This window comes from Maritalea sp. YIW29 (genome assembly GCF_057219265.1).
In genome coordinates this window covers 515,545-570,906 of record NZ_JBXVVF010000001.1, presented here as the reverse complement: position 1 = coordinate 570,906, position 55,362 = coordinate 515,545, and the positions used below count along the sequence as shown (strand labels likewise).

61 protein-coding genes (2 of these 61 cut by a window edge) are annotated in these 55,362 nt (G+C 49.7%); 32 read left to right on the top strand and 29 right to left on the bottom strand.

All coding sequences use genetic code 11. The features are described 5' to 3' along the window. The 7 genes from purL to AC2D8L_RS02800 form a co-directional block, all read left to right on the top strand. Positions 1-1,998, top strand: the 3' portion of a protein-coding gene (purL, locus tag AC2D8L_RS02830; protein WP_484683940.1) for a phosphoribosylformylglycinamidine synthase subunit PurL. 210 nt of this gene lie to the left of the window's left edge; 1,998 of the gene's 2,208 nt are visible here — the last part of the coding sequence; its start codon lies off the left edge, out of view; it ends in the stop codon at positions 1,996-1,998. 32 nt (positions 1,999-2,030) lie between these two features. Then, positions 2,031-2,261: a BolA family protein gene (locus AC2D8L_RS02825; RefSeq protein WP_484683939.1), complete on the top strand. Its 231-nt coding sequence runs from the start codon at positions 2,031-2,033 to the stop codon at positions 2,259-2,261. 5 nt (positions 2,262-2,266) lie between these two features. Further along, positions 2,267-2,890, top strand: a complete 624-nt coding sequence (locus AC2D8L_RS02820) for an HAD-IA family hydrolase (protein WP_484683938.1) — start codon at positions 2,267-2,269, stop codon at positions 2,888-2,890. After that, positions 2,887-3,819: a GNAT family N-acetyltransferase gene (locus AC2D8L_RS02815; protein WP_484683937.1), complete on the top strand. Its 933-nt coding sequence runs from the start codon at positions 2,887-2,889 to the stop codon at positions 3,817-3,819. The genes AC2D8L_RS02820 and AC2D8L_RS02815 overlap by 4 nt, the downstream gene beginning before the upstream one ends. Before the next feature lie 116 nt (positions 3,820-3,935). Continuing rightward, positions 3,936-4,271, top strand: coding sequence for a Grx4 family monothiol glutaredoxin (gene grxD, locus AC2D8L_RS02810; RefSeq protein ID WP_484683936.1), 336 nt, complete (start codon positions 3,936-3,938; stop codon positions 4,269-4,271). A 3-nt stretch (positions 4,272-4,274) separates the two neighbouring features. Then, positions 4,275-4,739 carry a YtoQ family protein gene (locus tag AC2D8L_RS02805; RefSeq protein ID WP_484683935.1) on the top strand — a complete coding sequence of 155 codons (465 nt, stop codon included), beginning with the start codon at positions 4,275-4,277 and terminating at the stop codon, positions 4,737-4,739. A gap of 80 nt (positions 4,740-4,819) precedes the next feature. Further along, positions 4,820-6,031 (top strand): multidrug effflux MFS transporter, encoded by a 1,212-nt coding sequence (locus AC2D8L_RS02800; protein WP_484683934.1) that lies wholly within the window; start codon positions 4,820-4,822, stop codon positions 6,029-6,031. Here AC2D8L_RS02800 and AC2D8L_RS02795 read toward each other — a convergent pair. Further along, positions 6,028-6,966, bottom strand: coding sequence for an AEC family transporter (locus AC2D8L_RS02795; RefSeq protein WP_484683933.1), 939 nt, complete (start codon positions 6,964-6,966; stop codon positions 6,028-6,030). The genes AC2D8L_RS02800 and AC2D8L_RS02795 overlap by 4 nt on opposite strands. A 254-nt stretch (positions 6,967-7,220) precedes the next feature. On the opposite strand from AC2D8L_RS02795, the gene AC2D8L_RS02790 reads away from it, so the two are divergent. Both AC2D8L_RS02790 and AC2D8L_RS02785 read left to right on the top strand, forming a co-directional pair. After that, positions 7,221-8,447, top strand: a complete 1,227-nt coding sequence (locus AC2D8L_RS02790; RefSeq protein ID WP_484683932.1) for a multidrug effflux MFS transporter — start codon at positions 7,221-7,223, stop codon at positions 8,445-8,447. Positions 8,448-8,541: 94 nt separating this feature from the next. Further along, positions 8,542-9,765, top strand: coding sequence for an MFS transporter (locus tag AC2D8L_RS02785; protein ID WP_484683931.1), 1,224 nt, complete (start codon positions 8,542-8,544; stop codon positions 9,763-9,765). A gap of 40 nt (positions 9,766-9,805) precedes the next feature. On the opposite strand, the gene AC2D8L_RS02780 is transcribed toward AC2D8L_RS02785, so the two are convergent. Then, positions 9,806-10,171, bottom strand: coding sequence for a cupin domain-containing protein (locus tag AC2D8L_RS02780; RefSeq protein WP_484683930.1), 366 nt, complete (start codon positions 10,169-10,171; stop codon positions 9,806-9,808). Positions 10,172-10,447: 276 nt separating this feature from the next. Between AC2D8L_RS02780 and sbmA the strand changes: the two genes are divergently transcribed. Then, a complete protein-coding gene (gene sbmA, locus AC2D8L_RS02775) occupies positions 10,448-11,644 on the top strand; it encodes a peptide antibiotic transporter SbmA (protein WP_484683929.1) in 1,197 nt (398 codons plus the stop codon). A gap of 82 nt (positions 11,645-11,726) precedes the next feature. On the opposite strand, the gene rpsD is transcribed toward sbmA, so the two are convergent. Beyond that, positions 11,727-12,344, bottom strand: coding sequence for a 30S ribosomal protein S4 (gene rpsD / locus AC2D8L_RS02770; protein WP_484683928.1), 618 nt, complete (start codon positions 12,342-12,344; stop codon positions 11,727-11,729). A 369-nt stretch (positions 12,345-12,713) separates the two neighbouring features. Here rpsD and AC2D8L_RS02765 point away from each other — a divergent pair, with 369 nt between their 5' ends. The 3 genes from AC2D8L_RS02765 to AC2D8L_RS02755 are packed head-to-tail and all read left to right on the top strand — an operon-like array spanning position 12,714 to position 14,840. Then, positions 12,714-13,064, top strand: a complete 351-nt coding sequence (locus tag AC2D8L_RS02765) for a GntR family transcriptional regulator (protein WP_484683927.1) — start codon at positions 12,714-12,716, stop codon at positions 13,062-13,064. A gap of 1 nt (position 13,065) precedes the next feature. After that, a complete protein-coding gene (locus AC2D8L_RS02760; RefSeq protein WP_484683926.1) occupies positions 13,066-13,950 on the top strand; it encodes an ABC transporter ATP-binding protein in 885 nt (294 codons plus the stop codon). Further along, positions 13,947-14,840, top strand: a complete 894-nt coding sequence (locus tag AC2D8L_RS02755; protein ID WP_484683925.1) for a hypothetical protein — start codon at positions 13,947-13,949, stop codon at positions 14,838-14,840. The genes AC2D8L_RS02760 and AC2D8L_RS02755 overlap by 4 nt, the downstream gene beginning before the upstream one ends. 30 nt (positions 14,841-14,870) lie before the next feature. Here the strand turns inward: AC2D8L_RS02755 and AC2D8L_RS02750 are convergent, their stop codons facing one another. After that, complete coding sequence (locus AC2D8L_RS02750; protein WP_484683924.1) at positions 14,871-15,686, bottom strand: RNA methyltransferase; 816 nt, start codon at positions 15,684-15,686, stop codon at positions 14,871-14,873. A gap of 50 nt (positions 15,687-15,736) precedes the next feature. After that, positions 15,737-16,303 carry a GNAT family N-acetyltransferase gene (locus AC2D8L_RS02745; RefSeq protein ID WP_484683923.1) on the bottom strand — a complete coding sequence of 189 codons (567 nt, stop codon included), beginning with the start codon at positions 16,301-16,303 and terminating at the stop codon, positions 15,737-15,739. Between the two features lie 64 nt (positions 16,304-16,367). Between AC2D8L_RS02745 and AC2D8L_RS02740 the strand changes: the two genes are divergently transcribed. Genes AC2D8L_RS02740 through AC2D8L_RS02730 form a run of 3 tightly spaced genes read left to right on the top strand, consistent with a single transcriptional unit; the run spans position 16,368 to position 17,530 of the window. Next, positions 16,368-16,787 carry a GFA family protein gene (locus tag AC2D8L_RS02740; protein WP_484683922.1) on the top strand — a complete coding sequence of 140 codons (420 nt, stop codon included), beginning with the start codon at positions 16,368-16,370 and terminating at the stop codon, positions 16,785-16,787. A 9-nt stretch (positions 16,788-16,796) separates the two neighbouring features. After that, positions 16,797-17,195: a GFA family protein gene (locus AC2D8L_RS02735; RefSeq protein WP_484683921.1), complete on the top strand. Its 399-nt coding sequence runs from the start codon at positions 16,797-16,799 to the stop codon at positions 17,193-17,195. Further along, positions 17,195-17,530, top strand: a complete 336-nt coding sequence (locus AC2D8L_RS02730) for a TfoX/Sxy family protein (protein WP_484683920.1) — start codon at positions 17,195-17,197, stop codon at positions 17,528-17,530. The genes AC2D8L_RS02735 and AC2D8L_RS02730 overlap by 1 nt, the downstream gene beginning before the upstream one ends. A 13-nt stretch (positions 17,531-17,543) precedes the next feature. Here AC2D8L_RS02730 and AC2D8L_RS02725 read toward each other — a convergent pair whose 3' ends face one another. Next, the gene (locus tag AC2D8L_RS02725; RefSeq protein ID WP_484683919.1) at positions 17,544-18,080 is read right to left on the bottom strand and encodes a peroxiredoxin-like family protein; all 537 of its coding nucleotides are present in this window, start codon (positions 18,078-18,080) and stop codon (positions 17,544-17,546) included. A gap of 84 nt (positions 18,081-18,164) precedes the next feature. On the opposite strand from AC2D8L_RS02725, the gene AC2D8L_RS02720 reads away from it, so the two are divergent. Then, positions 18,165-18,905 carry an AraC family transcriptional regulator gene (locus tag AC2D8L_RS02720; RefSeq protein ID WP_484683918.1) on the top strand — a complete coding sequence of 247 codons (741 nt, stop codon included), beginning with the start codon at positions 18,165-18,167 and terminating at the stop codon, positions 18,903-18,905. Between the two features lie 4 nt (positions 18,906-18,909). On the opposite strand, the gene AC2D8L_RS02715 is transcribed toward AC2D8L_RS02720, so the two are convergent. After that, positions 18,910-19,506: a TetR/AcrR family transcriptional regulator gene (locus AC2D8L_RS02715; RefSeq protein ID WP_484683917.1), complete on the bottom strand. Its 597-nt coding sequence runs from the start codon at positions 19,504-19,506 to the stop codon at positions 18,910-18,912. A 79-nt stretch (positions 19,507-19,585) separates the two neighbouring features. Here AC2D8L_RS02715 and AC2D8L_RS02710 point away from each other — a divergent pair, with 79 nt between their 5' ends. Further along, positions 19,586-19,930 carry a hypothetical protein gene (locus tag AC2D8L_RS02710; RefSeq protein WP_484683916.1) on the top strand — a complete coding sequence of 115 codons (345 nt, stop codon included), beginning with the start codon at positions 19,586-19,588 and terminating at the stop codon, positions 19,928-19,930. Further along, positions 19,881-20,318 carry an MAPEG family protein gene (locus tag AC2D8L_RS02705; protein WP_484683915.1) on the top strand — a complete coding sequence of 146 codons (438 nt, stop codon included), beginning with the start codon at positions 19,881-19,883 and terminating at the stop codon, positions 20,316-20,318. The genes AC2D8L_RS02710 and AC2D8L_RS02705 overlap by 50 nt, the downstream gene beginning before the upstream one ends. A gap of 50 nt (positions 20,319-20,368) precedes the next feature. On the opposite strand, the gene hpt is transcribed toward AC2D8L_RS02705, so the two are convergent. The 3 genes from hpt to AC2D8L_RS02690 all read right to left on the bottom strand — a co-directional run bounded on the left by hpt (position 20,369) and on the right by AC2D8L_RS02690 (position 22,815). Next, entirely contained in the window at positions 20,369-20,908 is a 540-nt protein-coding gene (hpt, locus tag AC2D8L_RS02700) for a hypoxanthine phosphoribosyltransferase (protein WP_484683914.1), read from the bottom strand. A gap of 110 nt (positions 20,909-21,018) precedes the next feature. Continuing rightward, a complete protein-coding gene (gene fabF / locus AC2D8L_RS02695) occupies positions 21,019-22,305 on the bottom strand; it encodes a beta-ketoacyl-ACP synthase II (protein WP_484683913.1) in 1,287 nt (428 codons plus the stop codon). A 72-nt stretch (positions 22,306-22,377) separates the two neighbouring features. Next, positions 22,378-22,815 (bottom strand): MarR family winged helix-turn-helix transcriptional regulator, encoded by a 438-nt coding sequence (locus AC2D8L_RS02690; RefSeq protein WP_484683912.1) that lies wholly within the window; start codon positions 22,813-22,815, stop codon positions 22,378-22,380. Between the two features lie 174 nt (positions 22,816-22,989). On the opposite strand from AC2D8L_RS02690, the gene AC2D8L_RS02685 reads away from it, so the two are divergent. Then, the gene (locus tag AC2D8L_RS02685) at positions 22,990-24,201 is read left to right on the top strand and encodes an NADP-dependent isocitrate dehydrogenase (protein ID WP_484683911.1); all 1,212 of its coding nucleotides are present in this window, start codon (positions 22,990-22,992) and stop codon (positions 24,199-24,201) included. A 53-nt stretch (positions 24,202-24,254) separates the two neighbouring features. Here the strand turns inward: AC2D8L_RS02685 and AC2D8L_RS02680 are convergent, their stop codons facing one another. Next, the gene (locus AC2D8L_RS02680; RefSeq protein WP_484683910.1) at positions 24,255-25,415 is read right to left on the bottom strand and encodes a cyclic nucleotide-gated ion channel; all 1,161 of its coding nucleotides are present in this window, start codon (positions 25,413-25,415) and stop codon (positions 24,255-24,257) included. 107 nt (positions 25,416-25,522) lie between these two features. On the opposite strand from AC2D8L_RS02680, the gene AC2D8L_RS02675 reads away from it, so the two are divergent. The 3 genes from AC2D8L_RS02675 to AC2D8L_RS02665 all read left to right on the top strand — a co-directional run bounded on the left by AC2D8L_RS02675 (position 25,523) and on the right by AC2D8L_RS02665 (position 27,872). Then, positions 25,523-26,011: a GFA family protein gene (locus AC2D8L_RS02675; protein ID WP_484683909.1), complete on the top strand. Its 489-nt coding sequence runs from the start codon at positions 25,523-25,525 to the stop codon at positions 26,009-26,011. 96 nt (positions 26,012-26,107) lie between these two features. Beyond that, a complete protein-coding gene (locus AC2D8L_RS02670) occupies positions 26,108-26,833 on the top strand; it encodes a head GIN domain-containing protein (protein WP_484683908.1) in 726 nt (241 codons plus the stop codon). Positions 26,834-26,894: 61 nt separating this feature from the next. Next, complete coding sequence (locus AC2D8L_RS02665; RefSeq protein WP_484683907.1) at positions 26,895-27,872, top strand: glycerophosphodiester phosphodiesterase family protein; 978 nt, start codon at positions 26,895-26,897, stop codon at positions 27,870-27,872. Here the strand turns inward: AC2D8L_RS02665 and alaS are convergent. Both alaS and recA read right to left on the bottom strand, forming a co-directional pair. Next, on the bottom strand, positions 27,869-30,526 hold the full coding sequence (alaS, locus tag AC2D8L_RS02660; RefSeq protein WP_484683906.1) for an alanine--tRNA ligase: 2,658 nt from the start codon (positions 30,524-30,526) through the stop codon (positions 27,869-27,871). The genes AC2D8L_RS02665 and alaS overlap by 4 nt on opposite strands. A 213-nt stretch (positions 30,527-30,739) precedes the next feature. After that, positions 30,740-31,837 carry a recombinase RecA gene (gene recA / locus AC2D8L_RS02655; protein WP_484683905.1) on the bottom strand — a complete coding sequence of 366 codons (1,098 nt, stop codon included), beginning with the start codon at positions 31,835-31,837 and terminating at the stop codon, positions 30,740-30,742. Positions 31,838-32,139: 302 nt separating this feature from the next. On the opposite strand from recA, the gene AC2D8L_RS02650 reads away from it, so the two are divergent. Continuing rightward, a complete protein-coding gene (locus tag AC2D8L_RS02650; RefSeq protein WP_484683904.1) occupies positions 32,140-33,195 on the top strand; it encodes a DUF418 domain-containing protein in 1,056 nt (351 codons plus the stop codon). Positions 33,196-33,219: 24 nt separating this feature from the next. Here the strand turns inward: AC2D8L_RS02650 and cckA are convergent, their stop codons facing one another. The 7 genes from cckA to flgB form a co-directional block, all read right to left on the bottom strand. After that, the gene (gene cckA / locus AC2D8L_RS02645; RefSeq protein WP_484685141.1) at positions 33,220-35,778 is read right to left on the bottom strand and encodes a cell cycle histidine kinase CckA; all 2,559 of its coding nucleotides are present in this window, start codon (positions 35,776-35,778) and stop codon (positions 33,220-33,222) included. Positions 35,779-35,965: 187 nt separating this feature from the next. Continuing rightward, positions 35,966-37,051, bottom strand: coding sequence for a flagellar biosynthesis protein FlhB (flhB, locus tag AC2D8L_RS02640; RefSeq protein ID WP_484683903.1), 1,086 nt, complete (start codon positions 37,049-37,051; stop codon positions 35,966-35,968). Positions 37,052-37,060: 9 nt separating this feature from the next. Next, positions 37,061-37,822 carry a flagellar biosynthetic protein FliR gene (fliR, locus tag AC2D8L_RS02635; protein WP_484683902.1) on the bottom strand — a complete coding sequence of 254 codons (762 nt, stop codon included), beginning with the start codon at positions 37,820-37,822 and terminating at the stop codon, positions 37,061-37,063. A gap of 3 nt (positions 37,823-37,825) precedes the next feature. After that, positions 37,826-38,092 (bottom strand): flagellar biosynthesis protein FliQ, encoded by a 267-nt coding sequence (gene fliQ, locus AC2D8L_RS02630; RefSeq protein WP_484683901.1) that lies wholly within the window; start codon positions 38,090-38,092, stop codon positions 37,826-37,828. Positions 38,093-38,125: 33 nt separating this feature from the next. Then, positions 38,126-38,452 (bottom strand): flagellar hook-basal body complex protein FliE, encoded by a 327-nt coding sequence (gene fliE / locus AC2D8L_RS02625; RefSeq protein ID WP_484683900.1) that lies wholly within the window; start codon positions 38,450-38,452, stop codon positions 38,126-38,128. A gap of 83 nt (positions 38,453-38,535) precedes the next feature. Beyond that, complete coding sequence (gene flgC, locus AC2D8L_RS02620; protein ID WP_484683899.1) at positions 38,536-38,949, bottom strand: flagellar basal body rod protein FlgC; 414 nt, start codon at positions 38,947-38,949, stop codon at positions 38,536-38,538. A 34-nt stretch (positions 38,950-38,983) separates the two neighbouring features. Continuing rightward, a complete protein-coding gene (gene flgB / locus AC2D8L_RS02615; RefSeq protein WP_484683898.1) occupies positions 38,984-39,388 on the bottom strand; it encodes a flagellar basal body rod protein FlgB in 405 nt (134 codons plus the stop codon). A 202-nt stretch (positions 39,389-39,590) separates the two neighbouring features. On the opposite strand from flgB, the gene AC2D8L_RS02610 reads away from it, so the two are divergent. Further along, a complete protein-coding gene (locus AC2D8L_RS02610; protein ID WP_484683897.1) occupies positions 39,591-40,397 on the top strand; it encodes a hypothetical protein in 807 nt (268 codons plus the stop codon). A 61-nt stretch (positions 40,398-40,458) separates the two neighbouring features. Beyond that, the gene (gene fliP, locus AC2D8L_RS02605) at positions 40,459-41,175 is read left to right on the top strand and encodes a flagellar type III secretion system pore protein FliP (RefSeq protein WP_484685140.1); all 717 of its coding nucleotides are present in this window, start codon (positions 40,459-40,461) and stop codon (positions 41,173-41,175) included. A 22-nt stretch (positions 41,176-41,197) separates the two neighbouring features. Here the strand turns inward: fliP and AC2D8L_RS02600 are convergent, their stop codons facing one another. The 5 genes from AC2D8L_RS02600 to AC2D8L_RS02580 form a co-directional block, all read right to left on the bottom strand. Further along, entirely contained in the window at positions 41,198-44,554 is a 3,357-nt protein-coding gene (locus tag AC2D8L_RS02600) for a tetratricopeptide repeat protein (protein WP_484683896.1), read from the bottom strand. A 78-nt stretch (positions 44,555-44,632) separates the two neighbouring features. Continuing rightward, entirely contained in the window at positions 44,633-45,418 is a 786-nt protein-coding gene (locus tag AC2D8L_RS02595) for a MotE family protein (protein WP_484683895.1), read from the bottom strand. Then, positions 45,415-45,840, bottom strand: coding sequence for a DUF6468 domain-containing protein (locus tag AC2D8L_RS02590; RefSeq protein ID WP_484683894.1), 426 nt, complete (start codon positions 45,838-45,840; stop codon positions 45,415-45,417). Before AC2D8L_RS02590 ends, AC2D8L_RS02595 begins: the two co-directional genes overlap by 4 nt. Next, positions 45,837-47,015, bottom strand: a complete 1,179-nt coding sequence (gene fliM, locus AC2D8L_RS02585) for a flagellar motor switch protein FliM (protein WP_484683893.1) — start codon at positions 47,013-47,015, stop codon at positions 45,837-45,839. Before fliM ends, AC2D8L_RS02590 begins: the two co-directional genes overlap by 4 nt. A 14-nt stretch (positions 47,016-47,029) precedes the next feature. Then, a complete protein-coding gene (locus tag AC2D8L_RS02580) occupies positions 47,030-47,530 on the bottom strand; it encodes a flagellar basal body-associated FliL family protein (protein ID WP_484683892.1) in 501 nt (166 codons plus the stop codon). Positions 47,531-47,812: 282 nt separating this feature from the next. Between AC2D8L_RS02580 and flgF the strand changes: the two genes are divergently transcribed. The 4 genes from flgF to flgH are packed head-to-tail and all read left to right on the top strand — an operon-like array spanning position 47,813 to position 51,082. Next, positions 47,813-48,550 carry a flagellar basal-body rod protein FlgF gene (gene flgF, locus AC2D8L_RS02575; RefSeq protein WP_484683891.1) on the top strand — a complete coding sequence of 246 codons (738 nt, stop codon included), beginning with the start codon at positions 47,813-47,815 and terminating at the stop codon, positions 48,548-48,550. Between the two features lie 26 nt (positions 48,551-48,576). Next, positions 48,577-49,362, top strand: coding sequence for a flagellar basal-body rod protein FlgG (gene flgG / locus AC2D8L_RS02570; RefSeq protein ID WP_484683890.1), 786 nt, complete (start codon positions 48,577-48,579; stop codon positions 49,360-49,362). Between the two features lie 13 nt (positions 49,363-49,375). Then, positions 49,376-50,332, top strand: coding sequence for a flagellar basal body P-ring formation chaperone FlgA (flgA, locus tag AC2D8L_RS02565; protein WP_484683889.1), 957 nt, complete (start codon positions 49,376-49,378; stop codon positions 50,330-50,332). A gap of 15 nt (positions 50,333-50,347) precedes the next feature. Continuing rightward, positions 50,348-51,082, top strand: coding sequence for a flagellar basal body L-ring protein FlgH (gene flgH, locus AC2D8L_RS02560; protein ID WP_484683888.1), 735 nt, complete (start codon positions 50,348-50,350; stop codon positions 51,080-51,082). A gap of 143 nt (positions 51,083-51,225) precedes the next feature. Here flgH and AC2D8L_RS02555 read toward each other — a convergent pair whose 3' ends face one another. Further along, entirely contained in the window at positions 51,226-52,197 is a 972-nt protein-coding gene (locus AC2D8L_RS02555) for a DMT family transporter (RefSeq protein ID WP_484683887.1), read from the bottom strand. A 74-nt stretch (positions 52,198-52,271) separates the two neighbouring features. Between AC2D8L_RS02555 and AC2D8L_RS02550 the strand changes: the two genes are divergently transcribed. Beyond that, the gene (locus AC2D8L_RS02550) at positions 52,272-52,781 is read left to right on the top strand and encodes a MarR family winged helix-turn-helix transcriptional regulator (protein WP_484683886.1); all 510 of its coding nucleotides are present in this window, start codon (positions 52,272-52,274) and stop codon (positions 52,779-52,781) included. A 2-nt stretch (positions 52,782-52,783) separates the two neighbouring features. Here the strand turns inward: AC2D8L_RS02550 and AC2D8L_RS02545 are convergent, their stop codons facing one another. From AC2D8L_RS02545 to AC2D8L_RS02535, 3 genes are all read right to left on the bottom strand, one after another. Continuing rightward, entirely contained in the window at positions 52,784-53,782 is a 999-nt protein-coding gene (locus AC2D8L_RS02545) for a hypothetical protein (protein WP_484683885.1), read from the bottom strand. A gap of 116 nt (positions 53,783-53,898) precedes the next feature. Beyond that, positions 53,899-54,348, bottom strand: a complete 450-nt coding sequence (gene dksA, locus AC2D8L_RS02540; RefSeq protein WP_484685139.1) for an RNA polymerase-binding protein DksA — start codon at positions 54,346-54,348, stop codon at positions 53,899-53,901. A gap of 147 nt (positions 54,349-54,495) precedes the next feature. Continuing rightward, positions 54,496-54,912: a flagellar assembly protein FliX gene (locus tag AC2D8L_RS02535; protein ID WP_484683884.1), complete on the bottom strand. Its 417-nt coding sequence runs from the start codon at positions 54,910-54,912 to the stop codon at positions 54,496-54,498. A 271-nt stretch (positions 54,913-55,183) separates the two neighbouring features. Here AC2D8L_RS02535 and AC2D8L_RS02530 point away from each other — a divergent pair, with 271 nt between their 5' ends. After that, a protein-coding gene (locus AC2D8L_RS02530) for a flagellar basal body P-ring protein FlgI (RefSeq protein WP_484683883.1) crosses the window boundary here: on the top strand, positions 55,184-55,362 show its 5' end (the start). 937 nt of this gene lie beyond the right edge of the window; the window shows 179 of its 1,116 coding nt (coding positions 1-179); its start codon is at positions 55,184-55,186; its stop codon lies beyond the right edge, outside the window.

Genomic DNA, 55,362 nt, shown 5'->3' with positions numbered 1-55,362 from the left:
ATCCACGGGCCGGGCGAAAATGCAGGCGTTGTGGACATTGGCGATGGCCAAGCGGTGGTGTTCAAAATGGAAAGCCACAACCACCCATCCTACATTGAGCCCTATCAAGGTGCAGCCACTGGCGTTGGCGGCATTTTGCGCGACGTGTTCACCATGGGCGCGCGCCCGATCGCTGCAATGAACGCGTTGCGTTTTGGCGCACCTGAGCACGAAAAAACGCGCCATCTTGTTTCTGGCGTTGTTGAAGGTGTTGGCGGCTACGGCAACTCGTTCGGTGTGCCAACCGTTGGTGGCGAGGTTGAATTTGATCCACGCTACAATGGCAACATTTTGGTCAATGCATTTGCGGCAGGCCTACTTGATACGGACAAAATCTTCCTATGCGCCGCAAAAGGCGTTGGGCTCCCAATCGTTTATCTGGGCGCCAAAACAGGTCGTGATGGTGTTGGTGGCGCAACTATGGCGTCAGCCGAATTTGGCGATGACATTGATGAGAAACGTCCAACCGTGCAAGTGGGTGATCCATTCACCGAGAAATGCTTGCTTGAAGCCTGCCTTGAACTGATGGACACCGGCGCGGTGATTGCCATTCAAGATATGGGCGCAGCTGGCCTCACTTGTTCCGCGGTAGAAATGGGCGCACAGGGTAATCTCGGCGTTGAACTTAACCTCAACGATGTGCCGACTCGCGAAGAGAACATGACACCATATGAGATGATGTTGTCTGAAAGCCAAGAACGTATGCTCATGGTGCTTGATCCATCAAAAGAAGATGTTGCGAAAGCTGTTTTCACCAAGTGGGAGTTGGACTTCGCCATCGTTGGCAAAACAACTGACGATTTGCGTTTCCGTTGCATCCATAACGGTATTGAAGTTGCGAACCTGCCGATTAAAGATCTTGGCGACGAAGCACCGGAATATGATCGTCCGCGGACTGAATATCCAGCACCTTCACCGCTTGGCGATATCCCTGCTGATCTAGATATTGAAAAATCACTCCTCACCCTCATTGGCAACGCCAATGGCGCATCACGCCGTTGGGTTTGGGAGCAATATGATACGCTGATCCAAGGCAATTCAGTGCAAATTCCGGGCGGTGATGCTGGTGTTGTGCGCGTTGCAGGCGCTGATGGAAAAAAGGCCCTGGCCTTTTCTGTGGACGTGACCCCACGCTATTGCGAAGCCAATCCACGCGAAGGCGGCAAGCAAGCCGTTGCTGAATGTTGGCGCAACCTATCTGCCGTTGGAGCCCTACCATTGGCGTCAACTGATAACTTAAATTTCGGCAATCCTGAGAAGCCAGAAATCATGGAACAGTTCGCCCAATCCATCCTTGGTATTGGCGATGCTTGCCGTGCCCTCGACTTCCCAATCGTTTCCGGAAATGTGTCATTATACAATGAAACCAATGGCATAGGCATTTTGCCTACACCAGCCATTGGCGGCGTTGGTTTGATGGCCGATTGGTCAAAAATGATGACTCAAAACTTCAAGAATGAAGGCGATGTGATTCTTTTGATTGGTGAAAATGGCACTCACCTTGGTCAGTCTGCATTGCTTCGCGATTGTCTTGATCGGGTTGAAGGCGATGCGCCAAAAGTTGACTTGGACGAAGAAGCAAAGAACGGCACATTTGTCCGTGGTCTTATCGATGATGAATTGCTGACAGCGTCCCATGACGTTTCAGATGGCGGTTTGGTTGTTGCACTCGCCGAGATGGCAATCGCTGGAAATATTGGCGCTAATGTGAACATCGGCACCAGCCTAGAAAATCTGTTCGGTGAAGACCAAGCCCGCTATTGCATCACGGCAAAACCTGATAATATCGACTCAATTCTGGCAAACGGCGCTAAGCTTGGCGTAACAATTACCAAGCTTGGAACAGTTGGCGGCGATATGTTCGTTGTTAGTGATGTTGTTAGCCTGAAAGTTGATAATATGCGTGCGGCCCATGAAAGCTGGTTCCCTGACTATATGACAGCGGAAGCAGCACAATAGCCGGACGAAACCAAAAGGAATTGGCATAAGATATGTCTATTGGTACCGCAGAAATTGAACGTTTGATCACTGAAGCTATTCCGGGCGCTGATGTACGTGCCGAAACAGATGACGGCCACCACTACACGGCCACTGTCGTCGCAGAAGCTTTTGCTGGCAAAACACGCGTTCAACAACACCAAATGGTCAACGCGGCCCTTAAGGCTGTGCTAGACGATGGTTCACTGCACGCCCTTGCGCTTAAAACAAACGCACCGGAATAGTTTCGGTGCGCACCGTTTTATTCGATGTGGATGGGGTGCTCATCCACTCGATGTTTCACCCTGATCCGGCTCGTTGCCGTAATTGGAGCGAGCATATCGAGATGGACTTCGGCATAAAGCGCGACGACTTCAACCAATTCTTCCGCAAAGACTTTCATGAAATTGTGCGCGGCCGGAAGTCCATTGTTGCTGCGCTCGATGCGTTTTTGCCCACAATCGGCGCCAAGGTAAACAGCTTGGATTTTCTCGCCTATTGGTTCGAAAATGACACGCCCGTAAATTTCCAACTGCTGGATGGCATTAAGCGCCTTCAACGAAGCGGCGCTGCCAAAGTCTATTTGGCCACCAATCAAGAACATTTGCGCGCCTACCATCTTTGGAAAGAGTTACGCTTAAGCCATATTTTCGACGATATCTTTTATGCCGCACGACTAGGTTGCGCGAAGCCCGACGCTGAGTTCTTTGAAAAGGTGAACGCGCTTTTAGGGCCACAATCCCAGAAACCACTTTTCTTCGATGATGCGCAAAAGAACGTCGATGCAGGAAATGCGCATGGTTGGGATAGCGCGTTGTTTTTGAACGAAGCCGATTTCTTCAACCATCCTTGGATCAAAGAACAATTGTCATGAAACACGTCATGAACCCGTGGGACAATGGCGTGATCATCCGCCCTTGGGACGAAGAAGATAGTTCTGCCATGGCCGACATTCATCGCCGCGCAATACTCGCCGTCAGCGATGAATTCCTCAACCAAACACAGCGTGAGCAATGGGCACACGGACTAACGGCTGAGGGCTATACCGAAAGCGCAAAAAAGGGCGAGATATTCACCGTCGCGGTAGACGAAGATGACAAGCCATTAGCCTTTTGCGGTTATCGCAACAATGAACTTTACGGCCTATTTGTTGACCCTGATCACCAAGGTAAAAACATTGCCAGTCGCCTGATGTCCCGCGCCATTGCGAACCTCATCCAATCGCGGCCCGAAAAACTTATTCTAGAATCCAGTGCTCCTGCCGTGCAATTTTATGAAAATCGAGGGTTTTCAGTGACTGGCGAACGCTTAGCCGACACACGTGGCGGTGGCACCATGCCGGTATTTGATATGGAAACGGAAAAGATCGAGATTTCCGAAGAGGACGGGCCGCACGAAGGACGCGAGTTGGAACTGATGCTTAAGGGCGAAAAACGCCTTACCTGGTTTCCAGATATGGACCCAGTGGAGTCGTTTGCGCCATATGTCGAAGATGGCACGATACAGCGTTACGTCTGGCACGACTGGACACGAAACATCTACCTTTTAGAAAACGAACATTTACCACCAAACATAATCTGGCCAGAACCCGCTTTCTACTTTCTGCCCGGCGAAGAAGATCGTTTAACTCAATTGATGGACGAAATCGCTGCACACTATGCACAAAGTGAGCCTGGCTTTGATCTAAAACAAGAGCGGCGCATCGGCGAGCTCCTAGATTATTCACCACAGTCTATTGATGCATATATTGAGCGGCTGGTTGAACGATCATCAAAAGGTGAAATTACCATTCTCGACAATTGAGCGCCAATATCCTAAATAGTGGATAAACACTGTCACGTTTAACGTATCACGTTTAACGTGTCACATTTGATGTCTGGCCTCTCCCGGCCAGAACTGCGGACCAAAGGACTTACATTATGACCGACATCAACGCATTCATCGACGAGCAAGTCAAAAACAACGATGTGTTTTTGTTCATGAAAGGCTCTCCAGATTTTCCGCAGTGCGGTTTTTCCGGTCAAGTCGTTCAAATCATGAACTATCTTGGCGTTGAATATGCCAGCGCAAACGTGCTTGAAAGCGACGAATTGCGCGACGGCATTAAAACATACACAAATTGGCCAACCATCCCGCAGCTTTACGTAAAAGGCGAGTTTGTTGGCGGCTGCGACATTATCCGCGAGATGTTCCAAGCGGGCGAATTGCAAACTCACCTGACGTCAAACGGCATTGCCGTTAAAGAAGCGAGCTAAACGATGAGCCGTCATTGGACCGTTTATCTTTCAGGCGAAATCCACTCTGATTGGCGTGAAACCATTGAGGCCAGCTCACAAGCCGCTGGCCTTCCAGTTGCGTTTACATCGCCAAACACCAATCACGCCGATAGTGATGATGGTGGCGTGGCGATTATGGGTGCTGAAGACAAAAAGTTCTGGCACGACCATAAAGGCGCAAAATTAAATGCCATCCGCACGAGAACGCTGATCGAAGAAGCTGATCTGGTGATTGTACGCTTTGGCGACAAATACAAACAGTGGAATGCTGCGTTTGATGCTGGCTTTGCCGCAGCCAACGGCACACCGCTGGTTGTTATGCATGGCGAAGACCACCAACATGCACTAAAGGAAGTCGATGCGGCAGCCTTGGCCGTCATCGAAACGCCTCAGCAAGCTGTTGAAATTCTTGCCTATGTCATCAATGGCGACATGCCAAAAAAATAACTCGAATTTGCGTCTGCCGGGCTTGCATCAAGCCCGGCTCTATCGCACTGTGCACGCATCCCTCCTCTAGGCACTCTGCCATGCACATAAATCCGAAGACCAACAAAGTTGAGTTCATAATTCTTGTCGCTCTATTGATGGCCCTTAATGCTGTTGCCATTGATATAATGCTGCCGGCATTGCCGATAATCGGCCATGAGTTAGGTGCCGCGAGCGAAAATGATCAGCAACTAGTGCTCACGCTCTATTTGGCGGGCTTTGGTGTAAGCCAACTGTTTTACGGGCCGCTATCTGATTCAATTGGACGCCGCAGAACTGTTCTTATCGGCACTGTTCTATTCATGATCCCAGTTGCTTTTGCCCCATGGTCACCTGACTTTACGTGGTTGTTGGCGCTGCGTTTCATCCAAGGGTTGGGCGCTGGCGCATCACGCGTGATTGCGACCGCTATTGTTCGCGATAGTTTTGAAGGCCGCGCCATGGCGCAGATCATGTCGCTGATCATGATGATTTTTATGGCTATGCCAATTCTTGCGCCCAGTATTGGGCAGGCGATTATCCTCATCACCACTTGGCATTTTACCTTTTTGTTTATGGCATTCATGGCGGTTGTAACGTTTATTTGGGCCTATATTCGACTGCCTGAAACACTACCCATTGCCCAAAGAAGTCCATTTTCCTTCAAACCGATAATGAAAAATTTTGGCCTTGTGCTTCGAACCAAATATTCGATCGCGTTGACATTGGCCAACATGTTCTTGCTAGGCACCCTGTTGGGTTTCCTTGGTATTTCACCGCTAATCTATCTTGATATCTACAATCTAGGGCCAATTTACCCGCTCATGATTGCGCTGACAGCGTCAAACTTAGCTGTCGCATCATTAGTCAACTCACGACTGGTGGGAAGATTTGGGCCCGAGCGGATCGCATTCGTTGCCAATTGCGGTTTTGTCATTCTCGCTTCGATTTGGGCCGTTGCAGCTTGGCAAATGACCACGCTTCCACTTTGGCTATTTGTTGGTCTTCATCAACCGATCATGTTGTGCTTTGGCTTTGCAGGCACCAACCAAATAACATCGGCCATGCAGCCATTGGGAAAAATTGCAGGCACCGCATCATCAACGATCGGCTTTTTCCAGACCGCGGGCGGCGCACTCGTGGGCGCCGGCATTGGCTATTTCTACGATGGCAGCATCTTGCCAGTTTGTCTGGGCTTTGTTGTTTGCGGTCTCATATCACTTTCATTGATGCAATTGGCAAAATCAGCACAACCACAAGAACCAACTTCTTAAACGAAATAGACGCTGCCAATCCAAATAACGACGGGCACCGTCAGAAACGAAACAACCGTTTGAACGGTCAAAGTCGCTGCATATAGTTCTGCGTCGCCGCCCATTTTCTTGGCCAATACATAACCGTTCATTGCCGCGGGCACCGCTGCCAAAATAAGCAACACCTGCGCAGAAATCCCATTGACGCCGAATATCAAACACAGACCTGCCATCAAAATCGGCACACCGAACAGACGGCCAATCACCGCAATCCACATTTCCTTGCTTGGACTCAAGGCCGCCTTCAAACTAAGTCCAGCGCCAAGCGCCAACAGGCTTAACCCCAATGCAGCCTTTCCCAATAAATCAGCCATGGTGACAATTGGTTTCCACACCGGAATTCCAGTCAGGCTGATCACCAATCCAATAACCGCTGACAAGAAGATCGGGTTTTTAAATACCGTCAGCAAGACGTGCTTCATGCTGAAAGCTTTGCCATCGCCAAACACTACCAAAACCACAATATTGACGAATTGATTGATTGGCACCAACACTGCGAATGAAAGCGCGATAACCGCGCCGCCCGCATCACCAAACAATTCCAACACAATCGCCAATGCGATAAAGCCATGATATCTGCTAACAGTTTGAAAAATAGTCGTATATTGCGGATTTTTGATACCCATCATTTTCACGAACAAAGGCTGCAGTGCCAATAATGCGACGGATGTGATAACGACCGCCAAAATCATCACCAGTGCCACACCGCCCAACTCAATTTGGCTGAAATCTGCGTTGAGCATTGTGCTGACCATCAATGCAGGAAACAGCACCCAGAAACATAACTCATCAACAATTTGCCATTTATCTGCGGCGACAAAATTACCCTTTCGCAAGGCAAACCCAAGCATGACAATGGCAAAAATCGGAAGAATGTTTTCAAACGCGGTAAGCATGTTTTTTTCCTGATCGCTGAAAGATCATAAATGAGGCGAGGCTTTCACCGCTACGCTGATCTCTTCTTAGTGTCAAACCAATTGGTTTGACCTATTGCAAATCTGGTTTCCACCTGACATTATTTGGAAAAAGAATTTTGATGTCCGCCTTGGATCCGAGCCCTTACATCCCAGCCCCGACAATCACCAAAACGCTTTCGCCTATATTCAACAGCCGAATTTTGCGCGGCTGATTTTTGCTCACCGGAGACTACATGAAATTTACTAAGCTAAACATTCAGAACAACCGATATGAATTTATCGCCCTTGCCGCGCTCGTTATGGCGCTCAATGCACTTGCCATTGACATTATGCTGCCTGCCCTCCCTCAAATTGGAGAAGCAATTGCGGTGGAGAGCGAAAACCATCGGCAATATGTTGTCACTAGCTTCCTAATCGGTTTCGGCATTAGCCAGCTGTTTTTCGGTCCACTTTGCGACGCCATCGGGCGGCGACGGACATTCTTTGTTGGGGTTACCATTTACATCATTGCCGCGCTGCTCGGCGCGATGACAGAAAGTTTTGTGGCCATGATCGCAATGCGCGTCATTCAGGGCATTGGCGCGGGCGCAACACGTGTTGTAGCATTATCTATGGTACGTGACAGTTTTGCTGGCCGTGCCATGGCCGAAGTTATGTCTTTGATCATGATGGTCTTTATGGTGATGCCGGTGCTTGCGCCTGCATTCGGGCAATTGGTCATCATGGTCGGGCCATGGCAATGGATCTATCTGGCAATGGCGGTAATCGCTATTGTTACCCTCATTTGGGTCGCCATTCGTTTGCCAGAAACGTTAAAGCCGGAAAACCGCCGTGCTTTTCAGCCCCGTATCATCATTGAAGGATTCCACATCGTTTTCACCAATCGCCCCGCGCTCATGTACGGCATGGCCAATATGGCCAAAATTGCAGCCCTGTTTGGGTTTCTCGCCGCCTCCCAGCAAATCTATGGCGAACTTTATGGCTTGGGCGCGCTGTTCCCGGTAGCGTTTGGGTTCATCGCCATCGTTATGGCCAGCGCTTCGTTTTTCAACTCCAGATATGTGGGCCGTTTCGGCATGCGCTTGCTTTCCCACTCTGCCCTCATCGGGTTTGTCATCTTGAGCGCGGTTTGGGCTTTCTTCGCCTATATTGGTGCTTTGCCGCTCTGGCTATTCATCGCGCTGCAAGCTCCAATCATGTTCTTGTTTGGCCTTACGGGCACCAACTTCAACTCACTTGCCATGGAGCCCTTGGGCAAAGTCGCAGGCACCGCAGCTTCAGTATTTGGGTTCATGCAAACAGCAGGTGGAGCATTGTTGGGCAGCTTCATTGGCCAAGCATATGATGGCACTGTTCTGCCTATTGCACTTGGATACCTCGTGTGCGGCGCAGTCAGCCTAGTGTTCGTGCTCATCGCAGAAAATGGCACTTTATTCCAAGCCCAACACGACCCCATATGATTTGCTGATAGGGCAATGAAATAAATTCATTTGTCGCTCGCGCTTGCAAGGCGCAAGCTGAGCGGCAATAGTTTTCGATAGGGGTGAATTGGGAATGAACACTAAATCAGCGGCGTCGATCGCATTGCCAATTATCATTGTTGCTGGCTGTATCATTGCCATGGCCTCGTTTGGCGTACGCTCCACGTTTGGACTGTTCACACTGCCCGTAACGACCGAATTCGGTTGGGGCCGAGAGGTTTACGGCCTTGCACTGGCTGTTCAAAACCTTGTTTGGGGCCTAATGCAGCCAATAGCTGGCGGCATGGCAGATCGATATGGCACCGCCAAGACCCTATCCGTTGGTGCATTGATCTACGCTTCCGGCTTGTTGTTAATGGCCACCGGCGGCACAGAAGCCAGCCTTTACCTTGGCGGCGGTGTCCTTGCAGGCATTGGTATCGGCACGGCCTCGTTCGCAGTTGTCATGGCCGCATTTGGTCGTGCTGTTCCAGCAGAAAAACGCAGCTTTGTGTTTGGCATCGCTACAGCAGCCTCATCCGCTGGGCAATTTGTATTCGCCCCAATCGGCCAACAATTCATCAATGGATTCGGATGGCAAACCACCCTGATCTATTTCGCTGCTATTTTAATGCTCATCATTCCCCTTTCTTTTGCACTAAAGGGTAAAACTGAACATTCAGAAGAAGACACCGAGGACCTATCGGTCGTTGAAACATTGCGCAGAGCTTTCAAGCATCGCTCATACAGTTTGCTTGTTGCTGGATTCTTCGTATGTGGCTTCTATCTCGCCTTTGTGACCGTGCACATGCCTGCCTATCTGGTGCAATGCGGGCTGTCTCCCGATGTAGGCAGTTGGGCCCTAGCGCTCATCGGCCTGTTTAACATTGTTGGGTCTTTGGCTTCGGGCTATTTGGGCGGTAAAGTGCCAAAACAGTTCCTGTTGGCATCGATTTATCTGTCGCGTGTTGTCGTCACAGGGCTTTTCCTGCTCATTCCGGTGAGCGAAGTCTCTGCCTACCTGTTTGCGGCATTCACTGGCCTATTGTGGCTAGCGACGGTTCCACCAACCGCAGCACTCGTATCTGGGTTCTTCGGCCCCAAATATATGGGCATGCTTTACGGATTTGCGTTCCTGTCCCACCAAGTTGGCTCATTCTTCGGCGTCTGGTTAGGTGGCGTTGTGTTTGATCGCACAGGGTCATATGACCTTGTTTGGTATTTAGGCATTCTATTGGGATTGGCTGCAACAGCTTTACACATTCCGATTAGCGAAAAACGCTCGGATCGGTTTAAGGCAGTGGCTCCTGCTGAGTAGATCAAACGATATTGAGAATTAGACAATGTCAGCCAGCTATTTACTGTTTCGCCTGCTTCATCTTGATTTCTTTTAGATCGTCCAACGAACGCCAAAAGATCACATAAGTCGCAAAGTCGTCCGTATATTGATCAAATGAGTGCGCCACATCAACGCCGATGGGCACAACGTCACCTGGTTTCATATCATGTCGACGCTCTCCAACCACCATCTGCCCATGACCACGCATGACCAAATAGATGATGTGAACACCCGCGGGCACCGGATAGGCATCGGTTTTTGGTGTGTATAGCTGAACTGATAAAGTGTCGCTGGCAAATGCGCGTGCGAAAAAAACCCCATCTGGCCAATTCTTCGTGGGCGGCCCAGGAATTCGCTTCAAAAGATCATCAAATCCGATTCGCATCTGCAATCCTATACATCATGGCGACAACCCAATTACGGCGTCTGACTTAAAATACGACCCAAAATGTCCACACAAATTGTGGAGAATAGTTACAAACTTAGACAATTTACGTGAAGAAAACACAAACAATTGGATAGCATTTTATCAATTCATAAAATAACCAAGCAATTCACTGATTTGGCCAAACTACTCACATTTGCGTTTAGCAGCTTGCAACTTATTGATTGTGAAGGAATGATGACAGTTGAGAGACATTTATGATGAGGGAGTCGTTCCGTGTTTCGTTCATTTTTTCCAATGCCAAAGATATTCTTTGGTTCTGCTGTCGTATGGACCGCAATTTGCATACTGCTTTGGTACACGTTGGGCAGCCAATTGCAGGCCATATTGAGCCTTGATCCGTTCTTAACCCCAGATGCAGGGGACAACCCGGCGCCATTTTTAAGCAATCAAAAAGTTTGGCTCTACCAATTTATCATAATGGCTTCATATGGCTTTTGCGTGCCTTGGTTCTTTATCGGAAGGAACAAATGGTATTGGTGGGCGGTAGCAGGCTCAGTCACAATATTTGTGGTTCTTTACGCACAAGTACAGGTGAGTGCATATCTCAACGATTGGTATGGAAGTTTTTACAACCAAATACAACAAGCACTAGCTGAACCGGGCTCTGTGTCGATAGATAAGTTCTACGGAGATTTAATTCCCGTGGCGTTCATCCTTCTGCCAAACATTGCTGTGGCTGTACTCATCGCATTCTTTACAGGCCATTACATTTTCAGGTGGCGTACGGCAATGAACTTTTACTATATGGAACACTGGCAAAGCGTTAGAGAGGTAGAAGGCGCTTCGCAGCGTATTCAAGAAGATACAATGCGGTTTGCATCTTCTGTGGAAGATTTAGGTGCAGATTTGGTTGGCTCGCTAATGACGTTAGCGGTGTTTTTGCCAATCCTTTGGACCCTTTCACAACAGATTACTGAATTGCCGGTTGTCGGGCCGGTTAACGGCTCACTTGTCTGGGTTGCACTGGTTTCAGCGGCGTTCGGCACAGTTCTCTTGGCGCTGGTGGGCGTTCGATTGCCGGGCCTTGAGTTTAATAATCAAAAAGTTGAGGCCGCCTACCGCAAGGAACTGGTTTATGGTGAGGACGATCCAGAACGCGCGCAACCCAAAGCGGTTAGGGACCTATTCGGATCAGTACGGAAAAACTATTTTCGTCTGTATTTTCACTACATGTATTTCAACATTGCGCGTTTTCTGTATTTGCAGGGTGCGAATTTCATACCTTTGATCGCGTTAGGCCCATCAATTGTGACGGGTGCAATCACTTTTGGGATTCTCCAACAAGTCTTCAACGCATTTGGAAGAGTCGAAAACTCTTTCCAATATCTCGCAAATTCGTGGACTCAAATCATTCGCTTGATTTCAGTTTACCAACGCTTGCGCAAGTTTGAAGCCGCGATGCCACAATAGAAGAATAGCTGTTGTGAAGCCAAACAAAAAGGCCGCCCAATCGGGCGGCCTTTTCAAATTCTTAAGTGAATGTTCGTCTCGCTTAGCGAGAGTAGAATTCCACAACCAAGTTTGGTTCCATCTGAACCGGATATGGCACATCTGACAATGTTGGGATGCGTGTGATTGTTGCAGTCATTTTTTCATGGCTGTAATCAACATAATCAGGCACATCGCGCTCAGCCAATTGTGTTGCTTCCAACACAAAAGCTAGCTGCTTTGATTTCTCACGAATTTCAACAACATCACCAATGTTCAAACGGTAAGAAGGGATATTCACCTTTTTGCCGTTAACAAGAATGTGGCCGTGGTTCACGAATTGACGTGCAGCAAAAACGGTCGCAACAAATTTGGCACGGTAAACAACCGCATCCAAACGACGCTCCAATAGACCAATTAGCAACTCACCAGTATCACCGCGAAGACGAGTAGCTTCGCCATATACGCGTTTAAATGATTTTTCGGTTAGGTTGCCGTAATAGCCTTTAAGCTTTTGCTTAGCGCGCAATTGAAGACCGAAATCGCTCAATTTACCTTTACGGCGTTGGCCGTGCTGACCTGGGCCATATTCACGACGGTTTACTGGGCTCTTTGGACGACCCCAAATGTTTTCGCCGAGGCGACGGTCAATTTTGTACTTCTGCGAATGGCGTTTTGTCATCGCTTGTCCTTTGCATTTTCTCTTTAAAGACAGCGCCCTCCTTTGATTTGCTGAAGTTTTGATTCAACAAATCCGACAGACTGTGCGAAAAACACTTCAAACCGTTTCCGGCCGGTCAAATCGCTTTGACCAATATGAAAACCGACAGTCTCGGGTGCCCCTGATCAATCCAAAGATTCATCAAGTGGCGCGGATTTAGACCGCCCTGCCCGCAAAGTCAATGATTTTCGGTGTTTTGAGCGTATTTGGGCCGACTTTTTTTACGTCAAAAACCGACCGCAATAAATATTTTTTGCGTCATCTTGTATTTTTCTATTGCTATTCCGATTTGGTGTGGTACTACTGTAGCACACTAAGTGAGTGAGACACATGAACCAATGGAATGAATCACAGCCAATTTTTATTCAAATCAGAACACGCATCAGTGCGCTGATTTTGAATAAGACGACAAAAGAGGACGAAGCTTTGCCGTCTGTTCGACAGATTGCAACCGACCTTTCAGTCAACCCACTAACTGTCACCAAAGCCTATCAATCTCTTGTTGAGTTAGGCGTCGTAGAAAAAAGAAGAGGTTTGGGCATGTTTGTTGCCGAAGGGGCTCGGGAAATCTTGCTAAAACATGAGCGCGAAAAATTTCTTACCGAAGAATGGCCGCGCATCGTTATTCAAATCAAGGCACTAGACCTTGATGTCAAAGAATTATTGAAAGAAGGGGCATAAAATGAGTAACTCCACTCCCCTTGTTAAAGCCAACGGACTGCGTAAAGGCTTTGGCAAAAAAGAAATCCTACACGGATTAGATTTTGAAATTCAGCCGGGCCGAATTGTTGGTCTAATTGGACATAATGGTGCCGGTAAAACTACAACATTGAACGCAATTTTGGGGCTTACAGAATTCGAAGGTGAAGTCAGTGTTTTGGGCAAAAACCCATACGCCGAGCGCGCCAACTTGATGAACGAGGTCGCGTTTATCTCGGATGTTGCCAGCCTGCCGCGGTTTTTCCGCGTTCGCGAACTCTTCAACATGCTCGATGAGATACATCCAAATTTTTCAAGGGAGAAGGCTAATGGATTTCTTCACGGAACAGACATCCGCGCTGACGCAAAGATTAAAAATCTATCAAAAGGTATGGTCGCTCAGCTGCACCTTGCTATCGTCATGGCGATCGATGCTCGGCTTCTAGTTTTGGACGAGCCAACACTTGGCTTGGACATTACCTACCGCAAGCGCTTTTATAAAAGGCTGCTTGAGGACTATATGAATGAAGACCGCACCTTGCTGATCACAACTCACCAAGTGGACGAGATCGAGTTCATGCTGACAGACCTCATGTTCATCCGAGATGGACATTTGGTACTCGACAGCCCCATGGAAGACGTGGGCGAACGCTATGTTCAACTGGTGGTTACCCCAGATAAATTGGCAGAGGCCAAAGCGCTCAAACCAATATTTGAAGAAAGCAAGTTCGGTCAAAACATCCTGATTTTTGATGGTGTTGACGCACAAAAACTCGACGCATTGGGACAAACAACAATCCCAACAGTTTCAGACTTATTCGTGGCGCTCATGCAACGCGAGACCGCTCACCAAGGAGAAATGATATGAGATCTTGGGTCGCACTCGTTAAACGAGAATTTTTAGAACACCGTGGTGCCTTTCTTTACGCGCCAGCCATCATTACTCTAGTTGTGACAATTGTGCTCGCCGTTGCGGTGATGTTCAATCAACCCGAGATCGCTGTTGAAAACGAAATGCCACTTGGCCTCAAACTCTATGAAGCCATGTATATGGGCGTATTTATCGCCTGGAGCTTTTACCTGTTCATCGCTTTGTTCTTCTACTTCTCTGATGCGTTCCACGCGGATAGAAGAAACAACTCGATGCTCTTTTGGAAATCGATGCCAAAATCGGACCTAGAGATCCTAAGTGCAAAAACTCTAGCGGGATACACAATCCTCCCGTTGGCAATTGGCGCATGGATAATGGTGACAGGTGTTATCGCTTACATATTTGCCAATGTCATTGGTCTAATCACCGCGTTCTATTCTGCACCCGGACCAATTGAAGCGCTTAATAGCTATATGCAAATCACCGTTGCTGGCGCTGTTTACATTCTGATCGCGTTGTTCTGGTACGCCCCAATCATTGGCTGGGCAGCATTCTTGGGCACATTGTTCAAACGCTGGAGCATGCCGCTATTCTTCGTCGTTCCCGGATTGGCCGTGCTGCTTGAACGCGTCATCAACATTCGCGATCTGACTTATGAAAGCCAAATCCTAAAGTTCCTCCTATTCCGCTTGGAAATGGTTGGCGATCAATCTGTCGAAATTGACCCAGAAGTGTGGATTTTCACGCCAGGTTCTGTGTCGGCTTGGGAAATGGTTCAATATGGAATTGGACAAATTGATTGGATGCACATGACAATCGGTGTGGCAATGTTGGCAGGCTTTGTTTACCTCGCCTCAGAATATCGCCGCCGCATTACTGACGCTTAGTCAGCAACCAGACCAAACCAAAAGGACGCCCTATTCGGCGTCCTTTTTCTTTTTGTACTTTGATTGATCGCGTTTCGGGTTTTCGCGCTCATGCCGCCGATCTAACGCTGCAACCACCCCCCGAAATGTTCTGACTTCTTGGATATTCATCTGCGCACGGGCAAACATCGCTCTCATATTCGCCACCATGGATGGTCGCTTACCCGGCGTTTTGAAGAAATTCACTCGGTCCAGCGCGCCCTCAAGATGTTCCATCAGTCCGATCAAATCTTGACGGGTTGCCGGCTGTCCCACATCGCCACCAAACGGCAAATCACCAGAACCGTTAAATGCCCGACGCCATTCATAAGCCAACACCAAAACCGCCTGAGCGATATTTAGCGAAGCAAATGCGGGCTCAACAGGCAGGGTGACGATTTTATCGCAAAGCGCAACTTCGTCATTATTCAACCCCCAGCGCTCTCGTCCAAAAAGAATCCCGACTTTTTCGCCCTGCTTGATCGGCGCAACCATTTCGTCGGCGGCAACATCTGGGCCAATGACGGGCTTAAACATATCTCGCGAGCGGGCGGTCGTGGCGTAACATCTGGTCAAATCAGCAATTGCGTCCTCAACATTGTCAAACACCTGAACCCGATCAATGACGTGATTAGCCTTAGCAGCGGCGGATCGTGCTTTTTCACTCGGCCAGCCATCCCTTGGATTGACCAACCGCATATCCCACAAGCCGAAATTCGCCATGGCGCGGGCCGCCGTGCCAATATTTTCGCCAAGTTGGGGTTCGCACAAAATAACGGCTGGTCCCGGTCTCAGGTCCAATCCCTTTGTGCTGTCAGTGCCTGCCATTCATCTGCTCCATTTGCTGGCCGGATGAATGGGCCAATCAAACCAAAAGATCAAGCGCTATTCGCACGCCATTCTCGTTGCAAGATGGCGTAAATCAACAACTCGTCCCACTCGCCCTTGAAGATTGCCTGTTCTTTAAAGTGCGCCTCGCGTCGCATGCCCAGCTTTTCCATCAATTTCCATGATGCTGTATTCGCCGCTGAACATTTCGCTTCGATCCGATGAAGGTTGGCCTGATTGAACGCTTCATCCATCAGCGCGGAAGCCGCCTCAAATGCATACCCTTTGCCCTGGTGGTTGGGGTTGAATACATATCCGATTTCTCCCTGACGTGCTTCCACATTGCGCGAAAATAGAATGAGCTCACCAATCATCGCACCGGTGTCCTTCAATTCCACATGCACAAATAGCGGATGCCCTTCCGGCGTGAATTCGGTAAAGCCCATGCGCCGCTCCATGGACGCTTCAATCTCGACCCGATCACGGGGTTCATAAGGCAAATACCGACAAACATCCTCATCTTGACTATATTCCATCAATGCGTCGACATCATCTAGCTTTGGCACGCGCAAGATCAATCGTTCAGTTTCAATTGGCAGCTGGATCGGCAAATTCATATATTCAGATATCCAAATTCAGTTTTATGTTGCATCAATACCAAATGCTCGGCAATCTGAGCAAATGAGTGACCAAGAGATCGAGACATCTTGCGCTTGTGGCGCAGTCAAAATCAAAATTTCAGGTGAGCCGCGCACAACGATGTTGTGCGCATGCAAAGACTGTCAAAAGGCAAGCGGCACAGGACATACCGCCCTCGCCCTTTATAGCGATGAGATTACTCAAATTTTGGGCGAAACCAAGTCCTTTTGTGTGAACGCGGATAGCGGCGCAAATGTTGAACGCCATTTTTGCCCGAATTGCGGCACACCAATTTTTGGCGCCACCTCGCGGGTGCCCGGTCACAAGCTCTTACCTGCAGGCCTGTTGGCCGACACGGGCAACTCTTACCATCCCAATTCGATGATTTTTGCCCGCTCGCACCAATCGTGGGATTTTGTGCACCCCCAATTGCCTCAATTTCAAAAATACAAAGAGAATTAGGAACATTCGATGGCAAAAACTGGCCAATGCTTTTGTGGCGCTGTGACATTTGAAGTAGATGCTGACCCGGTCAGAATGGCGCAATGTCATTGCGAAGCATGTCGCCGGGTTACCGGAACGGGCCATGTCGTTCACGCCTTCTTCAAAAAAAGTGACGTCAAAATTTCTGGCACAACAAAATCCCATCAATCTATTTCGGATGCAGGCACCACCCGAACCCGACACTTCTGCCCAGAATGCGGCTCGCGTCTGTTTGCTGAAAATTCCAAAACGCCTGGCGCCATTGGGGTTTCCGTCGGCGCGTTCGATGAGTCTGATTGGTTTAAGCCAGATGTTATTCTGTATAATTCACTTCGTAAGAAGTGGGATCCAATCGACGAGACAATTGAAAAACATGAGTTAATGTAATGAGCGAAGAACGAGACGCCCTAGCAGCCCGCATCCGCACCATCATTGGCGAAGATCCCAATGTTGTTGAAAAGAAAATGTTTGGCGGTGTTGCATTCATGCTCAACGGCAACATGCTTGTCGGCCCCCACAAGGACGGCACGTTGATGGCCCGCGTTGGCCCCGACCTTTATGAAGAAGCCCTAACCCGCCCCGGCGCAAGCGTTATGGACTTTACCGGCAAGGTGATGAAAGGCTTCATACATGTGGCGCCAGATGCCATCGAAGAAGACGAAGCACTCGCGAAATGGATCGCATTGGCGACAGAGTTTGTGGGTGCCCTGCCGCCAAAATAGAGGTCAAAGCGGTCTATACTTCTCCGTCATACTCACCTCGCGCGGGGTAATTGTTGGCGATTGCAAAGTCCAATGCACCCAACAATTCTTTAAAGTTCGGCCGCACAAACGGCATTGTTTGCACAATACCAAAATACAGTGACTGATCTGGTGAAACCAGAAACACGCCCGGCTCAGAGAACAATTCTGGCTCTTCAACACCAATCGACGTTTTGCCGCGGGACGTTGAAATAAACAGGCCCCAGTCTTTCGCTTCCGCCAATGGCACCCCATAACCAAAGCGCAAATTTTTGGTTTCGATTTTGTCAGCCATCATCCGGGCTCGGTCTTCTTGGTCTGCGCTGATCGCAACAACATTCACGCCACGTTCTGCAAATTCAGGCACCAAGCGGTCAAGTTCGGTCAGGTACTTTGCGCAAATCGGGCAATGATAGCCGCGATAAAAACACACCAACGTACCACGCTCGCCCTTTTCCGCCTCAAGACTAAACTGTCCATGGTCGAGCGTTGCAACATTCAGGTTCGGAACCTTCTTTCTTGGCATCAACATATCAATTTCTCCTCATTCGGTTGCACAAAGGTGTACCAGCCTTTAGAATGGTATTGGTCCGATTTTTCCAACTAAAGAGCCTAAATGCCAAAACTTGACCGCTTAAGTTCGCTGCTAGATCATTTTCGCCTGCGTGCCCATCCAGTTCCGCTCTCCGCGTCAAACTTGGCTGCATTTGACGACCCAAAAACCGGGCAGAAGCTGTTGGAGTTCTCGCCACGCAATATCGGCATCAACCCGCAGGGGCGCAACGTGCTCTTTTCGCTTTATGTTGATTTCGGGACCCAAACAAACCCGTTGCGCACAGCTTTGCCAGCCCAAGTTGTGGAGCATATTCTTGCCAACGACGATTTGGACAATTTGGTTTCGCTTCTGTCCCTTGAGCACAATGCAAACCGCTGCGGCTCCAGCGCCGTGCTTAGTCGATTAGGCGAAGTCTTGGTGGTTCGAATTTTGCGTCTTCAGATCGACAAAGGCACCACCACACCAGGACTTTTGGCCGGACTGGCCAACCCGCGCATCAGCGCCGCCATCGTCGCGATGCACGAAAAGCCGGGCCACCAATGGCAAAATGCTGACTTAGCCGTGGTCGCAGGCCTGTCACACAGCCGCTTCAAGGAACTGTTTTCAACCCTTGTGGGTGAAACACCCGCTGGATATCTCCGGCGATGGCGGCTTATGCTGGCCCGTATCGACATCGAACGCGGCGAACGGGTCGATCGCGTCGCAAATCGATATGGCTATAAGGCACCAGATGCCTTTTCCCGTGCCTATTTAAAACAATTTGGCACCCGGCCCAAAGCTGCGGTCAGCGCAGCAATTTAGCCGGTCAAACGCCTTTGCCTTCATCGTTGCACAAATCTTCAAGCATCATTTTCACATGCTTATGGGCAATATTCAGCGTTTGAGCACGCTGATCGTCTGAGCCCATTGCATGGGCTGTGGTAACGGCACCCGCGGCGAGAATCAAAGTTGGTGCAAACTGGGTTGGTGCACAATCTTGCCCCCGCGCCATCTCCCGAACTATATCGTCAAACGCCTCGCCAAAACCCTCTTTTGACTGTTCATCTGCATGCGCGACATCACCGGTCAATGCCGCAACTGAGCAGCCCAAAAACACGTCTTCAAGATGCTCTGGTGATAGATAACCGTCAAATATTTCAAGCATTTGGTCCCGCAACTGCCCTGCAGTTTCTCCATCCCGACGTGCCAGCATTTTGAGCAAGGGATGCTCATACCGAACTACCCCAGCAAACAATTCAGATTTTGACTTAAAGTGCGAATAAAACGCGCCACGGGTGAGCTGAGATTCTTTCATCAATCCATCCAAATTGATCTGATGATACCCCCCCAATCTAAAGGCCGCCGCGGCACCATTTCGTATTTTTTCGGTCAGCTTTTGCTTCGCTTCTTTTTTCAGTCGCATCATCTATCCTCAAATACATGTTGACTAACATGTATAATTATTTTTAGGTTGCCGCAAGATAACTCTTTTGGGTGGCACTATGAAACTACGCGAACATTGGGACAAAATCTCTACTGACTTTTGCAATGCAAACGGCGACGTTGCGCCCGGCAAAATGATGTCGGCGCCTGCCCTGACGCTTCAAGGCAAAGTGTTCGCCTTTTATTCAACGAAGGGCGGCAGAGTTGGACTTGGCTGCAAAATCGGCCGTGACTTCGATATCGAAGAGTTGGGCCCAACGGATTGGCAGCACCTTGCGCCATTTAAGTCAAAGCCACCCATGAAAGATTGGATTGTGATCGGGGAAACCAATCAAGATCGCTGGTCGCAACTGCTTGAAATTACACATAAACTCGCACAAATCAGGAGAAATTCGAACGGCTGAACTAACAGTCTCCCCCCTTTATGCGGCGCTGATCGCCATCATCATGGCGATCCTATCCACATATGTCGGCATCTTAAGAGGAAAATTTGGGTTGGCCCTTGGCAGCGACGGAAAACGCGAACTCGCCCTAAATGTCCGCCGATTTGGTAATCTGTCCGAATATGCGGCAATGGCCGTTCTGCTGCTCATCTTGTTGGAGTTAAAGGGCGTCGAACACTACTGGCTAAATGCGTATGGCATTACGCTTGTGATATTGCGCTTGCTCCACCCGGTCATCCTTTTCGACACAATGGACGCCCCAATGTGGAAAAAAGTGGGACGTTTCGTTTCAGCCGGCGGCACAGCGGGCCTGATGATGGCTGCAGCGGTAACTTTGATAATCAACTGAGAGCTTTTGGCGCGGGCAACATCGCTCGCGCCGCCTTTTACTTCTGGCAATTATGAAGTGAAGCGAACTTTCCCAATATAGGGCAAATTGCGGTTTCGTTGTGCATAGTCAATGCCATAGCCAACAACAAATTCGTCTGGAATTTCAAAGCCTGTCCAAGTCGCTTTGATATCCACTTCCCTACGTGTCGGCTTGTCCAGCAACGCACAAACCTCAAGTCGTTTTGGCTTGCGAGATTTGAGCATACCCAAAACATGGGTCAGTGTGTGCCCAGTATCGACGATATCCTCAACCACCAGCACATCACGGCCTTCAATTTCGCCGCGCAAATCTTTCAAAATACGCACTTCCCGCGAAGATTCTGTGCTGTCGCCATAAGATGATGCCTCAAGGAAATCAACCTCAACCGGCAGATCCAGCTCACGCACCAAGTCAGAAATGAACACAAATGAACCACGTAAAAGACCAACAACGATCAGCTTGTCGGTGCCGGCGAAAGTTGTTTCAATTTCAGTCGCCAACGCCTCGACCCGCGCCGCAATCGATTTGGCCGAAATCATCCGGTCAATCACATAATTTGAATGGTCCATGGTGCCCCTCACTTAAAAAGAGAGCTTAACAGACCCAATTCGCTTGTCACCAACCCACATCAGTGATCCACAGACATCGCTGTGGACCGTCACATTCCAACGGGTTCGTTCTAGTTCAACTCACTAAAAATCAAACTGGCATTTACGCCACCAAAGCCAAACCCGTTTGAAAGGACGTGCTTTATGTCCCATTCAGTCGGTTTGTTTGGTGAAAGTTCAAACCTGTCAGCTGCAGGATCGGGGTCATCAATATTCATCCCCGCTGGCACAATATTGTTGCGAATGGCCAATATGGAATAGATGGCTTCAATAGCACCAGCTGAGCCGAGCAAATGCCCGGTGGATGACTTAGTTGAGGTAACAGGCAAGTCCTTGCCGCGACCGTCAAACACAGCAGAAATGCCAGCAATTTCTGCGGCGTCTCCAACGGGCGTCGACGTACTGTGTGCATTGATATAGCTGATATCTTTGGGCTCCAATTTGGCCATACGTAGTGCTTGCTTCATGGCCCGTTGACCGCCCTCACCGTCTGGCGACGATGCAGTGAGGTGAAACGCATCACCCGTGGTGCCATATCCAGAAACGATGGCCAACGGCGTCGCGCCGCGCTTTTCTGCATGGCTTAAACGTTCAAGCACCAACACAGCTGAGCCTTCAGACAACACAAATCCAGCATGATCTTTATCGAATGGCCGAGACGCGCGCGCTGGCTCGTCATTATATTTGGTGACCAACGCCTTAGCTGCGCCAAATCCGCCAATCGAAACCGGGTCCACACACGCTTCTGCGCCACCACATACCGCGACATCTGCTTCGCCTGTTAGAAGAAGCCGCATGCCATCGCCAATGGCCTGCGCGGAAGCAGCACAGGCGGTGACTGGCGCGCCGGAAGGTCCCTTCAATTGGTGCCTAATCGCAATATGGCCTGTCGCCAAATTGGCAAGGAAAGATGGCACCACGAAAGGTGATAAGCGCCTTGGGCCGCGCGCATCCACAATTCGCGTTGCCGCCGTCATGGCTGGAAAACCACCAACGCCGGTTGCAATAATAATCGCACTTCGTTCTTTGTCATGGTCGGTTTGGGGTGCCCATCCCGCTTGCGCCAACGCTTCTGTTGCTGCCGCCATGCCGTATTGAATGAAGATGTCCATCTTCTTGATGTCTTTTGGCGAAATATGGTCTTCTGCGGCAAAGCCGTGCTCGTCATCAGCTTTGGCTGGCACAACGCCTGCAATCTTGGTGCCAAACTGTTCTGTATCGAAGCGATTGTGCCGAACTACGCCACTCTTACCTGCGAGCAATCGTTCCCAGTTCACATCGACGCCCACGCCGAGCGGCGTCACCGCGCCCATTCCAGTCACAACGATCGGATCAGATTTCGCATCTAAAATTGTCATTTAATTTCCAGTCTTGATTATGTCTTTAAGAGAGCATGCAAATAGCGCCCTGCCATGATGGTATTTTGTACGTTAAACGGTGTCACCGCGTGAGAGTTCAGCAGTAATGCGGCGCAACACATCTAAGGCTTGGTCCACCTCTTCGCGGGTGACTTGCTTAAATGCAAGTTGTTGTGCTTCGCGCCAATATGGGATCATTTGATCCATCAAATTCAGCCCAGCTTCAGTCAATTCCACAACCCGTGCATTGCCCTTCTTGGCAGCGACCAATTTCACCAGACCTTTTTTCTCCAGCAGCGCTAAATTTCGGGTCAATGTCGTGCGTTCAATGGCCAGAAACTCAGCCAGCGCGGAAACGGAGTTGTGTTCGGTGCCCACAAGCGAGGCGATAAGCGAAAACTGTTCGGTTGAAACATCAAATTCGCGCATATGTTCTGCAAATCGACGAGTCATCACCCGGGCAGCGGCACGCGTATTTCGCAACAAACACTTTTCAATTTCAGATTCCATATCGAAAAGGTACTGTGTATCTACACAATGTCAAGATGTGAATCGCATCCAATGCATTCACACCAATTCAAGGCCAGCACTTTGCGTTTCTTCAATGTAGTGCTATAGGGGCTGCGAATGCCTGTACCCCACATACCGGCCTCCCCATTCAACCAACGCATCGCGGAGTATCCCATGGACAAAATCAAGGTAGCCAACCCAATCGTCGAGCTCGACGGCGACGAGATGACACGGATCATCTGGCAGTTCATTAAAGACAAACTCATCCACCCATATCTTGATGTGGATCTGCACTATTACGATTTGGGCATCGAATCTCGCGATGCAACAGATGACCAAATCACGGTTGATGCTGCGAACGCGATCAAAGAACACGGCGTTGGCGTAAAATGCGCGACCATTACACCTGACGAAGACCGTGTTGAAGAATTCGGCCTGAAGCGCATGTACCGTTCACCAAACGGCACGATCCGTAACATCCTTGGTGGTGTTATCTTCCGCGAGCCAATCATTTGTAAAAACGTGCCACGTCTGGTCCCAGGTTGGACACAGCCAATCATTGTTGGCCGTCACGCTTTTGGCGATCAGTACCGCGCAACAGACTTTAAATTCCCGGGCAAAGGCAAACTTTCAATCAAGTTTGTTGGCGACGACGGCGCAGAAATCGAACATGAAGTGTTTGATGCCCCAAGTTCTGGCGTGGCAATGGCCATGTACAACTTGGACGATTCAATCAAAGACTTTGCACGCGCTTCCATGAACTATGCGCTGCAGCGCGGTGTGCCTTGCTACCTTTCAACAAAGAACACGATTTTGAAGGTCTATGACGGCCGTTTCAAAGACCTGTTCCAAGAAATCTTCGATGCAGAATTTGCTGATGCATATGCTGAAAAGAAAATCTGGTACGAACACCGCTTGATCGACGACATGGTTGCCTCAGCCCTTAAATGGTCTGGCGGTTATGTTTGGGCCTGTAAGAACTATGATGGCGACGTACAGTCAGACATCGTTGCGCAAGGCTTTGGTTCTCTGGGTCTAATGACTTCTGTTTTGATGTCTCCAGACGGCAAAACTGTTGAATCTGAAGCTGCACACGGCACGGTGACACGTCACTACCGCCAGCACCAAAAAGGTGAAGCGACGTCAACCAACTCAACTGCGTCAATCTTCGCTTGGACACGTGGTCTAGCTCACCGCGCCAAGTTGGATGACAACGAGGCCTTGGCAAACTTCGCGCAAACACTGGAAGAAACAGTGATTGCAACCATTGAAGGCGGCCAAATGACCAAAGATTTGGCATTGCTTGTCGGTCCAGAGCAAGAGTGGCTCACAACAATTGGCTTCCTTGAAGCAATCGACACCAACTTGCAAAAAGCGATGGGCTAAACCCACTTCTTTGTAAAAATTTCAAGCCGCCTGCATATTCTGCGGGCGGCCTTTTAGTTCGGCGATAATCGCTTAATCGCAAGTGCCTCAAAGTCTTTCGCCAGATGAGGGTTTTGGTTCAACAGATTGTTGAAGTCCCGCGCATCCAATTCCAGTAAATCGCAAACACTTGTGGTCTTGGCCCACAGCTTATTCGCATCTTGCGCCAGCAATGCCGTTTCGCCAAAATGGTCGCCTGCGCTTAGCATCAATGTTTGCCCGCCCGTCTTTACCTCAACTTCTCCAGCCACCACAAAATACATCGCGTCCGTAACGTCGCCGTCGCGTACAATCATAGTGCCCCGCCCTACATGTCGCGACTTCAACAACTCCATAATTTCCGCTATTTCGCCAGCTTCTAACTTTGCAAACATCGGTACTTTTGAAAGCATGTTCCACGTCACAACAAAATTGCGCTGATTGAACTCCATCGCGAACCCGGTCGACAAGATACCAACCGGCAGGGCAAACACACCGACCCCAAAAATCATCACCAAGCCGGCGAACAATTTTCCGTAAGGGGTGATCGGGGTAACGTCGCCATATCCAATAGTCGTCAGTGTCGCCATCGCCCACCACATGGCGGATGGGATATCGCCAAACTGTTCCGGTTGGGCACCCCCCTCAATTGCGTACATGCCTGATGCGGCAACAAGCATCAACGCAATCAAAATTAGCAATACGCCCGTAAGCGAACGCGCTTCGCGTCGCAAAACACGGCCGAACAGCTGGAATGCAGAGGAATAGCGCGCAATGCGCAAAAACCGCAACATGCTGAGCACCCGCAATATGCGCAAGTCTAAACCACCGAGGAAACTGAAGTAGAATGGCAAGATCGCAATCAGATCAATCAGCGCCATCGGCGTCATCATATAGCGCAGTCGCGCCCAAACTGGATGGCCATCACGGCGCAAAGGATGTTCTACAGAAACCCACACGCGTGCGACATATTCCAACGAGAACACGAAAATTGATCCATACAAAACGATGTCCAGCACTGTGCCAAACAGCAGCCGAAAACTATCCACGGTGCCCATCACAAAGGCGAAAGCATTTAGAAAAATCAGCGAAACAATGACCACGTCGCTAATTAGGGAAGCACGATCCCCACCTGCAGAAGGCTCCAGAATTTCAAAAACCCTGCGGCGCCAATAAAGTAAGCCAGTGCGTTGCATCTTCCCAACCCCGGTCATTCACGTCAATATGCAGTTCATGCGGCCTTGATCAACTTGAGAATCCCAGCTTCTCACGAAGCAAGCGCGCACAGCCAAGAGGGTACAACATGCACACTCAAACCGCTCAATGTTTATGCGGCGAAATACAAGTCGCCGCAACCGAATTGCCAATCCATACGACGATTTGCCACTGCAAAATGTGCCAACGCTCCACTGGTTCAGCCTATCTGCTTGAACCCATTTTCAGGCGAGAAAGCGTTAATACCGTCCGCGGTACCCCCAAAATCTACACCCATATTTCTGACTTCAGTAAAATGGCGCTCAACATCAACTTTTGCGGCACATGCGGGACCAAACTTTTTCAAACGTTCGAACGCTTTCCTGAAGTTGTTGGTGTGTTTGGCGGCACGTTTAATGAGGCGGATTGGTACACAAGAACGCCAGACAACGCGCGGCACATTTTCACTGGTTCTGCGCTCAAGGGCGATATTTTGCCTGCATTTTTCCAACTTTATGACAGACATACCGCGGATCCGCAGACCGGGAAAAAGCACACACCCCACATTCTGAGTGATCACACGGTTGTGATGTCGTAAATTTCAAGTCATACAAACAATTTTTTTGTGCCGAATGTTGCTTGAACTTCACACAGACGCTGCCATATCAGGGGCATAAAATCACAGGAGTTCACAATGTCCCGCACAACAAAATCAATTGCCTTGGCCATCCCTTTAGTCGCTACAGGTATATTGGCTGCAAACGCCGATGAAACCCGCACATTTGATTTTACAAAATTCGACAAAATCGAATCCCAGAGCGGTATGAATGTTAAGGTAACGCAGGCCGACAAGTTCAGCGTTGAAGCGGTTGCTAATAACGTTAAGCACTTCGACAAGCTAGAATTCGAAGTTAAAGACGGTCGTCTGATCATCCGACGCAAATCAGAAAACCTCTTCGGCGCAGTATTTTCGTGGTCCGATTCCAAAAGCACCCCAAAAGTAAATGTAAGCATGCCCATCTTAGTTGAAGCGGTGGCCGAATCTGGTTCTGGCTTGCACATTGGAAATTTTGAAGGTGGTCGGCTAGATCTGAAAGCGGAGAGTGGCGCCAGCCTTATGACTGACCAGCTGAATTATGGCTCGCTTACTCTGGACGCATCTAGCGGTGCGGACCTAACTGCCCGCGGCAATTGCGAAATGCTGAAAATTGAAGCATCAACTGGATCCGAAATAGAAGCCGCTGGCTTGGATTGTCAAAATGTTACGCTTGGCGTCAACACCGGCGCAAGCATTGGCGTCCAAGCGAATGGTGACTTAAAGGCGTCAGCATCTACCGGCGGTAGTGTAGACATTTCTGGTTCGCCAACAAGAACTGAAATCGATCAAACATTTGGCGGCAGCATCCAAATTTCCAACTGATTGCCACGCTCTTGTCTAAATTTAGAACTCTACTCGCGCGGCATTGCTGCGCGAGGGAACTTTGAAAAAGCGTATTCTATTTCCAATTATTATTGTGGCTAGCGTTTGGGCTTGGAACAGTTCCACACTGGCCCCAGAACCTGAAAATCCGCAGGCCAAATTACTCAGTCACCGAGGCGTGCACCAAACCTACAGCCGTGAAAACCTCAAGCGTGATACCTGCACCGCTTCACGAATTTACCCACCAACCCATGAGTTGCTGGAGAACACGCCAGCGTCGGCAAAGGCGGCCTTTGCCGCGGGCGCTGATGTGGTCGAAATTGACATCCACCTGACTACGGACGGCAAATTCGCCGTTTTTCACGATTGGACGTTAGATTGCCGCACCAACGGATCCGGTGTTACCCACAACAGTTCAATGGCTGAACTGCAAAAACTGGATATCGGCTTCGGTTACACAGCAGATAACGGCAAAACATACCCCCTGCGTGGCAAACATGTCGGCAAGATGCCCGAGCTTGCAGAGTTCCTGGCCCAGTTTCCAAATCAACAATTTCTCATTAATTTCAAAAGCAATAACGCCGATGAAGGCAAGGCATTGTCGGCATTTTTGGAAGATCAACCGGCCACAAAACAACAAATATTCGGCGTCTATGGCGGGGCGAAGCCGACCAATTATGTACTGAAAACTCAAGCCCACATGCTGGGCTATACTAAAGAGCAAACCAAACAGTGCTTGATCGAATATTTTTCATATGGATGGACTGGCATAGTGCCCGAAACCTGTCGCAACAAATTTGTCGCTGTGCCTGCCAATTATGCTTGGGCTCTGTGGGGATGGCCAAATCGCTTTCAGCAACGTTTGCGCGACGCTGGGTCCAAGGTCATCTTACTGGGTCCAATGTCGATAACCGATCCAGGCTCCGCCGGAATTGACAGTATTGAACAGCTTGGCATGATACCAAAAAGCTTTGATGGGTATGTGTGGACCAATCGAATTGAAGTGATTGGCCCGCATCTCGCCTCAGTTGCTGACTAGCTGCCTATCGCTAAACGAATGGCATCAATTGCCGCACTGGCTTTGGCGCCGTCTGGCCCGCCACCCTGTGCCATGTCCGGACGACCACCGCCGCCTTTGCCGCCGACGGCCTCAACACCGATCTTTACAAAATCGACAGCGCTGAACTTGTCTTTCAAGTCGTCGGTTATGCCAACAGCAATGCCCGCTTTTCCATCTTCCGAAACCCCGGCAATGGCGACAATACCTGATTTGACTTGATCTTTGCCCTGGTCAACCAAACCACGCAATTCACGTGTCGGGATGCCTTCAACAACACGACCTACAAAAGCAACGCCGTCAATGTCTTCAGGACCTGCCTCGCCTTCTGCGCCACCACCCATTGCCAATTTTTGACGTGCATCACTCAATTGTTTTTCGAGCTGTTTACGCTCATCAATCAGTGCATCAAGGCGCGACAATGCATCACGTGGGGCAACTTTTAATCGCTCAGCAATGTCCTTTACTGTGCGGTCCTGCTCTCCAAGATAAGAAAGTGCGCCGTCTGCGGTCAAAGCTTCAAGGCGGCGGACGCCCGAGGCCACCGCACTTTCTTGAACAACCTTCACCAAGCCAATTTCGCCGGTGTTGCGCACATGTGTGCCCCCGCAAAGCTCCATCGAATATGTCGACCCTGCTTTGTCGCCCTCAATTGCGGTGCCCATTGATACAACACGAACTTCGTCGCCGTATTTTTCACCAAACAATGCCATAGCACCTGCCTCGCGGGCGTCATCAACGCCCATCAGCCGAGTTTCCACCGGTGCATTTTGCAAAATAATCGCATTGGCCAATCGCTCAATATTGGCGATCTCTTCTTGGCTAACAGATTTCGTGTGCGAGAAATCAAAGCGCAAACGATCAGGTGCAACCAATGACCCTTTTTGCGCCACGTGCGTGCCCAATGTTTCGCGCAATGCTTCATGCAGCAAGTGCGTTGCCGAGTGGTTGGCACGAATAGCGCCACGACGCTTGGTATCAACGCGCAAGTCTACCGCATCACCAATTTTGAGCGTGCCTGAATTGACCTTCACCGCATGGGCAAACACTTTGCCAACATGCTTTGTCGTGTTGGTCACATCCGCATCAAAGCCCTCGGCAACCGCTTTACCCTGATCGCCCGTCTGCCCGCCGCTTTCAGCATAAAACGGCGTTTGGTTGACAACCAAAAGCCCTTCATCGCCGACCTTCAACTCACCAACTTGTTCGCCATCTTTAACGATTGCGGTTACTTCGCCTTCGGCCCGCTCATGCTCGTAACCCAAAAACTCAGTGGTGCCCGCCTTGTCAGCAATCTCAAACCACACTGTTTCATTCGCAGCATCACCTGAACCGCTCCAATTAGCGCGTGCCTCAGCCTTCTGCGCTTCCATTGCTGCATCAAAACCAGCTTGATCCACTTCAATATTGCGCTGACGCAATGCATCTTGTGTCAGATCAAGCGGAAAACCATAGGTATCATAAAGCTTAAACGCCGTGCGGCCTTCAAGCACATCACCGTCGGCCAAGTCGGCACTTTCTTCTTCGAGAATAGAAAGTCCACGGCTCAATGTTTTAAGAAACCGCTCTTCTTCAAGCCGGACTGTTTCAGCAATCATATGCTCGCCCTGCACCAACTCCGGATAAGCTTGGCCCATTTCCCGAACAAGCGATGGCACAACGGAATGAATGACCGGTTTGTCTGTACCCAGCAACGTGGCATGACGCATCGCGCGACGCATGATCCGGCGCAAAACATATCCACGCCCCTCGTTTGACGGCAGAACACCTTCGGCAATCAAAAACGACATAGAGCGCAAATGGTCAGCAATTACACGGCGGCTTTGATCGCCCCTGTCACCAATATCGGTATTTGTCGCATTAGCGACCGCACCGATAAGGTTTTTGAACATGTCAGTTTCGTAATTGTCATGGGTACCTTGCAACAAAGCCGCAAAACGCTCGAGCCCCATGCCGGTATCAATTGACTGGCTGGCCAAATTGGTCCGTTCGCCGCTGGCATGTTGCTCATATTGCATGAACACCAAATTCCAAATCTCAATGAAACGGTCGCCATCTTCTTCCACAGATCCTGGAGGGCCACCCCAAATGTGGTCGCCATGGTCATAGAAGATCTCCGATGATGGACCACAGGGACCGGTGTCGCCCATGGACCAAAAATTGTCGGCCGTCGCGATGCGGATGATCTTGTCGTCAGGTAGACCTGCGATCTTTTTCCAAAGATCAAACGCTTCGTCATCATCGTGATAAACAGTCACAACCAGTTTTTCGACAGGAAGTCCATATTCCTTGGTGATCAGGTTCCACGCCAACTCGATGGCATTTTCCTTGAAATAGTCACCGAATGAAAAGTTACCCATCATCTCAAAGAAAGTGTGGTGACGCGCCGTGAAACCGACATTATCCAAGTCATTATGCTTGCCGCCTGCGCGTACGCATTTTTGTGCTGAGGTCGCAGTTGTATAGGGACGTTTTTCAAGGCCGGTAAAGACGTTTTTGAACGGCACCATACCTGAATTTGTGAACATCAAGGTTGGATCGTTCTGTGGCACCAATGGGCCAGAGGCAACTTCGGCGTGGCCATTTTGCTTGAAATAGTCGATGAACTTCGAGCGGATTTGGTTGACGCTACTCATAATGCCTGCCGGATGGTTGGGTGCCCCAAAACAATTGAGGCTGTTGACGTTTTGCCGTTTTTACATGGCCCAAACCCGGCTGTCCAGCATGTCGAATGTCTCAACCCTACAATATCAAAACAAAAGCGCCGACCACTGGCCGACGTTTCTGGTGAGGATTATCAATTTTGCGGCTTGAACAACGTAAAAGGTGCAGCCGAAAAACCAAGCAGTCTACTTTTTATCAACTTCGATCAATGCAGGATCGTCGTCATCATCTTTCTTTTCAGGCGGTGCAATCATGTTATCGGTCAATAGCCCTGCACTCTCGCGCACACCAGATTCAATTTCATAAGCTAGATGCGGATTATCTTTCAGGAACTGACGTGAGTTTTCCCGCCCCTGACCTAGCCGTTCGCTATTATAAGAGAACCAAGACCCAGACTTTTCAACAATACCAGCTTTTACCCCTAAATCGAGCAGTTCACCGGTTTTGGAAATGCCTTCACCATACATAATGTCGAACTCAACCTGACGGAATGGTGGTGCAAGCTTGTTTTTCACAACTTTCACACGCGTCTGGTTACCCACAACTTCGTCGCGATCTTTAATCGCGCCGATGCGTCGAATGTCGAGGCGAACTGAGGCGTAAAACTTAAGCGCGTTACCACCAGTTGTCGTTTCTGGGGAACCAAACATCACGCCAATTTTCATCCGAATTTGGTTGATGAAAAGAACCATCGTTTTCGAGCGAGAAATAGACCCCGTCAACTTACGCATCGCTTGGCTCATCAATCGCGCTTGTAGACCCGGCAATGAATCGCCCATTTCGCCTTCAAGTTCTGCCTTTGGCGTAAGCGCTGCAACAGAATCGATAACCAACAAATCAATCGCGCCAGAGCGAACCAATGTGTCTGTAATTTCCAGCGCCTGCTCGCCAGTGTCCGGCTGTGATATCAGTAAATCATCGATATTGACGCCAAGCTTGCGGGCATAAACCGGATCCAGCGCATGTTCCGCATCAACGAACGCGCAAATACCACCGGCCTTTTGAGCCTCAGCGATTGCATGCAATGCTAAGGTGGTTTTACCTGAACTTTCTGGGCCAAAAACCTCGACGATCCGTCCGCGTGGTAAACCACCAATGCCCAAGGCAATATCTAACCCCAATGAGCCGGTGGGAACTGATTCAACTTCGACAGCTGAGTTTTCACCCAGCTTCATAATTGAACCCTTACCAAAATTCCGTTCGATCTGCGACAATGCCGCTTCCAACGCTTTGTTCTTATCCATAGAACCCCCCTCGACAACACGAAGTTGAGAATTAGCCATTACCTTCTCCTTATTCCAAAACCAACGTCGTCATGCAATCCGTCGGGACAATCTATTTTTATATTTTGTACTATATTTGTTCTCATATTTCACGACCGAAGTCAAGCATTCTATCTATCTGAGATATAAGGGAAAAGTGATTTTTATTCCTTCTTTGTTCTCAAATCGCCATTTTGAATAGCCAAGTGTACACGAAATGTTGCTCCCGCCCTATGTCAGGCAAATCATCAAATCGGCTTGAATTGGCAAGAATCACTCTTATATGCGAATGATTGTTCTATTAAATATCATTCGAGTGCTATATGAAAAATGAGCGTTTACATGGACTAGATTTGGCACGGTTTTTCGCGTTCACGGGCATGGTCATTGTGAATTTCAACGTCGTGATGACCGATCCATCTCTGGTTCATGCCAGCATAATTGCCGACATTCTCATCTTACTTGAAGGAAAAGCCGCTGCGCTATTTGTCGTATTGGCAGGTGTGGGTGTTACTCTTGCTGCAGGAAACTCCAAGCGGACAGGGTTTCACTTTACCATGCTAAAACGGTCTGCGTTCTTGCTGGTCATCGGCCTGATAAATCTGACCATATTTGATGCGGATATCATCCACTATTATGCATTTTATTTCGCGCTCGGCATTTGGTTATTGCCTCTTGGCCCGATGCCGCTGCTAGGCATCACTGCGGCGCTGATCCTCGCGTTCCCTGCCCTAAACTTGTTCGTTGATTACGATATCGGCTGGAACTGGGAAACGCTGCACTATTCAGGCTTTTGGACAATAAACGGTTTTATCCGCAATCTGTTCTTCAATGGCTGGCACCCCGTCATCCCATGGCTGGGCTTTTTCAGTTTTGGCATATTCCTGGCAAAAAACGATCTATCACAACCCATTAACGCGCTACGTTTGACCATTTTAGGGGCAATTGGTTTGGCCTTGGTCCCCGTCAGTAGCGCACAAACGATAACAACGCTTGTGCCTATCCTTGGCGAGGAATTGGCACAATTTTTTGCAACTAGCCCCATACCTCCCGGCCCATTTTTCATGCTGAACGGTTTAAGTGCGGCGATGTTCGTGATTGGTCTTTGTTTATTGGTGCCTAAGGCAGCCTACGGTAATTCCGCTCTTCACCTCTTGTGCCAAACCGGGCAGCAAACATTAACGCTATATTTTGCACACATCATAATGGGCACAAATGCAATTGCAGCAATTGGTCTGGTCGCAACCCAAACACCCGCAACCTCATTTTGGGCAGCCATAATATTTGTCGGCCTATCCACACTATTCGTCTATTTTTGGCGAAAACGGTTTAGTCGCGGGCCATTGGAAGAGTTGATGCGGCGCACCACCGGCGAGTGATGCGCAACAAACACAAGGTAGTAGCTATTCGCTGCCACTCAATACGGTTTTCACCTTCTGTGCCAATTGTTTGAGCGAAAATGGTTTGGCAAGAAAATCAACACTGCTGTCATCTTCAAGCCCTTTGCGAATATTCTCTTCCGCATAACCAGAAACAAATATCACTTTGATTTCTGGGTAACGCTCGCGCATATGGGTCAGCAAAGTCGGCCCGTCCATTTCAGGCATCACAACGTCAGAAATCAACAATTCCACTTCACCGTCGATTTCTTCAAGCACATCTAGCGCTTCAACGCCGCTGTCCGCTTCATGCACCACATAACCAGCGGATGCCAAAGCTCTGGCTGCAAATGCTCGCACGCTGTCTTCATCTTCTACGATCAAGATACGCTCTTTACCTGTAAGGTCGCGCACCTTTGTTTTGGCAGACTGTTCTTGCTCAGGTTCGGCAACCAGCTCAGCTCTTTCCATATATCGCGGCAAGAATATTTTGAAGGTGGTGCCTAAATCAATTTCTGTGTCCGCATAGATAAAGCCACCGGTTTGTTTCACAATTCCATAAACGGTTGAAAGGCCAAGGCCGGTGCCTTTGCCAATATCTTTGGTGGTGAAAAACGGTTCAAAAATCTTGGCCAACACTTCTGGCGGAATACCGGTTCCAGTGTCTGCCACTTCAATCAGCACATAATCAGCCGCAGGCATGCCCCGATAATCAAACGTCGCTGCTTCAGCCTCTTCAACATTGCGCGTGCGAATTTTGACGTCACCGCCCTCAGGCATCGCATCGCGGGCATTCACCACAAGATTGATAACCACTTGCTCAAGCTGAATATGATCAGCCCGCACAGGCCAAATATGGGGCGCGTGATCAACGGACAAGTTGATGCTGTCTCCGATCAAGCGCTTAAAGAGCACGGTAAGGTCATCAACCAACAGCGAAACTTCAAGCACTTCAAGCCGAAGTGTCTGACGGCGAGAAAATGCCAGCAACTGACGCACCAATCCGGCTGCCCGGTTGGCGTTTTGTTTGATCTCCATCGTGTCTTTGAACGAAGGATCATTTGGCCGCAAGTTGAGCAGCAAAAGATCAGAGAACCCAATAACTGCCGTTAGAATATTGTTGAGGTCGTGCGCGATGCCGCCCGCCAGTTGGCCAACGGCCTGCATTTTTTGGCTTTGCGCGAACTGTTGCTCCAGCACCCGCTGTTCGGTTGTATCAAGCGCATAAACAATCACCCGCTCGTCGCTATCCGCACCATCAGCAATACCGGTAATATAAAGCCGAACACTTCGGTCTTCATTGGCGGCCAAAACGGTATCTACGGGCTCAATAAGCGACTGGTTGGATTTCGCAGCTTCCATGGCCGCGGCAAACTTGACTTGCGTTTCAGGGCTCAACAAATCGGTCAGCGGCAAGCCTTCTGTGGCCTTCTCACCATGCTCATTATCGAATGTGCGCATAAAGGGCGCATTGGTACGCACTACTTTACCGTCACCATCAAGGCCAGCAATTGCAAACGGCGTATCGTTGAAGAACCGCGAGAACCGCACTTCAGCATTGCGCAATTCTTCAGATGCATCAACGCCAGGCGACCGGTCGAGCACCAATGTGCGCGTTTCGCCCAAATCCCCCTCTGCCAATCGCGCCGCACGGTGCAAAAGCCGGACTGGCAAATTGGTGCCATCGCGCTTCACCAAATCAATGTCGATAACTTCGGTCTTAATTTGCCCATCACTACTGCCACCGAGCAGTAGACCAGACCCATCACCGCGCACAATTTCTGAAAGGCTGAGCGCACCAACGTCAAATTCAGCTAGATCGTAATCCAGCCAATTGGCCAATGTCGCGTTGAGATATTGAAGCTTTCCGCGGCCATCTGTCGAAAAGAAACCCGCCGGCGCATGATCCAAATAATCAATTGCTTTTTGCAACTCTAGGAAAATGCTTTCTTGCCGTTCCCGGTCGCGCGAAATGTCTTCAACCGACCATAAAACAAGCTTTTTGCCGTTTGTGCCTTCGACTTCAGGCAAACCATGTACGCCAACCCGATACCAAACCGGCCCATTGCTTGCCTTACCAAATGTTGGCCCGTCGGTTAGCCTGATGTCTTCAACCGCGCGACGCCCGTCTTGTGCGGCGCGGGATAGTCGATAGATCGCTTCGCTTGCTTCCGCTGCACTGGCAAAAAGGCGCGGCACGCTAACAACAGAATTCCGATCAAGACCCGAAATCAATTCGCCATACGCGGCGTTGGCGTAGACAATTCGCCCCTCACGGTCGGCAACAACTGCGCCATATTCCAAACTGTCCACAATCGCGCTCTGCAGCGCGGGTCCATCATTCGTACGGGAGAGTTTAAACAGGCCAGCCGCTAGACCAAACAAACAGAACACGCCGATGACCGCCAAAACGGCCAACACCAGCAAAAGCATGTCAGAAGAAATCTGACTGCCATAAATGGAATAGACCACGGCCAAACCGACAAATATTGCGGACAATAAAATGACACGCCAAACACCGTTCCCACCAAGACGGGCACGGGTAGTTGGTTGTGGATAACTATCTTGTGTCAGCGGTGTCATGGACATTGACCTGCCCCTATTTGTTTAGCACGTCGACTTTGTGCACATTTGCGCCAGAATCGCGGTGTTGTTTTGCTTAAACAACATCATCAAACCAGCCCGATTCAAGCAAGCTTTAAGACATTATTCATTAATTCACGGCTTTGCGCAGCAACTTTTCGCGTTTTAAGAATTTAAGTTTGCCATATCACGATTTCTTGGCATTCCAAGACCTGGATTTGCGCAATTGCATCACATATCCAATGACCTGCGCCACTGCTTTGAAATGCTCTGCTGGCACGGGTTCTTCGATCTCCACACTAGCATGCAGCGCACGCGCCAAAGGTGGATTTTCAACAATCGGAATTTCGTGCTCACCGGCAATCTCACGTATTTTAAGCGCAACGGCGTCCATACCTTTTGCCACGCAAACCGGGGCGGGCATGCCCTGCTCGTATTTCAAGGCAATCGCATAGTGGGTCGGGTTGGTGATCACGACGCTTGCGTCAGGCACATCTGCCATCATGCGGGAGCGCCCTCGTTCCGCCCGCAACTGACGAATTTTAGCCTTAACCTTGGGGTCACCTTCCATCTGCTTGTACTCGTCGCGCACTTCCTTGATGGTCATTTTTTGTTTTTCCCACCATTTATTGCGCTGATACATAAAATCCAAACCAGCAATAACGGTTAGAACAGCCAGCGTCGCAAGAATGATCTTGATGCCCAACTCTTGGAAAACCGGCAAAATCATAGACGGGTCGGCGGTAATGATAGTGTCCAAGCGATCCCGCTCAGGCCACATCACCCAAAACATAATCAAGGAAACGATGGTCAGCTTGGCCAGTCCTTTGCCGAAATTCACCAGGGCTTCGGATGAAAACAAACGCTTGGCCCCAGCTAATGGCGAAACTTTTGAAAATTTGGGCTTAATCGGGTCTAGCGACCAAACCGGGCGATGCTGGGCGAGGTTCGCAGCCAATGCAAACAATGCCATAATCAACAGCGGCACAACCGCAACAACCATCACGGTTCCCGAAAGGTTTTGCCAAAATGTTGCAAATGCCGCCCCACCAACTTCAATCTGATGGGCATTTACAAAGATCATTTTTAGCTGGGCCATAAGGTTGGACGCCGTGATGGGCGCCATTAGGGAAAACACAAGCGCCGTACCCACCATCATAAACCAAGTGGTCACTTCTTGGCTTTTTGCGACATCCCCTCTCTTATGCGCATCATCGAGTTTTTTGTCGGAGGGGTCCTCGGTTTTCTCGGACTTGTCCGGTTGATCAGCCATATGTGCGCCCTACCCGATCAGCTTGAGCAAAAACTGCTCAATATGTTGCATGTACCAACTCATCATCATGGAGAGCAAAAGCACAAACAGCAAAAGGCCGATGCCAATATTGGCAGGCATGGCGATGAAGAACACTTGCAATTGCGGCATCAAACGCGCCAGCAAACCAAGACCAAAATAGAACAGCAATCCAAAAATGATAAATGGCGCGGACATCTGAACGCCAACAACAAAACTGCCCGCAACCGTTTGGATGGCCATATCGGCGGCGTCTTTGAGGTCAAAGCCCGCACCGGGCGTAAAAATTGTGTAGGTTTCGTAGATGGCGGCAAGCACGAGGTGGTGCAAGTCCATGGCAAAAATTAGAGCAACACCCGTAACAGCAATAAAGTTACCGAAAATCGCCCCTTGCACGCCGCCTTGTGTTGGATCGGATGTTGTTGCAAACGATAGACCTGTTTGAAAGGCGATCACCGTTCCAGCGACCTGGGCAGCAGACATCAGGATGCGCGAGACGCCACCAATAATCAAACCAACACCAATTTCAGAAAACAACATGAATAAAGCAGGATAAAAGGTGACCGTCTCAGTTGGGTAATGCTTTGAAATTAGCGGATACATGATGAAGGTAAAAGCCAGCGCCAGTGTCAACCGCATCCGCATGGGCATCCGTTGAGAGCTAAAACCGGGCATCAGCATCAGCAAAGTGCCCAACCGGGCAAATATCAAGATGTATATCAGTGCAGTTTGCGGCAGCCAGTCAATACTCATGGCTTAACCGCCCGAGATAATCAAATCGGCCATGCGATGCATATAGCCGCTCATCATCGAGCCCATGAAGGGCAAAAGCAATATCATGGTGATAAAGATGGCCAATATCTTGGGCACAAACACCAATGTCATTTCTTGGATTTGGGTGAGCGCCTGAAACAGTGCGATCACAACCCCAACCACAAGACCAACAATCATCAATGGAGATGAAACATAGATCAATGTCCAAATGCCATCTTGTGCCACATCGAGCACTTGTGCGCCGGTCATTTTTGCGTCTCCAGTTTAAGAACGAGACTGCCGTTAAATCGGCATCCGCATAATCTCTTCATAAGCACTGATCACCCGGTCACGAATCGTTACCATCGTTTCAAGTGCAACTTCAGTTTCCGAGATTGCGGTCACAACATCAACCACGCTGGCCTTTCCATCAACAAGATCTAGTGTTGTTTGGTCTGCTGCTCGACCCGTTTCAATGGCGCTGCCAATTGAATCTGCGACCAATTTGCCAAAATCTTGTCCGCCAGTTTTATCTTCCATGCCCATGCTGGGCGCAGATTTGCTGGCTTGGTCCACAAGTTTAGTTGCACTTGCATAGGCGTTAGATGCCGCTGAAAACGGTACGCTCATATTAATCCCCAGTTTTACTTTTAAATGCTAGTCGTTCCGTTCCCCAACGAGACGACCAGCGATTGGCTCTCCGCTAACGCGTTCTACCCACGCAATATGTCCAATGTGCCGCCAAGCATCGCCCGCGACGTCGAAATAACATTCAAGTTCGCTTCGTAAGTGCGCTGTGCCTCGCGCATATCCATTGTCTCGACCAGCGAATTCACATTTGGATAAAGCACGTATCCGCGCTCGTTTGCCGCCGGATGCCCGGGCTCGTAACGGCTTTGGAAGTCGCTCATGTCGTAACTGACTTTACCAATTTCCACCTGATGGGCAGAAAGGTCACTATTGTAAACCGCCTCAAATGTCGGCACACGACGACGATATGGTTCACCGCCCGGCTCTTTGGCCGCGGAACTAGAGTTCGCCATATTTTCTGCGATAATGCGCATACGTGCTGATTGGGCATGTAGACCGGTTGCCGCAATCTTTAGCGAATTCATGAAGTCTGTCATAATTTACTCCTCTGCCCGTTCGTTAGAACGTGCACTATGCCTTGCCCAAAGCTGTACGAATGAGTTTGATCGAGCGTTTATAGATGGTTGTTGCCGCCTGATAATCCATCTGGTTGCCAGCAACTTTCATCATTTCATCTTCCAGCACCACTTGGTTGCCTTCAGGCGTAATTTCAAAACTGTTCAGCTTGCGCTCGCCAAACTTGCCCGCGCCTTGTCCCTGAACACTGAAGTGTTGAGAATCGGTAGATCTGGTTGAAACATTGGACATTTGCAGCGACTGCACCTGCTCCGAAAACGAATAGGGCGTGAGGTCGCGACCGCGATAGCCAGGTGTTTCGGCGTTTGCAACATTCTCGGCGAGCAATGTTTGACGGGATTGATGCCATTTCATTTTCTGGCTAAGCGCTTCAAAAAGCGGTATCTTGGCAATCGACATAATCGGACCTCTCAACAACTAGGCAGATATTGCCGCCCATTTAGTTAACGCCCCATTAACGATATCCCTCATATTGCGAAATTACGTATATTTCGGTCTTGCCCTAGCCGCATTTGCTTGTATAGCTGGGGCAACTGGCATTAATTTCCGGCAATTTGGTGCAAGAATGCCATTTTGGCGTTAGAACGGGGACGGCGAAGCGATGGGCTTTATCAACGATCTTTTGGGCAATGTAGACAATAACATCTGGATACTTGCGGGCGGTCTAGCCATCACCGTTGTCGCCATTATCCTTGTGGTTTGGCTGCTCAAATTTGCCTTCAATGCCAGCCGCAACGGGCTTGGTGGTCGTATAAAGCGCCTTGGGGTCGTTAGCACCGCAGCGGTTGATAATAAGCGTCAATTGGTGATTATCCGTCGGGACAATAAAGAACATTTGATTATGATCGGTGGCCCCACGGACGTGGTGATCGAAACAGGCATCAACCCCGAGGAAACCGTTGTTCAAAAGGTTCCGACCAAACGAGCGGTTGCAAATTCTGAAACCCAAGCAGCAGCAAAATCACAACCGCGTGTCGAGCCTGTGCCCGCATCTGCGAACAAACCAGCACCGCAACCTGCCGTGGCCCAACCTGTTCAAGAACAGGCAAAATCAAAGCCGCGCCCTGCGCCTCGGATCGTGCCTGCGCCAGAACCAAAGCCGGCAGACGAGACCCCAGAAACAAACGTGACGGCGATCGAAAAATTGCGTGAACTGGGTAAATCCAAGCCAGACTCAACCGTTTCAACTTTGCGCTATCCCGGCATTTTGCGTCCGGTAACACGGCATAAAGGCGTGGATAGAACTGAGTTGGATGAAAATAAAGACGATCAATCCAACGACTCAGATAAATTGACTGCTCACGAAGCACCAAAAATTGAAGTGGTGCAAGGAGCAGACAGTGGCACGGACGACATCAAAGACGCGCCAAAAAAACGCGGTCGCAAGCCGGCAAAAAGCGAAAAATAGCCAACGGATTGACGTTGCCTATATTGTCGCGACGTTTAAGCGCTGCTTCAAACTTTCTGCGATCTGTTTCGGCGTGCTCTTTGTCGGGTCATTACTGGCCTACCCGGCTTTCGCCCAAGACATTTCAGTAGACTTTAACGACCAAAACACCCTGACCGAGCGCGCTGTCCAGCTGATCGGGCTGATCACAGTCCTGTCGTTGGCCCCATCAATTCTAGTGATGGTGACGTCGTTCACCCGCATTGTAGTGGTGCTATCGCTCCTGCGAACGGCCATCGGCCTACAAACCGCACCGCCGAACTCTGTGATGATCTCGCTGGCTTTGTTCTTAACAGCCTTTGTGATGGCCCCCACACTCCAACAGTCTTATGATGATGGCATCGAGCCGGTGATCAGTGGGCAATTGCAGATCGAAGAAGCCTTTCCATTGGCGGCCGCCCCGGTGCATGAATTTATGCGCCAACATGTACGGGATAAGGACGTTCAGCTGTTCCTTGATCTAACCGAAGGCAACATCCCGGAAAATCCAGAAGACTTGGAGCTGACAATTTTGGTTCCTGCCTTCATGATTTCCGAACTACGTAGAGCGTTCGAAATCGGCTTTTTGCTGTTCGTGCCCTTCATTGTCATCGACATGGTTGTCGCTTCGGTGCTCATGTCCATGGGTATGATGATGCTGCCACCTATCGTGATTTCACTGCCATTTAAGCTGATTTTCTTCGTGTTGGTCGACGGCTGGCATCTTGTCGCCGGATCACTCATCCGAAGTTTCGGCTAGCCCTGCAAATCGAACGGTCGCCTTAAAGAACGTCAGGCTGTGGTGCCAATGCGCCGGTTTCAACATATTGCGCTTTATAAGCATTTAGGAACGAGTTTAGCGAGTCAACGTCAGCAATTTGCCGCGCAAGTTTCTTAAACTCGGTTGTGCCGTAAGCTGTTTTGCCGGTCACGAACTCAAATATCGGCCATTCAGGCGTTTCGGACATGCGCCCGGAATATTTTGCCCGCAACCGGGTCAGTCCAATTTCATCATTCGCAAGTGTATAGGCCACTGCGGCCTTGATCATGTGATTGCGCACCGACGTAGACAACGAACCTTCTGGTAAGCCGTCAGAATAGACGCGTTCAAGCATCTCGCCTGCTTCACGATAGCGTCGTCCGGCCCAATGTGCGTCAACTTCCAACAGGCTTGCGTCGCGCCCTTTTAGGCCGCGCAGAATATCAACCGCCAACTCATCACGCCCAGCATCGATCAACGCGCGGGCTTCCAAAATCCGCCTTTGGCGCTCTAACGTTGGCACCAAGTTCGCTAGACGTGTCTTGTACAATGTTCGAAGGGCAAGGTCTGGTCGGTGGTCTGCGATTTGGATAATCGCCAAATCCGCAGAAATCTTTGCCCGTGCTACACCGTCCAAGCGATTTTCAATCTGATATTCAAGCAATCCAGCCGCCTGCTCCAGCAAATCAACTTTTACCAAACGACGCGCCAGGTTTCGGATCATTTCGTCGCCCTTTGCACCAACTGGCGCCAATTGACGGAAATCATAAAATAGAGCCAGCGCCGCAATGGGGTCCAGGCGATCTGCTTCCCCGTTTAGGTATAGGTTTGAGAAAACCTGCGTCGCTTCTTCGTGAAGCGCGGTTTCGTCTGGCGTGTCTTGATATTCAGCAGCCATCAACAACAGCGTGTTGAAGCCACCTCTATAGTCCGCTGTCCGGAACTGGAATTGACCAAGCATGTGTTGAATCTTTGCGGCCAACCTGCCCCCACGCCAAATCAAAGCTTGGTTTTCAAGCGTCTGCTTCGCCTTCTCCACGTCAATGCGTTTGGTCTTGTCAAGAATAAGTAGCGTTCGGTAAACCGCCTCGGCGTGTGTTGGCCGAATGTCAGCCGTCATGACAGCGCCATAGGTGTCTAACGCTTCTTCATACCGCTCCTCGATCTCGTCAATACGCCCACTAAGCAAATCGTAAAGGCTCAGATCTTCCTTATTCAACGTGCCAAAATCGATGCCGCCCAAATATCGAACCGCCAGACTGGCGTCATTTTCTTCGATCGATGCGCGAGCCGCAGCAAAGTAGAATTCATTTTGCACCCAACTTGGATAATCCGAAACTGTGTCTTCAGACTTCAACGCACTCACCCGCGCAACATCATACTCCCCCCGCTGAACCCGAGCGATGGTCTGCCACATCAGCGAATCTGCAGAATCGACGATGCTGTCATCCAGCAATTGCTCGAGCCCATCGTCAGGCCGGTCTGCCAACACATTTGCGGCGCCGTACGCGACTTTAGTACGTTCCAACAAAGCTGGACGCTTCGTGTTTTCGAGCAAAAATTTTGTTACACCCAACGCCTCATGGGCCAGCCCACCGGAAAGGTACAGCCGCGCCAATTCAAGCCGTGTGGCTTCCAGAGACGGGCCTTCCATTTCTGCAGCCCTATTGGAAACTTCTTCAAATTTTCTTCGGAACTGCTGCGGATTATGCACGTCAAAACTGACCAAATCCAAATAGCCGATCCGATTTTCAGTTTCTTCTGCCCGGCCATCACCGCGCACTTCATGACCGAACGAAAGCTGCAACTTCTCGGCTGCATCAACAACGATTTGGTTTTCTTCAATGCTAACCACCAACTCATCATGATGTGGCTTTACGACAAAACCATGCACGGCCTTTAGTGCTTTGAAATCGACATATTCAAGATCCCGAACAAGAGCCCGAGAAGGCGGATAAGCAGTTACAACATGCAACATGTCGCCAACATTTGGATCGCGGATCTGGTGCACACGGCCTGGTCGCTCGATGTCGGCCACAATTCGCACACGCCCTTTGGGTGTCGTATCTTGTGATAAAGTCATCGGCTCGGTCGGTGCGATAAGAATATCACCCAAAGACAGAACCCAAGATCGACCCTCGGAGCCTAATGTCGCAAGGCGCTCAGCATTCATATTCAAGCGCACAATTTGGGTGTCGCCAGCGCTATTCACCTGTACTTCGTCGGCAATTCCGCCCATTAATTCCATATCAGCCGGTTGCGAAATTTTGACATGGGTATCAAACACCATCCAAACAGCACCACCACGTTTGTAAACCGCGGCCGGTGTATCCTGTTCAAATGGGAAAATCAGACGGACGGTCGCACCGATACGGTTGATAAATGGCGTAATTTCACTTTGGCGAGACATGTTCGGACCGCGTTCTAGATTACGCTCATGCATCTCCTCAGCGGGTGACTGCTGAGGTTCTTCGGCTGCCAGTTCCAAGTCCTCGGGGATCACGCCATCGACCAAATCCGCAAGTGGAACGCTGATATCCTCATTGTTGGAGAAGTCCAAGTCCAACGTATAGCGGCGTTTTTCCTCATTGAAAAATCGAGGGTCGACTTCCTCTGCCAACTGAAACGCAAGGGTCAATCCATCATCCGTTATGGTTTTGGACACACCCGTAATCTCGGGCGGCATATTTGATTCTATTTCGTACAAATCTACGTCGATCGGCCATTCAAAACTCAATGACACCGTTCGATCATCGACTGAGAAATCGGCTTCTGTTGCCATGGACCAGTCAAAAACCAGGCGCGAAAATGTTGGATGACGGCCAAGCCGTATTTCCATTGATGGTTTTGATTCTCTCGCAATTTTTGCCTTGCGTCGCCGCTCAGCTAACAACGCCGCCTGCTCTGCCCGCAGTGCGAGCTCTTTCACGACCTCTTCGGGAAGCGCTGGGTCCAGCCCCGTCCAGTTCGGCGGAATGAGGTCCAAAAACAAGCGCTCGCCTGCTTCAATTTTGTTGATGCGGAAATCGCGCTTCAGCCCAAATCGAATTCCTTTTCGATCCGGATCGAGCCGCGCAACGGCAATGTATTCACCCAGATGTTCAGTAACATCAGGTAGTTGCGTGGTAATGGGCGCAGAAAACTCCAACGCCATAACGCCGGCAGTTGTTGTTACGGTGTAGGAAGGCAAATTGAGACGATCTTGGAACCTGATGATCAAGCGCCCAAACCCGGTCTGACCTTGCGCAATCAACTCAACTCGTTCTGAGCGATCTTGGGCAAAGCTGGTGCTAGACACAAAAGTGCAAAGCACCGCCAGCAAGACTATGCTAGCAACGCTGCGCAGATCAGTAAATTTTCGCGCGCATCTCTTGATCATAAACCACATTGGGTCCCGACATTTCACTATGCCTAAACTATCGCGCTTGGCTTAACGGCGCCTTACCAAATTGGTAACCTATTGCCCCACAATTTGCGGCAATTGCTCGCTCGCATCACCAACGGAAGTTTGGTTGAATTCAGAAAGGTTTGGATTAGCAAGATTAAGCGTCAGCGCTTCGGCTTTTTCCGCATCCATTGCAGCCATTACAGGCGCAAATTTCTTTGGGTTCATAATCTGAACCATGCGCACCAAAACCCGCATATCCAGACGGTTGAAAATGCGCGCAGCATCTTTCGGTTTCATGCTTTCATATGTTGAAACAAGCGACTTAAATTGCTGCGCTTCTTGGCCTTCTTTTTGCTCAACTAGCGCAGAAATACGTGCTTCAATATCTTTCAACTCTTGCGCTCTTGTCTCAAGGCGCAACTCTGCAGCCCGAATGATTGATTCTTGAATTGCCAATTGTTCTTCGCGAATATCCAATTGCTTGCGCCGCTCGCTCAGCCGCTCCAAAAACTCAAGCTCTGTGTTGGACACACCTGTTCTTTCACTCAGTTTTTGAATGCGCCCGTCCGTGTTGATCGTAATGGCTTCACCATCCTTTGGTCGATCCGGATTTAGCGCAGCTTCGGTCGCTTCCATCACTGGGTCAGCGCCGTCCGCCAGTTCTTCCTCTGCCTTAGCTTCCATCTCCGCCTCACCCGCAGCAACGTCATCTGCAAGTGCATTTTCTGTTTCCTGCGCTATCGCGGCGCGACTACCCAAAATGTAGAGATCACCGGAAACCAGCCCGAAAAGCTTAAAAAGTAGCAGCGCTGAAGCTGCCACCATTACGATGGGGAGAAGACGGATTGAATTCACGCAGCTTCTCCGTCACGCCGCGATATCCGGTCCAAATGATCCAGCGCCACCTTAGATTTGAGTGGTCGAGTGGTTGGCTCTGGAGCCGCTTTGCGCGCAGTTTGCGCGACCATGGCAAGTTTATGCATAACCGACTGGCCAGCATTCACATGATGTGCCAATTCGATCGAAAAGCTCTCAGCTTCACTTAACCGCGTGTGGATCATGCCGTCACACTCAATCGCAGTTTGGCGTAGCTGAGTGATCGCGCCATTGGCTTGATCTGTTGCGCGAACAAGATCAGTGATCATCGTTTGCAGGGCTGCCCGATCGGCACGCAACCGCTTAAGGCGAACATTCAATATGTAACAATAACCAACTGTGACGACCAACAGAATCGCGACTGCAGCCTCAACCAGTAATCCCAATGTAAAACTGCTCATGACTGTGATCCTTCTTGTTCATCCATGGCTTCAAATACAGCCATTGTTACTTTTGGCGGGTTCAGCGGTCGCGTCACCCTTACCGATACATTATTGCCAATGTGTCCCATCAACCCTTCGGTCAAGGCCACATCGCCACACTTTAAAGAAACAGGGTCGTTTGGCGATCGCTCGAACATCAATGTATCCCCGACTTTTAGGGCTAACATTTCAGACAACGGCAAATCCCACTCATGCAAAACGGCCTCAATATTTGTGTCCGCTGCATAAATCTCTGAAGCTAAGTGCCCTTCCCAAATGGGGTCGCGACCGAACTTTTCACCCATGAACATTTGCAGCAATTGTTCACGAATGGGTTCAATGGTCGCGTATGGCAACAGAATTTCAACCTTGCCGCCGCGATCATCCATATCGATGCGCAGCTCAATCAAAATGGCTGCATTGGCCGGACGTGCAATCGCTGCAAAGCGTGGGTTCGTTTCCATCCGTTCGATGGTAAAACTGACCGGTGTTAGCGGTTCGAATGCCTTATGCATATCGTCAAGGATGAGCTCAATCATCCGATTGGTCAGCGACATCTCGATTGTGGTGTAAGGTCGCCCCTCCACCCTGATGGTGTTGGTACCCCGCCGACCGCCAAGCAACACGTCAATCATGGAGTAAATCAAGTTGCTCTCAACCGTCATCAAGCCAAAATTGTCCCATTCCTCGGCCTTTATCACGGTCAGAATAGCAGGCAGAGGAATTGAGTTTAGATAGTCTCCAAATCGAACAGACGTAATGCTGTCCAGCGACACCTCCACATTGTCCGATGTGAAATTGCGCAAAGTGGTTGTCGTCAATCGCACCAAGCGATCAAAAACAATCTCCAACATTGGCAGACGTTCATAAGAGACCAGCGCAGAGTTGATCAGCGCTTGAACGCCAGTTAGCTCGCCAAGTCCAAGATCGGCACTATCAAAGCCGAGAAGATTGTCAATTTCATCTTGGTTCAGAATGCGATCAGCAGCGGCACCGTCATCACTTTCGTCGCCGCCTTCAATCATTGCCGCCCATTCAGCCGCAGCACCCTCACCGTCATCTTCTGCGACGTCAATACCGTCATCGTCCTCACTTGGCTTGTCGTCGACAATGCCAAATTCTTTCAGGAGGTCGTCTGTATCACTACCAGCCATCTCAACGCCCTTCCCTATTGCACCAGAATTTCTTTAAACACGATGCTTTCCACCTGGGTGGGGAAAAGGGCGAGATTAACGCGCCTGCGCAACTCTTCCTTTAGTCGGTAAATGCCAGCAGAGCCGTCCAAATCGGCTTTGCGCAATTCGCGTAAATAAACCTGAAACGTGTCCAACACGCGTGGCATCAACGCGTCCACGTTTGGCACCATCGCTTCGTCGGCAAGCTCTAGGGACACCAGAACCTTCAAAAACAAATCTTTCGTTTCGCCCTTGGAATTCAAGTTCACGGTGATCGTGGGCAGATCGTAAAAGAATGTCTGACGGACTTGTTGTTGCGCTTGCTGTGCTGGTGTGTCTTCACCGCCACCAGAAAACAATAAGAAGTATGCAGCCGCGCCACCGCCAAGCAGTAAAACAACAGCCGCACCAATGATCACCAACATTGGTGGGCCCTTCTTTTTGCCGCCTTCGTCTTCTCCGACGTCTATGTCTTGGGCTGTATCGTCTGCCATGTTCTCACTCTGTAGGTGCTGCGCAATGCGCACAAACTCTTCACTATGATCCACGTAACGATGAGAAGGTTAACGAAGCGTTACCATTCGCCCCTCAACAGGCAATTTTTGCCGGGTCGATTTTGCCTGATCGACCAATCTTGTCACGATCAATATGTCTTGATCCAGAAATAATTCATACAAATCAATGAGTTAAAACTTGGCACGATCCTCGCATTAGATATGGCAGACGAAAAGCTTGGGGAAGCTGCTCGTTGAACAAAATTGGGGAGATCGTGCAAAATGGAAAATGCACAGCTCATAGGTTTATCACGACAAATCGCACTTCAGCGGCAAATGGATGTCGTCGCCAATAATATGGCGAACATCAACACCACTGGATATAAGAATGTCGATATTCTGTTTGAAGAATACATCATGCCAACAGCACGCCATAAAGATTTTGGCGCCTTGGACCAAAAGCTGTCCTATACGCAGGACTGGACGACAATTGATGATTTCGGCGCAGGTTCAATCGAACTGACGGGTAACGAGCTCGATATGGCCATCCAAGGCCAAGGGTTCTTCGTTGTCCAAGCACCTGACGGCGAACGATATACGCGCAATGGCGCATTTCAGTTGAACCAGCGTGGCGAACTCGTCACATCGGAAGGCTTTCCTGTTTTAGCGGATGGCGGCTTCCTTACCTTTGGGCCAGAAGAAACTGGCATCACCATCACCAAAGACGGACGGGTTTCGTCTTCAGCAGGTGAAAAAGGCATTATGCGTATTGCCGAGTTTGAAAATCCTCAGGATCTAAAACGCGCTGGAGATACAATGTTTTCTGGCGAGAACCCAATTTTTGATAATCCATCTAGTCTTGTCCATATGGCGATTGAGCGTTCGAACGTTTCCGGGGTTTCAGAAATGACTGAAATGATCCGCGTGACCCGCGCCTATACATCCATGGCAAATCTTCAACAAAAACAAGACGAGTTGCGCCGCACGGCTATCAAAAAACTCGGCGATCTTAACGCTTAATCACGTCCCCGCGAAAGGAACATAAAATGAAAGCTTTATATACCGCATCGACTGGGATGGCCGCTCAAGAGCGTAACGTTGAGGTTATCTCAAACAACATCGCCAACATGCGAACAACTGGTTACAAACGCCAACGCGCCGACTTCCAAGATCTACTTTACCAAGTTTATCGCCGCTCTGGCTCGCAAACCTCAGAAGCTGGCACACAATTGCCAACAGGCGTTGAAATTGGCTCCGGTGTTAAAACAGGTGCAACCCCTCGTATCATGAGCCAAGGCAGTGTCGCCCCAACCGAAAAAGAACTTGATCTCGCCATTCGTGGTGAAGGGTTCTTTTCCATCAGCTTACCCGATGGTCGAACAGGGTACACAAGAGACGGCTCCTTCGAGCGAGATTCAAACGGCGAATTGGTCACGATCGAAGGCTACCAAGTACAGCCGGGTATCAGTATTCCAGCCGCGGCCCGATCAGTCTCGATTTCTGCCGACGGTGTTGTTGAAGCCTATTTGGACCAAGACGCAACACCAACCGCAATTGGCCAAATCCAGCTGTCACGCTTCGTCAACAAAGCAGGTTTGGAAGGCATCGGTGATAACTTGTATGTCGAAACGGCTGCCAGTGGCCCGGCTCAAACAGGTGTCGCCAACGCAGATGGCTTCGGCAATTTGCTGCAGGGTCACCTTGAGTTGGCCAACGTGAATGCCGTTACAGAAATTGCTGATTTGATCGCCGCACAACGGGCATACGAAATGAATGCCCGTGTGATTTCTGGAGCCGATGAAATGCTTCAAGCAACAGCGCAACTCCGTTAGGGGATTGATTAAAATGATCAAATTATCCAAAGCGCTAATTTCCGGCCTTATTTTGGCAACGCTTAGCACAACTAATTTAGCAGCCGCGCCCGTCTTAAAACCGTCGATCATCGTCAACACCAAAGTGGTGACAATTGGCGATATGTTTGAAGATGCTGGCAATCTAGCTGAAACCGGATTGTTCATGAGCCCTGCGCCAGGCACCGTTGGTGCGGTGCCCGTCGCTTCGATCACCCTGGCCGCACAACGCGCTGGTTTGACCGGCTTCGAAACAAACGGCATTTCCCACGTTCGTGTTGAGCGTCAAGGCATGCAAATTGACGCTGAATTCTTGAGCGACTTGTTCACTCAAGAGATCAGCAAGCGTGGTTTGCTACGGGACGAACAAGGCGTCACATTTGCGCCCTATCGCGGTTTGGAAACAATGTTTGCCGATCCTTCAATGGCCACCCCGGTGACCATGCTGGATTTCGATTACCAACCTCAAACTGGCGTTGTTTCAGCAAGACTGGCTTTGGCAGGCCATCGTGAACCGTTCAACGTGAATGGTAAAATTGAAATCTCCGCACCTGCCGCACACCTTCGCCGCACAATGGCACGAGGCGAAATCATTGACATCAACGATATCGAGTTCTTGCCAGTGCCCGTTCGGTTTTCGCAAGCACAAGGCGACCTCGAACTCACTGAATTACTGGGCAAAAGCCTCACGCGTTCGGTGCGCGGTGGCAGCTTGATCCGTCGGAGCGATCTATCAGATCCTGTTGTGATCAATCGTAACGATATGGTGACCATCCTTTATCGCCATGGCCAACTAAAGCTTACCGTCAAAGGCCAGGCGTTGAATTCCGCCACAGAAAACCAAGTCATTTCGGTTCTTAATCTGATGTCAAAAAAGACAGTTCAGGGCATCGCAACGGCCCCCGGAACAGTCGTCATCACAAATGACCCAACCCATATCGCAAGCCGATAGGCAGGGAGCATAAAAATGAAAATGTTCAAGATCATCACACTTATCGCACTTGCCGCTTCACTTTCTGCCTGCACAGCCGCGAGTCGTCTTGCAGATATCGGGAAAGCGCCAACGCTAACTGCAATCGAAAACCCTAGAGCGCAAGCTGGTTACAAACCTGTCAGCATGCCGATGCCAGAACCTGAGCGTGTCGCCTATTCGCCGAACTCGTTGTTTATTTCCGGCACGCGGGGCTTCTTTAAAGATCAACGGGCAAGCCGGGTCGGCGACATCCTTACGGTGCAGGTCACCATTTCCGATAAGGCGCAGTTCTCCAACAAATCAGCCCGCTCTCGGGCAAGCACCAACAATGCCGGCGCAAGTGGTGTTGTCGGTTCTTTGTTCGGCCGCATTGCACCTGGCGTGGACCCATCAGCCGCCATCGGCGTTACGTCTGGCACAACGGACAGTGGAGACGGATCAGTAAATCGTTCTGAAAATCTTGAAACACAAGTCGCTGCAGTTGTTGTGCAAGTGCTGCCAAACGGCAACCTCGTGATTGAAGGGCGTCAGGAAGTCCGTGTGAATTTTGAAGTTCGTGATCTGATTGTAGCCGGGATTGTACGGCCTGAGGATATCGGTGCCGCAAACACCATTCCATCCACAAAAATCGCACAAGCGCGCATTTCATACGGTGGTCGTGGACAAATCACGCAAGTTCAACAGCCTCGATATGGCCAACAGTTCATGGAAGCCATCCTACCGTTCTAGGGTCTAACCCAAACCAACTAAAGGATTTTGTCCTCTAAAATTGCCAATCGGTTTTCCCCAATTTATCGATTGGCTCTCCCCAGAAGGGCACGGCTTTCCCCAATTTGCTGTGCCCTTCTCTATTTCTAATCTTGGCGTTTCGACTATTTAGAGAAGTTGAATATCAACACGCCACCAATAATCGCAATGCCGCCGAAAAGAAGCGCCAAACTAATCTCTTCACCCAAGACCAAAATTCCCAAATTCGTGCCCACAAACGCAATGATCGGGCCAATCTGGCTCAGATATACTGCTCCTGCCGTCTTTTGCAGCAAGAAGTAAAAGGCAAATCCGACAGCAAAAATGACAATTTGCAACACTAGTGATTGGGTCATCGCAGCGCTGGGCTTAATCAAAACCGGCGCCCCCAAGAACCAAACGAGCAGAAACGCAAAAGCGCCGGCGAAAAGCAACATGAGAGGCGCCAAAGCATATGGCGACGCATCTTTTGGCCATGCCCAAGATCGATAGATATTGCCCAGCGCTAGAAACACAGGGCCAAGCAAGGCAACAAACACCCAAAATGGCGACGGACCGACACCCGTCAATTTGCCGACGCTTAGCGCAACTGCACCGCTGAGCGCGATCACTACGCCGAAGGCGCGGGAGACAGCGAATGTTTCTGTGCGCAATAAAACGCTAAATAGGTAAGTCAAAACAGCGGAGAATGCGGTGACCAACGCCACAAAGCCTGCCCCCACATGCACGACGGCCAAAAAGAATACGATGTTGGGCAAAGCAAACATGATGCCGCTGATCAGCGAGTAGCGCAGCACCGCTCCAGAGAAATTCATCTGGACGCCAAACAAGCGTAGTCCAACCATCATCAATATTCCGCCCGCCGTCGATGACAGGGCCAAAAATGTGATGGGATGCCAACCGGCCAAAATAGCGACTTTTCCGTTGACCGTTGTTGCACCAAAAAAGCTGCCAACTATAAGCAATAATGCAAACGGCAACAGTGACTTGGGGTCAAACCGCTGTTTCTTAATATCCCGCGCCGTACGTGTTAGCCCACCATCCAAGCCTTGCTTGATACTTTCCTTCGTCGCGCCCAACGTGATATGGCCAGCCATGATATTCTCCAAATTTTCGCTTGGACTATATCTTTATATAAAGTATCTTGATGTCAAGATAAATTGAGGAATTTATGGACCGCGCGCAACAAGCTGCCGATCAATGGCAAAAAGAATGGCCTGAAATCAACAACTTACCTATGCTCACCCTAGGGCGACTAACAGAGTTGGCGGGTCGCGTTTTGCAGAATGAACTTGAACCATTGTTCAACCAACATGGTTTGAACCTTGGTGAATTCGACGTATTGGCCACGTTGCGGCGGGCCGGACCGCCCTATTCGCTCACACCGACTCAGCTTTATGAAGCGACGATGATCTCATCCGGGGGGATGACCAATCGACTTGATCGATTAGAACGATCCGGTTTCATTGAACGGCAGAAAAACCCGAACGATCGTCGCGGTACCATCGTTGCGTTAACAGAAAGCGGTTTTGAGAAAATGAGCGAACTGGTTCCGCTCCATGTCGCAAATGAAGAACGCATTCTTTCCCCCCTTAGCCGATCTGAAATTGATCAGCTAAATGCTCTGACAGCGAAGCTGCTCAACGGCCTTGGCAATGAAGATCGCGACAACAAGAAATAGGGCTATTTAAGGATATGTCGTTTTTGGGAAAGTTCGGCCAAAAGCGGGTCAATGTGGGCCGAAAACTCTTCTTTTCGGGCCGACTTAATCTGCTGCAGCACCTGCATAGCGTGCTCGGCGGTAAATTTTTCAAAATAGCGCCCGGCATCCAGCCCATCAGACCAAACGTTAGACAATCGCCGGTTGATATATTCCTCAACCATATATTGTTGCTGCTGGATCGATTTGGCAAAAGTACCCAAGTTCCAAGCCATTTTCAAAGCATAAAGGTCGACGCCTGCTTTGCGCGTTCCGGTCAACCCAAATTGCTGCGTATATTGGCGGCTTTTCGCTTCAAATTTTTGTGGCGCATAATCTTGGGTCACGTCTCGCCATCCAAGTCCCCGCAATGTGGCAACAAGCCCGCTTGGGGTAACCTGTTCTTGGAACTCAAGTCCAAACCGCTTTGAATCCGCCAAAACTTTTAGAACAAGATCCGAGCAGGAAAGCCATTCTTTGATTTGCTTTGCGTTGCTGTCGCGTGGTCCACGACCAATGCCAAGAAACCGACGTAGGCCATATTTGGACTCTATATATCGCCAAGCCTTCATCATGGATTCAGCACCAAATGCTGTTTCAGGTGCGCTTAAGCCAGGTGCACGCAGCACCAAAAAGTCACGATATCGATTGTGGCTATTATAACAAAGGTCGATCACCGGCACGAAACGCACGCCACCGGGATGCACCATGTCCGTGTAGTATCCTTTTACGGCTCGCGGGTAAGCCTCAATCGCGGTCAATTCAGAACCGACTAGCGCGCAATGCGTAAATTTCTGCGGTGAAGCAAATGCATTGAAATCAAAAAGATGCTGGAACGCGACGTTTACGCCGGACTTGACCCCGTAAGAGCGGTAAAAAACCACATCATAGGGTTGAGATACAGGCCAAAGATGCTGCCTCTCGTCGCCCATTTGCTTAGGCAGATCAATTTGCTCTTTTTGTACAGCTATTGGACCAACCAAGAGTGCCTAGCCTTCCCGAACTCAATTACTGGCGCCATTATGCGCCAGATCACGATCAATTTGCAACAAATCGCGCAAAGATTACTTAACGAGTAAAGCGAGAATACCCAACAGCATCAATCGTCACGATAAACTTTCTCGCGGCGTTCGTGCTTTTCTTGCGCTTCAAGGCTCATTGTTGCAATCGGACGTGCATCAAGGCGAGCCAGCCCAATCGGGTCGCCGGTCACTTCGCAATACCCATATGATTTGTCATCAACACGAGCCAGTGCCGCATCAATTTTTGATATGAGCTTTCGCTGACGGTCTCGCGTACGCAATTCGAGCGCTCGATCACTTTCAGAAGATGCACGGTCCGCTATGTCCGGGTGATTCTGACTTTCCTCTTGCAGCGTTTCAAGCGTCTCTTTGCTCTCGCGCAAGATATCATTTTTCCAAGCAACCAGCTTCTTCCGAAAATAGGCCAGTTGGCGACTATTCATGAACTCTTCGCCATCGGTCGGGCGATAAGTCTCATCATCACCAAAACTTGCCTCGTCCAGATCGACTTTACTATCCAAATCCATTGACACGGCTATTACTCCCTCAGTCTCTGCGCGACATATATAGTGTCCAACCTCACCAACGGCAAGTGAGTTTGTGTCACTGCACCTAAGCGTTAAATATTACAGAGAAAAGACAATGTGAAATTTGGGCAGAATTTCAGCTAACCATCAGAATTTATTCAGCTTTGCCAACTCGACGCGAACACGCAATTCGATATCGTCAATAATGGCGTCAAGTTCTGGGTCTGCCTTGTTGCGCGCTTTTGTAACTAAATTGAGCATATTGTCCAAACGAGATTCGGAAATTTTGCCGACCAGTAGGTCTGTTTTCATCTGCTCCAAATTGTCCAATAAATCGTGCCCGCGACGAACGATCTTCTTCTTCGCAAATGTTGGATCTTCCACAGATTGCAAGGCAAGCAGCGCATCAATTCCGCCCACATCTGGCGCTGAAACGGGCGCACCGGCCTTGGTTGGCGCAGAGTCATCACCTGGCAGCGAAAATGCCTCCTCGCCGGGTTTACCTGCGGACTTTGCCTTCTTGCGCTCAACTTTATTTAGCCGATTTGCATCAGTGATGCGCATGCGAAAACATCTCCAAATCTTTGAGTTTCGCCACTCAATGTCGCGGTAGGCACAAATTGCCAATTGGTCAAAAAAACATAGCAGAACTCGGCAGAATTTTCCCGCAATTTTTGGTGCCGATCCCTCCCAAGTCACAGCGAATTCAAAACCTCATGAAAAATCAAATACTTACGTAACTTGTGCTGCTTGGCACGATTTTCGCATTAATGAAGGCAATACCGATGGCCAAGTGCTGGGGAGCACCGCCATTGTTTTGAAACTGGGGAAGTAAATGAGCAAATTGACATCTTTAGGCATCCGAATAGGTCTCGCAGTCGCGATTGTTTTTAGCGCTGTAACCTCTGCCCACACTGCCCGCATAAAAGACATTGTTGATATTGAAGGCGTTCGAGAAAACCAATTGGTTGGATATGGATTGGTTGTCGGCCTCAATGGCACCGGCGACGGACT

What these genes read in the sequence shown, in the direction of transcription:
- AC2D8L_RS02825 (WP_484683939.1), top strand. Translation starts at nt 2,031, where the DNA reads ATGTCTATTGGTACCGCAGAAATTGAACGTTTGATCACTGAAGCTATT.
- AC2D8L_RS02815 (WP_484683937.1), top strand. Translation starts at nt 2,887, where the DNA reads ATGAAACACGTCATGAACCCGTGGGACAATGGCGTGATCATCCGCCCT.
- grxD (WP_484683936.1), top strand. Translation starts at nt 3,936, where the DNA reads ATGACCGACATCAACGCATTCATCGACGAGCAAGTCAAAAACAACGAT.
- AC2D8L_RS02805 (WP_484683935.1), top strand. Translation starts at nt 4,275, where the DNA reads ATGAGCCGTCATTGGACCGTTTATCTTTCAGGCGAAATCCACTCTGAT.
- AC2D8L_RS02800 (WP_484683934.1), top strand. Translation starts at nt 4,820, where the DNA reads ATGCACATAAATCCGAAGACCAACAAAGTTGAGTTCATAATTCTTGTC.
- AC2D8L_RS02795 (WP_484683933.1), bottom strand. Translation starts at nt 6,966, where the DNA reads ATGCTTACCGCGTTTGAAAACATTCTTCCGATTTTTGCCATTGTCATG.
- AC2D8L_RS02790 (WP_484683932.1), top strand. Translation starts at nt 7,221, where the DNA reads ATGAAATTTACTAAGCTAAACATTCAGAACAACCGATATGAATTTATC.
- AC2D8L_RS02785 (WP_484683931.1), top strand. Translation starts at nt 8,542, where the DNA reads ATGAACACTAAATCAGCGGCGTCGATCGCATTGCCAATTATCATTGTT.
- AC2D8L_RS02780 (WP_484683930.1), bottom strand. Translation starts at nt 10,171, where the DNA reads ATGCGAATCGGATTTGATGATCTTTTGAAGCGAATTCCTGGGCCGCCC.
- rpsD (WP_484683928.1), bottom strand. Translation starts at nt 12,344, where the DNA reads ATGACAAAACGCCATTCGCAGAAGTACAAAATTGACCGTCGCCTCGGC.
- AC2D8L_RS02765 (WP_484683927.1), top strand. Translation starts at nt 12,714, where the DNA reads ATGAACCAATGGAATGAATCACAGCCAATTTTTATTCAAATCAGAACA.
- AC2D8L_RS02760 (WP_484683926.1), top strand. Translation starts at nt 13,066, where the DNA reads ATGAGTAACTCCACTCCCCTTGTTAAAGCCAACGGACTGCGTAAAGGC.
- AC2D8L_RS02755 (WP_484683925.1), top strand. Translation starts at nt 13,947, where the DNA reads ATGAGATCTTGGGTCGCACTCGTTAAACGAGAATTTTTAGAACACCGT.
- AC2D8L_RS02750 (WP_484683924.1), bottom strand. Translation starts at nt 15,686, where the DNA reads ATGGCAGGCACTGACAGCACAAAGGGATTGGACCTGAGACCGGGACCA.
- AC2D8L_RS02745 (WP_484683923.1), bottom strand. Translation starts at nt 16,303, where the DNA reads ATGAATTTGCCGATCCAGCTGCCAATTGAAACTGAACGATTGATCTTG.
- AC2D8L_RS02740 (WP_484683922.1), top strand. Translation starts at nt 16,368, where the DNA reads ATGAGTGACCAAGAGATCGAGACATCTTGCGCTTGTGGCGCAGTCAAA.
- AC2D8L_RS02735 (WP_484683921.1), top strand. Translation starts at nt 16,797, where the DNA reads ATGGCAAAAACTGGCCAATGCTTTTGTGGCGCTGTGACATTTGAAGTA.
- AC2D8L_RS02730 (WP_484683920.1), top strand. Translation starts at nt 17,195, where the DNA reads ATGAGCGAAGAACGAGACGCCCTAGCAGCCCGCATCCGCACCATCATT.
- AC2D8L_RS02725 (WP_484683919.1), bottom strand. Translation starts at nt 18,080, where the DNA reads ATGTTGATGCCAAGAAAGAAGGTTCCGAACCTGAATGTTGCAACGCTC.
- AC2D8L_RS02720 (WP_484683918.1), top strand. Translation starts at nt 18,165, where the DNA reads ATGCCAAAACTTGACCGCTTAAGTTCGCTGCTAGATCATTTTCGCCTG.
- AC2D8L_RS02715 (WP_484683917.1), bottom strand. Translation starts at nt 19,506, where the DNA reads ATGCGACTGAAAAAAGAAGCGAAGCAAAAGCTGACCGAAAAAATACGA.
- AC2D8L_RS02710 (WP_484683916.1), top strand. Translation starts at nt 19,586, where the DNA reads ATGAAACTACGCGAACATTGGGACAAAATCTCTACTGACTTTTGCAAT.
- hpt (WP_484683914.1), bottom strand. Translation starts at nt 20,908, where the DNA reads ATGGACCATTCAAATTATGTGATTGACCGGATGATTTCGGCCAAATCG.
- fabF (WP_484683913.1), bottom strand. Translation starts at nt 22,305, where the DNA reads ATGACAATTTTAGATGCGAAATCTGATCCGATCGTTGTGACTGGAATG.
- AC2D8L_RS02690 (WP_484683912.1), bottom strand. Translation starts at nt 22,815, where the DNA reads ATGGAATCTGAAATTGAAAAGTGTTTGTTGCGAAATACGCGTGCCGCT.
- AC2D8L_RS02685 (WP_484683911.1), top strand. Translation starts at nt 22,990, where the DNA reads ATGGACAAAATCAAGGTAGCCAACCCAATCGTCGAGCTCGACGGCGAC.
- AC2D8L_RS02680 (WP_484683910.1), bottom strand. Translation starts at nt 25,415, where the DNA reads ATGCAACGCACTGGCTTACTTTATTGGCGCCGCAGGGTTTTTGAAATT.
- AC2D8L_RS02675 (WP_484683909.1), top strand. Translation starts at nt 25,523, where the DNA reads ATGCACACTCAAACCGCTCAATGTTTATGCGGCGAAATACAAGTCGCC.
- AC2D8L_RS02670 (WP_484683908.1), top strand. Translation starts at nt 26,108, where the DNA reads ATGTCCCGCACAACAAAATCAATTGCCTTGGCCATCCCTTTAGTCGCT.
- alaS (WP_484683906.1), bottom strand. Translation starts at nt 30,526, where the DNA reads ATGAGTAGCGTCAACCAAATCCGCTCGAAGTTCATCGACTATTTCAAG.
- recA (WP_484683905.1), bottom strand. Translation starts at nt 31,837, where the DNA reads ATGGCTAATTCTCAACTTCGTGTTGTCGAGGGGGGTTCTATGGATAAG.
- AC2D8L_RS02650 (WP_484683904.1), top strand. Translation starts at nt 32,140, where the DNA reads ATGAAAAATGAGCGTTTACATGGACTAGATTTGGCACGGTTTTTCGCG.
- cckA (WP_484685141.1), bottom strand. Translation starts at nt 35,778, where the DNA reads ATGACACCGCTGACACAAGATAGTTATCCACAACCAACTACCCGTGCC.
- flhB (WP_484683903.1), bottom strand. Translation starts at nt 37,051, where the DNA reads ATGGCTGATCAACCGGACAAGTCCGAGAAAACCGAGGACCCCTCCGAC.
- fliR (WP_484683902.1), bottom strand. Translation starts at nt 37,822, where the DNA reads ATGAGTATTGACTGGCTGCCGCAAACTGCACTGATATACATCTTGATA.
- fliQ (WP_484683901.1), bottom strand. Translation starts at nt 38,092, where the DNA reads ATGACCGGCGCACAAGTGCTCGATGTGGCACAAGATGGCATTTGGACA.
- fliE (WP_484683900.1), bottom strand. Translation starts at nt 38,452, where the DNA reads ATGAGCGTACCGTTTTCAGCGGCATCTAACGCCTATGCAAGTGCAACT.
- flgC (WP_484683899.1), bottom strand. Translation starts at nt 38,949, where the DNA reads ATGACAGACTTCATGAATTCGCTAAAGATTGCGGCAACCGGTCTACAT.
- flgB (WP_484683898.1), bottom strand. Translation starts at nt 39,388, where the DNA reads ATGTCGATTGCCAAGATACCGCTTTTTGAAGCGCTTAGCCAGAAAATG.
- AC2D8L_RS02610 (WP_484683897.1), top strand. Translation starts at nt 39,591, where the DNA reads ATGGGCTTTATCAACGATCTTTTGGGCAATGTAGACAATAACATCTGG.
- AC2D8L_RS02600 (WP_484683896.1), bottom strand. Translation starts at nt 44,554, where the DNA reads ATGATCAAGAGATGCGCGCGAAAATTTACTGATCTGCGCAGCGTTGCT.
- AC2D8L_RS02590 (WP_484683894.1), bottom strand. Translation starts at nt 45,840, where the DNA reads ATGAGCAGTTTTACATTGGGATTACTGGTTGAGGCTGCAGTCGCGATT.
- fliM (WP_484683893.1), bottom strand. Translation starts at nt 47,015, where the DNA reads ATGGCTGGTAGTGATACAGACGACCTCCTGAAAGAATTTGGCATTGTC.
- AC2D8L_RS02580 (WP_484683892.1), bottom strand. Translation starts at nt 47,530, where the DNA reads ATGGCAGACGATACAGCCCAAGACATAGACGTCGGAGAAGACGAAGGC.
- flgF (WP_484683891.1), top strand. Translation starts at nt 47,813, where the DNA reads ATGGAAAATGCACAGCTCATAGGTTTATCACGACAAATCGCACTTCAG.
- flgG (WP_484683890.1), top strand. Translation starts at nt 48,577, where the DNA reads ATGAAAGCTTTATATACCGCATCGACTGGGATGGCCGCTCAAGAGCGT.
- flgA (WP_484683889.1), top strand. Translation starts at nt 49,376, where the DNA reads ATGATCAAATTATCCAAAGCGCTAATTTCCGGCCTTATTTTGGCAACG.
- flgH (WP_484683888.1), top strand. Translation starts at nt 50,348, where the DNA reads ATGAAAATGTTCAAGATCATCACACTTATCGCACTTGCCGCTTCACTT.
- AC2D8L_RS02555 (WP_484683887.1), bottom strand. Translation starts at nt 52,197, where the DNA reads ATGGCTGGCCATATCACGTTGGGCGCGACGAAGGAAAGTATCAAGCAA.
- AC2D8L_RS02550 (WP_484683886.1), top strand. Translation starts at nt 52,272, where the DNA reads ATGGACCGCGCGCAACAAGCTGCCGATCAATGGCAAAAAGAATGGCCT.
- dksA (WP_484685139.1), bottom strand. Translation starts at nt 54,348, where the DNA reads ATGGATTTGGATAGTAAAGTCGATCTGGACGAGGCAAGTTTTGGTGAT.
- AC2D8L_RS02535 (WP_484683884.1), bottom strand. Translation starts at nt 54,912, where the DNA reads ATGCGCATCACTGATGCAAATCGGCTAAATAAAGTTGAGCGCAAGAAG.